This is a genomic window from Algibacter sp. Ld11, from assembly GCF_045066735.1.
In the GTDB taxonomy this organism is placed as follows: domain Bacteria; phylum Bacteroidota; class Bacteroidia; order Flavobacteriales; family Flavobacteriaceae; genus Algibacter.
Genome location: NZ_JBISHH010000007.1, coordinates 287347 through 340786 on the forward strand (window position 1 = coordinate 287347; position 53440 = coordinate 340786).

The 53440-nt window shown below is 33.4% G+C and carries 43 protein-coding genes (1 of these 43 cut by a window edge); 23 read left to right on the forward strand and 20 right to left on the reverse strand.

The features are described from left to right. A protein-coding gene (locus tag ACJJV4_RS04370; protein ID WP_405292247.1) for a T9SS type B sorting domain-containing protein crosses the window boundary here: on the reverse strand, positions 1-303 show its beginning. Its footprint begins 1884 nt before the window's first position; only the first 303 of its 2187 coding nucleotides appear in the window; the start codon lies at positions 301-303; its stop codon lies off the left edge, out of view. Between the two features lie 245 nt (positions 304-548). Beyond that, positions 549-1625: a serine hydrolase domain-containing protein gene (locus ACJJV4_RS04375; RefSeq protein ID WP_405292292.1), complete on the reverse strand. Its 1077-nt coding sequence runs from the start codon at positions 1623-1625 to the stop codon at positions 549-551. A 130-nt stretch (positions 1626-1755) separates the two neighbouring features. Between ACJJV4_RS04375 and rimO the strand changes: the two genes are divergently transcribed. Together rimO and ACJJV4_RS04385 are read left to right on the forward strand one after the other, a co-directional pair. Beyond that, positions 1756-3060, forward strand: a complete 1305-nt coding sequence (gene rimO / locus ACJJV4_RS04380) for a 30S ribosomal protein S12 methylthiotransferase RimO (RefSeq protein ID WP_405292248.1) — start codon at positions 1756-1758, stop codon at positions 3058-3060. An 18-nt stretch (positions 3061-3078) separates the two neighbouring features. Further along, positions 3079-3618: a peptidoglycan DD-metalloendopeptidase family protein gene (locus tag ACJJV4_RS04385; protein ID WP_405292249.1), complete on the forward strand. Its 540-nt coding sequence runs from the start codon at positions 3079-3081 to the stop codon at positions 3616-3618. Positions 3619-3783: 165 nt separating this feature from the next. Here ACJJV4_RS04385 and ACJJV4_RS04390 read toward each other — a convergent pair whose 3' ends face one another. From ACJJV4_RS04390 to ACJJV4_RS04405, 4 genes are all read right to left on the reverse strand, one after another. Further along, positions 3784-4203, reverse strand: a complete 420-nt coding sequence (locus tag ACJJV4_RS04390; RefSeq protein ID WP_405292250.1) for a BLUF domain-containing protein — start codon at positions 4201-4203, stop codon at positions 3784-3786. A gap of 274 nt (positions 4204-4477) precedes the next feature. Next, entirely contained in the window at positions 4478-7834 is a 3357-nt protein-coding gene (secA, locus tag ACJJV4_RS04395; protein WP_405292251.1) for a preprotein translocase subunit SecA, read from the reverse strand. Positions 7835-8032: 198 nt separating this feature from the next. Beyond that, on the reverse strand, positions 8033-8254 hold the full coding sequence (locus ACJJV4_RS04400; RefSeq protein WP_019387375.1) for a DUF2795 domain-containing protein: 222 nt from the start codon (positions 8252-8254) through the stop codon (positions 8033-8035). Positions 8255-8617: 363 nt separating this feature from the next. Then, positions 8618-9190 (reverse strand): cob(I)yrinic acid a,c-diamide adenosyltransferase, encoded by a 573-nt coding sequence (locus ACJJV4_RS04405; protein WP_405292252.1) that lies wholly within the window; start codon positions 9188-9190, stop codon positions 8618-8620. Between the two features lie 286 nt (positions 9191-9476). On the opposite strand from ACJJV4_RS04405, the gene ACJJV4_RS04410 reads away from it, so the two are divergent. Next, positions 9477-11543, forward strand: a complete 2067-nt coding sequence (locus tag ACJJV4_RS04410) for a DUF5723 family protein (protein WP_405292253.1) — start codon at positions 9477-9479, stop codon at positions 11541-11543. 122 nt (positions 11544-11665) lie between these two features. On the opposite strand, the gene ACJJV4_RS04415 is transcribed toward ACJJV4_RS04410, so the two are convergent. The 3 genes from ACJJV4_RS04415 to ACJJV4_RS04425 are packed head-to-tail and all read right to left on the reverse strand — an operon-like array spanning position 11666 to position 13863. Next, a complete protein-coding gene (locus ACJJV4_RS04415; protein WP_405292254.1) occupies positions 11666-12436 on the reverse strand; it encodes an O-methyltransferase in 771 nt (256 codons plus the stop codon). A 20-nt stretch (positions 12437-12456) separates the two neighbouring features. Further along, complete coding sequence (gene crcB, locus ACJJV4_RS04420) at positions 12457-12822, reverse strand: fluoride efflux transporter CrcB (protein ID WP_405292255.1); 366 nt, start codon at positions 12820-12822, stop codon at positions 12457-12459. A 6-nt stretch (positions 12823-12828) separates the two neighbouring features. Then, positions 12829-13863, reverse strand: coding sequence for a GyrI-like domain-containing protein (locus ACJJV4_RS04425; protein WP_405292256.1), 1035 nt, complete (start codon positions 13861-13863; stop codon positions 12829-12831). A gap of 190 nt (positions 13864-14053) precedes the next feature. On the opposite strand from ACJJV4_RS04425, the gene ACJJV4_RS04430 reads away from it, so the two are divergent. The 3 genes from ACJJV4_RS04430 to ACJJV4_RS04440 all read left to right on the forward strand — a co-directional run bounded on the left by ACJJV4_RS04430 (position 14054) and on the right by ACJJV4_RS04440 (position 20195). Continuing rightward, positions 14054-16090, forward strand: coding sequence for a dipeptidyl-peptidase 3 family protein (locus ACJJV4_RS04430; RefSeq protein WP_405292257.1), 2037 nt, complete (start codon positions 14054-14056; stop codon positions 16088-16090). 647 nt (positions 16091-16737) lie between these two features. After that, positions 16738-17124 carry a hypothetical protein gene (locus ACJJV4_RS04435; RefSeq protein WP_405292258.1) on the forward strand — a complete coding sequence of 129 codons (387 nt, stop codon included), beginning with the start codon at positions 16738-16740 and terminating at the stop codon, positions 17122-17124. Between the two features lie 56 nt (positions 17125-17180). Beyond that, on the forward strand, positions 17181-20195 hold the full coding sequence (locus tag ACJJV4_RS04440) for a ThuA domain-containing protein (protein WP_405292259.1): 3015 nt from the start codon (positions 17181-17183) through the stop codon (positions 20193-20195). 74 nt (positions 20196-20269) lie between these two features. On the opposite strand, the gene ACJJV4_RS04445 is transcribed toward ACJJV4_RS04440, so the two are convergent. After that, positions 20270-21334 carry a branched-chain amino acid aminotransferase gene (locus ACJJV4_RS04445; RefSeq protein ID WP_405292260.1) on the reverse strand — a complete coding sequence of 355 codons (1065 nt, stop codon included), beginning with the start codon at positions 21332-21334 and terminating at the stop codon, positions 20270-20272. Between the two features lie 92 nt (positions 21335-21426). Between ACJJV4_RS04445 and ACJJV4_RS04450 the strand changes: the two genes are divergently transcribed. The 3 genes from ACJJV4_RS04450 (at position 21427) to ACJJV4_RS04460 (ending at position 23648) form a co-directional block, all read left to right on the forward strand. Continuing rightward, the gene (locus ACJJV4_RS04450; protein ID WP_405292261.1) at positions 21427-21930 is read left to right on the forward strand and encodes a DUF4920 domain-containing protein; all 504 of its coding nucleotides are present in this window, start codon (positions 21427-21429) and stop codon (positions 21928-21930) included. Between the two features lie 2 nt (positions 21931-21932). Next, positions 21933-22613, forward strand: coding sequence for a tRNA (5-methylaminomethyl-2-thiouridine)(34)-methyltransferase MnmD (gene mnmD / locus ACJJV4_RS04455; RefSeq protein ID WP_405292262.1), 681 nt, complete (start codon positions 21933-21935; stop codon positions 22611-22613). A 126-nt stretch (positions 22614-22739) separates the two neighbouring features. After that, positions 22740-23648, forward strand: a complete 909-nt coding sequence (locus tag ACJJV4_RS04460; RefSeq protein WP_405292263.1) for a TIGR01777 family oxidoreductase — start codon at positions 22740-22742, stop codon at positions 23646-23648. Between the two features lie 65 nt (positions 23649-23713). On the opposite strand, the gene ACJJV4_RS04465 is transcribed toward ACJJV4_RS04460, so the two are convergent. The 4 genes from ACJJV4_RS04465 to ACJJV4_RS04480 form a co-directional block, all read right to left on the reverse strand. Beyond that, positions 23714-24547, reverse strand: coding sequence for a hypothetical protein (locus tag ACJJV4_RS04465; RefSeq protein WP_405292264.1), 834 nt, complete (start codon positions 24545-24547; stop codon positions 23714-23716). Between the two features lie 25 nt (positions 24548-24572). Further along, positions 24573-25133: a carboxymuconolactone decarboxylase family protein gene (locus ACJJV4_RS04470; protein WP_405292265.1), complete on the reverse strand. Its 561-nt coding sequence runs from the start codon at positions 25131-25133 to the stop codon at positions 24573-24575. A 61-nt stretch (positions 25134-25194) separates the two neighbouring features. Beyond that, positions 25195-25509, reverse strand: coding sequence for a helix-turn-helix domain-containing protein (locus tag ACJJV4_RS04475; protein WP_405292266.1), 315 nt, complete (start codon positions 25507-25509; stop codon positions 25195-25197). A 103-nt stretch (positions 25510-25612) separates the two neighbouring features. Continuing rightward, on the reverse strand, positions 25613-26272 hold the full coding sequence (locus tag ACJJV4_RS04480) for a YceI family protein (RefSeq protein ID WP_405292267.1): 660 nt from the start codon (positions 26270-26272) through the stop codon (positions 25613-25615). Between the two features lie 158 nt (positions 26273-26430). Here ACJJV4_RS04480 and ACJJV4_RS04485 point away from each other — a divergent pair, with 158 nt between their 5' ends. The 7 genes from ACJJV4_RS04485 (at position 26431) to ACJJV4_RS04515 (ending at position 33796) form a co-directional block, all read left to right on the forward strand. Then, a complete protein-coding gene (locus tag ACJJV4_RS04485) occupies positions 26431-26979 on the forward strand; it encodes a nucleotide exchange factor GrpE (RefSeq protein ID WP_405292268.1) in 549 nt (182 codons plus the stop codon). A 54-nt stretch (positions 26980-27033) separates the two neighbouring features. Next, positions 27034-28170: a molecular chaperone DnaJ gene (gene dnaJ / locus ACJJV4_RS04490; protein ID WP_405292269.1), complete on the forward strand. Its 1137-nt coding sequence runs from the start codon at positions 27034-27036 to the stop codon at positions 28168-28170. A gap of 408 nt (positions 28171-28578) precedes the next feature. Then, positions 28579-29505 (forward strand): ABC transporter ATP-binding protein, encoded by a 927-nt coding sequence (locus tag ACJJV4_RS04495; protein ID WP_405292270.1) that lies wholly within the window; start codon positions 28579-28581, stop codon positions 29503-29505. A gap of 5 nt (positions 29506-29510) precedes the next feature. Beyond that, positions 29511-30824, forward strand: a complete 1314-nt coding sequence (locus tag ACJJV4_RS04500; protein ID WP_405292271.1) for an ABC transporter permease — start codon at positions 29511-29513, stop codon at positions 30822-30824. Position 30825: 1 nt separating this feature from the next. Continuing rightward, complete coding sequence (locus ACJJV4_RS04505) at positions 30826-31728, forward strand: mechanosensitive ion channel family protein (RefSeq protein WP_405292272.1); 903 nt, start codon at positions 30826-30828, stop codon at positions 31726-31728. A gap of 14 nt (positions 31729-31742) precedes the next feature. Continuing rightward, positions 31743-32630 (forward strand): DUF6268 family outer membrane beta-barrel protein, encoded by an 888-nt coding sequence (locus ACJJV4_RS04510; RefSeq protein WP_405292273.1) that lies wholly within the window; start codon positions 31743-31745, stop codon positions 32628-32630. Positions 32631-32632: 2 nt separating this feature from the next. After that, complete coding sequence (locus tag ACJJV4_RS04515) at positions 32633-33796, forward strand: sigma-54-dependent transcriptional regulator (RefSeq protein WP_405292274.1); 1164 nt, start codon at positions 32633-32635, stop codon at positions 33794-33796. A gap of 94 nt (positions 33797-33890) precedes the next feature. On the opposite strand, the gene ACJJV4_RS04520 is transcribed toward ACJJV4_RS04515, so the two are convergent. The 3 genes from ACJJV4_RS04520 to ACJJV4_RS04530 form a co-directional block, all read right to left on the reverse strand. Further along, positions 33891-35906, reverse strand: coding sequence for a hypothetical protein (locus tag ACJJV4_RS04520; RefSeq protein ID WP_405292275.1), 2016 nt, complete (start codon positions 35904-35906; stop codon positions 33891-33893). A 155-nt stretch (positions 35907-36061) separates the two neighbouring features. Then, positions 36062-37306 carry a DEAD/DEAH box helicase gene (locus ACJJV4_RS04525; RefSeq protein ID WP_405292276.1) on the reverse strand — a complete coding sequence of 415 codons (1245 nt, stop codon included), beginning with the start codon at positions 37304-37306 and terminating at the stop codon, positions 36062-36064. A 42-nt stretch (positions 37307-37348) separates the two neighbouring features. Further along, entirely contained in the window at positions 37349-37984 is a 636-nt protein-coding gene (locus tag ACJJV4_RS04530; protein ID WP_405292277.1) for an MOSC domain-containing protein, read from the reverse strand. A 174-nt stretch (positions 37985-38158) separates the two neighbouring features. On the opposite strand from ACJJV4_RS04530, the gene ACJJV4_RS04535 reads away from it, so the two are divergent. From ACJJV4_RS04535 to ACJJV4_RS04555, 5 genes are all read left to right on the forward strand, one after another. After that, the gene (locus ACJJV4_RS04535; protein ID WP_405292278.1) at positions 38159-39166 is read left to right on the forward strand and encodes a sugar kinase; all 1008 of its coding nucleotides are present in this window, start codon (positions 38159-38161) and stop codon (positions 39164-39166) included. Between the two features lie 211 nt (positions 39167-39377). Continuing rightward, the gene (locus ACJJV4_RS04540; protein WP_405292279.1) at positions 39378-40109 is read left to right on the forward strand and encodes an energy transducer TonB; all 732 of its coding nucleotides are present in this window, start codon (positions 39378-39380) and stop codon (positions 40107-40109) included. Between the two features lie 259 nt (positions 40110-40368). Then, the gene (locus tag ACJJV4_RS04545; RefSeq protein WP_405292280.1) at positions 40369-41703 is read left to right on the forward strand and encodes a 2TM domain-containing protein; all 1335 of its coding nucleotides are present in this window, start codon (positions 40369-40371) and stop codon (positions 41701-41703) included. A gap of 27 nt (positions 41704-41730) precedes the next feature. Beyond that, a complete protein-coding gene (locus ACJJV4_RS04550; protein ID WP_405292281.1) occupies positions 41731-42066 on the forward strand; it encodes a 2TM domain-containing protein in 336 nt (111 codons plus the stop codon). 259 nt (positions 42067-42325) lie between these two features. Next, entirely contained in the window at positions 42326-43081 is a 756-nt protein-coding gene (locus tag ACJJV4_RS04555) for a LytR/AlgR family response regulator transcription factor (RefSeq protein WP_405292282.1), read from the forward strand. A 129-nt stretch (positions 43082-43210) separates the two neighbouring features. On the opposite strand, the gene ACJJV4_RS04560 is transcribed toward ACJJV4_RS04555, so the two are convergent. Next, positions 43211-43432, reverse strand: a complete 222-nt coding sequence (locus ACJJV4_RS04560) for a DUF2892 domain-containing protein (protein WP_405292283.1) — start codon at positions 43430-43432, stop codon at positions 43211-43213. Positions 43433-43796: 364 nt separating this feature from the next. Between ACJJV4_RS04560 and ACJJV4_RS04565 the strand changes: the two genes are divergently transcribed. Further along, on the forward strand, positions 43797-44321 hold the full coding sequence (locus ACJJV4_RS04565) for a DUF421 domain-containing protein (protein WP_405292284.1): 525 nt from the start codon (positions 43797-43799) through the stop codon (positions 44319-44321). 94 nt (positions 44322-44415) lie between these two features. Next, positions 44416-46659 carry an FUSC family membrane protein gene (locus ACJJV4_RS04570; RefSeq protein WP_405292285.1) on the forward strand — a complete coding sequence of 748 codons (2244 nt, stop codon included), beginning with the start codon at positions 44416-44418 and terminating at the stop codon, positions 46657-46659. 136 nt (positions 46660-46795) lie between these two features. Here the strand turns inward: ACJJV4_RS04570 and ACJJV4_RS04575 are convergent, their stop codons facing one another. Both ACJJV4_RS04575 and ACJJV4_RS04580 read right to left on the reverse strand, forming a co-directional pair. Continuing rightward, entirely contained in the window at positions 46796-50989 is a 4194-nt protein-coding gene (locus ACJJV4_RS04575; RefSeq protein ID WP_405292286.1) for a phosphodiester glycosidase family protein, read from the reverse strand. 9 nt (positions 50990-50998) lie between these two features. After that, entirely contained in the window at positions 50999-52243 is a 1245-nt protein-coding gene (locus ACJJV4_RS04580) for a glycosyltransferase (RefSeq protein WP_405292287.1), read from the reverse strand. Between the last annotated feature and the right edge of the window lie 1197 nt (positions 52244-53440).

A 53440-nucleotide genomic window follows, 5' to 3' on the forward strand; every position in this document is an offset into this window, starting at 1 on the left:
GGCGCTATTAATTACCATCATATAACCGTTTGAATTACCTGTATGATCGGTAGTTACGTGCCAGGCATTTCCTTTTAGGCCACTTGAAGAGTTTACTATGCTGTATTCACCTTCGTCAAGCTCACCACTAGCTCTATAAGTGAAAGCTGTAATAGCAGAACCTAATGCGCTTCCTCTATTTGATCCCGATCCGAAGTCGATTTCTACAATAGGGTCGCCTAAGCTACCTTCACATAATTGCGCGTGAGATTGGATGTAAATACAGAATATTGTAAGTAGAGAGAATATATGTTTCTTTTGCAAAGTCTTTTCTTTAAACGAGTTTTTCAGCAGGAAGTATTAATAACAAAGTTTTATTAATACTTTACTTTTTAATACGTTGATTTAGTAATAACGTTTAGATGTGTTTTAGAAGAAAAACTTGCGTTTGAAGTTTTAATAGAGGCTTATGGATATTGTTAGTAAGTATTTGTCAATTGTATTAATCAGACTGTTTAGATAAATAACAGTGTTCGTTTTATTTTTAAGATGAAGAAGATAGGTAAAGCTTACTCAATTAAAGCATTGATTTTAGCCCATAACTCGTTATCAAAACTAGATAAGGCGAAATTTTCGCTATCGGCAGCGTTGCCCATTCTTACAATTACTAGTTTTTTACTTGGTACAATATAAATTTTCTGATCGTTTTTACCTAAAGCGGCATACATATCATCAGGGGCATTCGGAACTAGTTTTCCATTAAACTCTAATTGACTTTGCGGTAAATGGTAGCTTGATTTTCCGTTAAGCCACCATAAATAGCCATAAGCCTCATTAATGTTTTGCGAGGTATTAATCGCTTCATTTAAAAAAGCTTCAGATATAATTTGTGTTTCACCCCATGTTCCGTTGGCATACATTAAAAGTCCAAAGCGTGCCATACTTCGTGTGTTGCTCCAATAAACACTTAAATTATTGAGAGAAATCCATTGACCACTCATACCTATTTTATCCTTAAGGTTTTCACTGAAATAAGTGTCCCAATTTTGGCCGGTTGCTGCGGCGACTACATCTTGTGTTTTTACATACACATTGTGGTAGGCCCAACGCGAGTTTGCATCCGCTATATATTGTAGGTTTTCTGGAGTTACATTGTCTCCTAAACTATCGTCCAAACCAGAGCTCATAGATAGTAAGTTTTTAGTTGAAATTAGGTTCTCTTTTTCTAAAGTCAAACTCGTCCAGCCAATTCCTAAATAGTCAGATGCTTTAGTGTTTATATCTAAAAAACTTTGGTCTTGCGCTATTCCTGCAGTTGCTGCGGTCAACGTTTTTCCTGCACTTGCCCAGTACCAAGATTTTGTGCTGCTATGGTCGTTCATGTAGTGCTCAACTACAAGCTTACCATCATGTAAAATGATAAAGCTTTTACTGTTTTTTTCTTCTAAGTAATCGAGTAGTGGTTGTAGTTCGTTAGCGTTCCAGTTTGAATCGCTTATGGATTTTGTTTCCCAAACATCTGAACTTAAAGAAGGAAAATAAATGGGTTCAACAGTTGGGTTTTCTTCTATAATTAGATTGTTTTCAGAAGAACAATTCAAAATTAATAATACGAAAACTAGATTGATATGGCGTAAATACTTCATCATAGTAAATTTAATAATTTAGACTGTAAAACGGACTATTGGTTTAATCTAAATTTCTAATGGTGTTATTCTTCAATCATTCCTAGTAAATCAATCCGCATTGCGTATCTTTGCACACTTAATTTTTGGTATGAGAACAAAGACACTTAAAAAGAACAAAATCAACGTAGTAACACTAGGCTGTAGTAAAAATGTTTACGATAGCGAAGTGCTTATGGGGCAACTTAAAGCCAGCGGAAAAGATGTTGTACATGAAGAAGAAGGTAATATTGTGGTTATAAACACCTGCGGTTTTATCAATAATGCGAAGGAAGAAAGTGTAAATACTATTCTTGAATACGTACAGAAAAAAAACGATGGTGATGTAGATAAAGTCTTTGTTACCGGTTGTTTAAGTGAACGTTATAAGCCAGATTTGATAAAAGAAATCCCTAATGTGGATGAGTATTTTGGAACTACTGAGTTGCCAGGGTTACTAAAAGCTTTGGGTGCCGATTACCGACACGAATTAATTGGTGAGCGTTTAACAACAACGCCAAAAAACTATGCTTACTTAAAAATTGCAGAAGGTTGCGATAGACCATGTTCTTTTTGTGCCATTCCTTTAATGCGCGGGAAACATAAAAGTACACCTATTGAAGATTTGGTTACCGAATCGGAAAAACTAGCAGCTAAAGGCGTTAAAGAATTGATATTAATTGCCCAAGATTTAACATATTACGGACTTGATATTTATAAAAAACGAAACTTAGCAGAGCTATTAGAGGCTTTAGTAAAAGTAGAAGGTATCGAGTGGATCCGTTTACATTACGCATTTCCAACAGGCTTTCCTTTAGATGTTTTAGATGTTATGAAACGCGAATCTAAAGTTTGTAATTATCTAGATATTCCTTTACAGCATATTTCAGACTCTGTTTTAAAAAGTATGCGTCGTGGTACTAATAAAGCGAAAACAACAAAATTAATTAGTCAGTTTAGAGAAGCTGTGCCAGAAATGACAATTAGAACAACGCTAATTGTTGGATATCCTGGTGAAACAGAAGAGAATTTTCAAGAGTTAAAACAATGGGTTAGCGATATGCGTTTTGAGCGTTTAGGTTGTTTTACTTATTCTCATGAAGAAAATACACATGCTTATACTCTAGAGGACGATGTGCCAGAAGAGGTTAAAGTTGATAGAGCAAACCAAATTATGGAAATTCAATCTCAAATTTCTTGGGAATTGAATCAATATAAAATAGGGGAGACTTTTAAAGTGGTTATCGATAGAAAAGAAGGTAATTATTTTGTTGGTCGTACTGAGTTTGATTCTCCAGATGTAGATAACGAAGTATTAATCGATGCCTCTAAATGTTATTTGAAAACAGGTGAATTTGCTACTGTAAAAGTAACAGAGGCAGAAGATTTTGATTTATATGCTGAAGTAGTTCTTTAGCCTCTAAGTATTGGTACAATGAAGGATATCAATTTTATGAAATTTCTGAGAGATTTATGTCCTGAAAGCATTTTTGTTTTAGATGCTAATATTCCGAAATCTAAATATGTACCAATAAGTTTATCTGAATCTAACGGAATTCTTAATGCTATAGATGTATCATCGTCTGACGTATTAGCCCATTTTGTAAACACCCATATTAAAAAACATAATGGCGAAGTAGCTTATGGCGGTTATTTAGAGGTGAGAAACATTTATAAGCGTAGTACGCATTTTAGCAGTCAAGCTGAAGAAGAACGTAATATCCACTTAGGCGTCGATTTATGGAGTCCCATTGGAACGTCGATTTATACACCGTTTGATTCCGTAGTGCATAGCTTTAACAATAATGAGAACTTTGGCGATTACGGACCAACCATTATATTAAAGCATACTTTACAAAATGTTGAATTTTATACTCTTTACGGACATTTAAGTTTGGCATCCATAGATAATCTTGAAGTTGGACAAAGCTTTAAGCGAGCTGATAAAATTGCTGAGTTAGGGGGGCTTCTGTAAATGGTGATTATCCTCCGCATTTACATTTTCAGATTATTAGAGATATTCAAGATTGTTCAGGGGATTACCCAGGAGTTTGCTCTAATAAAGATTTGGCGTTTTATGAGAGTAATTGTCCGGACCCAATGTTGATACTAAATATATAGCCTGCCAAATCATAGCATATTAATCCACAAAATTCTCGCGTAAAAGTGTTGCCACTTCGGGTAGATGTGTAATTAACTCCTCAATCACTTCAGGGTCGGTTAAATCCGTTCTAAAACCGGGGAGCATGCTTAGTTCTGCATCGTCAAAGTTTGCACAGCCCATGGCCCAATTAGTAAAAAGACGTTCTTTTACAGAACTATCATGAATAATTTTTAAGTCTTTATGTCGTGGGTCTCTTCGTAAACGCACTAAAAGATCGTCTATCATTTCAGGTTGGCCTTCAATTATTTGAAGAAAATAGCCATGTTTATGCATTAAAACACCACTAATATTATCAATTGAATTAAAACCACGAGAATCATGAAGTAGGTCTAGTAATTGTCGTTTATTGAATAGCTCTACGGCCTGGCTAGAGTAAATAAGGCGGCGAAGTATCATATTCTTTGTTATATGAAGTTATTAATCTATAAACTACATATATAATTTCGTTTAGGGCACGCAAACTACATATATACAAATTTATGCTTTTTTTCTTACAATGTCAAGATAGAATTTTATTTTTATAAGAAAGGTTCTAGGTCGTTAATTTATCAGTTTTCTTTAATTTTTAGATAGTTAGTGGGTTTAATTATATAATTAAAACAAAAAAATCCCAACAGGAAACTGTTGGGATTTTAATATAATAAGCTTTCTTTTTTAAAAGGAATTGAAATTATTCTTCAACAATAACCCATTCGCCTTTGGCTAATAAAGGTTCAGCCTGTTTAAACTTCACTGTTTTATTTTCACCGTTCATTACGTTTTTTATAGTAACACGATCGTTTCTACCAATTTTTGGTTGATCACGTACTATGGTTTCCGTAACCTGCTGTTGTTGCGATTGCGTATTTCCGGCAGCTCTACTTTGTGCAGAACGTTCGTCTAAGTTAGGGATTTCCTCTTTTTGAGTATTTAAGTTTTCTTGTTTTCTATCTTGTGCTTCTTGAATAGTATTTTGTGTTTCCTGAGGTAATTCACCTTTAAATAAGAATGAAATTACGTCTTTATTCACTTCATCAATCATGGCTTTAAACAATTCAAAAGCTTCGAACTTATAGATAAGTAATGGATCTTTTTGTTCGTGCACTGCTAATTGTACCGATTGCTTAAGTTCGTCCATTTTGCGTAAATGCGTTTTCCAAGCATCATCAATAATGGCTAAAGTAATGTTCTTCTCGAAATCGGTAATTAATTGTTTTCCTTGTGTTTCGTATGCTTTTTCTAAATCGGTAACAACATTTAATGTTTTAATACCATCTGTAAAAGGCACTACAATACGCTTAAATTTATCGCCTTGAGTTTCGAATACGTTTTTAATAACAGGGAATGCACTTTCTGCATTACGCATCATTTTTTCTTTGTAATTCTCAAATGCCGCTTTGTAAATTTGAGCAGTGATATCTTGAGCAGAAAGTTTTCCGAATTCAGCTTCGGTTACAGGAGAGCTCATTGAGAAATAACGAATTAATTCAAATTCGAAATTCTTAAAGTCGTTAGCACCTTTATTTGTTTCTGTAATACCTTCCGATGTATCGAAAATCATGTTTGCTAAATCTACACGTAAACGTTCTCCAAATAATGCATGGTGACGACGTTTATAAACAACTTCACGTTGCGCGTTCATAACGTCATCATATTCTAATAAACGCTTACGAACTCCAAATTGGTTTTCTTCAACTTTTTTCTGTGCACGCTCAATAGACTTAGAAATCATAGAATGTTGAATCACTTCACCTTCCTGTAATCCCATTTTATCCATCATTTTGGCAATACGCTCACTACCAAACAATCTCATTAAATTATCTTCTAGAGATACGTAAAACTGAGAACTTCCTGGATCTCCTTGACGACCAGCACGACCACGTAACTGCCTATCTACACGACGAGAATCGTGACGTTCTGTACCAACAATTGCTAAACCTCCAGCAGCTTTAACTTCGGCAGATAATTTAATATCGGTACCACGACCAGCCATATTGGTTGCAATAGTTACTTGTCCAGATTTACCAGCCTGATCTACAATGTCAGCCTCTTTTTTATGTTGTTTCGCATTTAATACGTTGTGCGGTATTTTACGAATGCTAAGCATTTTGCCTAGTAATTCCGAAATCTCTACCGATGTTGTACCAATTAAAACTGGACGTCCAGCTTCTGCTAATTTAGTAACATCATCAATAACGGCATTGTATTTTTCACGCTTCGTTTTATAAACTAAATCCTCTTTATCATCACGAGCAATAGGGCGGTTGGTTGGTATTTCTACAACATCCAATTTGTAAATTTCCCAAAACTCACCAGCTTCTGTAACTGCTGTACCCGTCATACCACTTAGTTTGCGGTACATTCTAAAGTAATTTTGTAGTGTTACCGTAGCAAAAGTTTGGGTAGCATCTTCAATTTTTACATTTTCTTTAGCTTCAATGGCTTGGTGTAACCCATCGGAGTAACGACGACCGTCCATAATACGACCTGTTTGCTCATCGACAATCATTACTTTATTTTCCATCACCACATATTGAGTGTCTTTTTCAAATAAAGCATAAGCTTTTAAAAGCTGATTTAAGGTATGTATACGCTCAGATTTTATACCAAAATCTTTATATAATTCTTCTTTTTGTTCAGCTTCGTCTTCTTTAGAAAGACCTTGACTTTCAATTTTAGCAATTTCAAGTCCAATTTCTGGTAAGATGAAGAAATCTGGGTTATCCTTTCCAGAAATATACTCAACACCTTTATCCGTTAATTCAACTTGATTATTTTTCTCTTCAATTACATAGTACAATTCCTCATCAACCTTTGGCATTTCACGGTTGTTATCTGCCATGAAATAGTTTTCGGTTTTTTGTAATAATTGCTTGACACCTTCTTCAGATAAAAACTTAATAAGGGCTTTGTTTTTTGGGATACCACGGTAAACACGTAGTAATTTTAAACCACCATCTTTAGTATCTCCATCTTTAATAAGTTTTTTAGCTTCTGCTAAAACGCCTGTTAAATACTTACGCTGTACGGTTACAATATCGTCAACCTTTGGCTTAAGCTCTGTAAATTCGTGACGCTCACCTTGTGGTATTGGACCAGAAATAATTAATGGCGTACGTGCATCATCAACTAAAACCGAATCCACCTCATCTACAATGGCATAGTGGTGAGGGCGTTGCACTAAATCGTCTGGCGAATGTGCCATGTTATCACGTAAGTAATCGAAACCAAATTCGTTATTAGTACCATAAGTAATATCGGCATTATAAGCCGCTTTACGTTCTGGCGAGTTTGGTTTAAAATAATCTATACAAGCAACGCTTAAACCATGGAACTCAAAAATAGGAGCCATCCACGCGCTATCACGTTTTGCTAAGTAATCGTTCACCGTTACTAAATGCACACCTTTACCAGCAAGTGCATTTAAGTAAACAGGTAAGGTTGCAACTAATGTTTTACCTTCACCCGTTTGCATTTCTGCGATTTTACCTTGGTGCATAGCAATACCACCAATAAGTTGCACATCATAATGCACCATATCCCAAGTAATAGCTTTTCCTGCAGCATCCCAAGAGTTTGCCCAAGTCGCTTGGTCACCTTCTAGAGTAACATAAGCTTTATCGGCAGAAATAGATCTATCGAACTCGTTAGCTGTAACTTTAATTTCTGTGTTTTTTGTAAAACGTTTTGCCGTTTCTTTTACCACTGCAAAGGCTTCTGGTAAAATAGTGTTTAAAACATCTTCGGTAATTTTATAAGCTTCATCTTTTAATTTATCAATTTCTAAATAAATATCTTCACGACGATCAATATCTTCTGTAGATTCTGCTTCGTTAACTAAGTTCGCAATATTATCGTTAGTCGCTTGAGTAGCTTCGGCAATTTTAGCTTTAAATTCGGCTGTTTTTGCTCTTAATTGGTCGTGCGATAATGCTTCTAAAGCCGCCTCGTATGTAGTAATTTGTTTGACTATAGGTGTAATGGCTTTTACATCTTGTTTCGATTTATCGCCAACAAATACCTTTAGTATAGAATCTAAAAATGTCATGTTTTTAATTTTATATAAATATGTTTTCTAGGACAATCCTAGGTGTTTTTTAGTTAAATTAGAGTATTAAAATAAGCCGTTCTATGAGCTGTTAAAAGCATAGTGTTGGCTATGTATATTTTAATATCAAAGATACCTTTTAGAACAAAAAAAAAGCCTCAATTCGAGACTTTTTAACTATTCTTTATGCTTATATTTTTAATATTCATCTTCATTCCACAGATAATCTTCATCTGTAGGGTAATCCGACCATATTTCCTCAATCGAATCGTACGAATCACCTTCGTCCTCAATCGACTGTAAATTTTCTACAACCTCTAAAGGTGCACCAGTTCTAATGGCGTAATCTATCAATTCGTCTTTGGTTGCAGGCCAAGGCGCATCACTTAAATAAGATGCTAATTCTAAAGTCCAATACATGTGTTAATGCGTTTAATTTTTTGCAAAAATAAATTTTTAGTTTAAACACACAAGTAAAAAATGAATTATTTAATCATTAATTTTAAGAACGTATCCTTTTGTACTCTAAACAGTTGAAATTTATTATTGCATAGTTAATAATTGTAGCAATACTTTTGCTTTTTTTTTGTTTTAGGCGTTACCACAAGATTCGAGTTTTATTCGTTGATTTCTATTTTATATTGAAGAACTCATGAATATAATTATTTCTCTACTCGCTCCCTGCTATTAGTCGCGGAGCTTAAACATGCTGTTCAATCCCTGCCACGATTTCGCTTTCTAATTCAAAATATAGCTTTTTAATTTAAACTTCCAATAAATAATTTAATATTTTTCAGGAATCCATTTAATTTCATTTGCTTGTAAGTCTAAAGACAACTTTCGTGCCAATACAAAAAGATAGTCCGAAAGTCTATTTAAATACTTTAAAGCATTCGCTTCAAAAGGTTCTAAGTCGTTAAGTACCGTTGCTAAACGCTCGGCTCTACGGCATACACAACGTGCTATGTGACAGAATGACACGGTTTGGTGACCACCCGGAAGTACAAAATGTGTCATTTCAGGTAAAGCCTCGTTCATATGGTCCATAGCGAGCTCTAAACGTTCAATATCCATAATCGATATCTTTTCGATATTAAGCCTTTCTTTACCATTTTTTAAAATAGCTTTTTCCGGATCGGTAGCCAAAATAGCGCCAACCGTAAATAATTTATGTTGTATTTCGGTAAGTAGTTCTTTGTAATCATCATTAATATCTTGATCTCGAATTAAGCCTAAATGTGAGTTTAGCTCATCTACAGTACCATAACTTTCTATGCGTATGTGATGTTTGGGTACACGAGTTCCTCCAAATAAAGCTGTAGTACCGTTATCGCCTGTTTTTGTGTAAATTTTCATAGGATAAAGGTAATTGTTAAAAAAGGAAATTTCAAAAAAGATTACTGTTAAAATAGAGATGGTTGTTAGAAATATTTCATTTATAGATTTTGAAAAAGACTATTTGTTTTGCGAATGTTATTTAATAATTCTTTAAGGAATTAGCAGTATTGCTAATAATACTGTTTTAAAAAGGGGGTAATTAACAGAAACTTTGTAATAATTGCTTGTAAGTTAATTATCACTTATACATTAAAAGTAAAACTATTATTTTTGCACGAAACAACATAAAAAATAAAACTTAATTATGAAAAAAATCTCATTAGTAGTATTATTACTTGTAGGTTCCTTTGGTGCTAAGGCGCAATCTTACGTAGGGTTTCTTACAGATAATTATAGCGGTGTAAATAGCGTTATTGCTAACCCTGCTAATATTACGGATTCTCGTTTTAAAACAGATATTAACATAGTAGGTGTTAGTGCTTTTGGAGGTAACGACTATTATGGTGTTAACCTTATGGATGCGCTTAAAGATGATTACGATTTTGATTTAGATGCAAAAAAATCGCCGTCTACAGATAACAATGCAGCTATTAATATAGACGTTATGGGGCCTGCTTTCATGTTTAATTTAACTGAAACTAGCTCTTTAGCAATTTTTACTAGAGCACGCTCTATGGTAAATGTTGATGAAGTTAATGGTGAAACTATTGATGATCTTGATAATGATGATACCAATGACTTTTTTGTGAATGAAGGTGACTTTAATACTTTTGGACATGCTTGGGCAGAGTTAGGTATTACTTATGCTAGAGTTTTGATGAATAAAGATGAACACTTTTTAAAAGGTGGTCTTACTGCAAAATTTTTACAAGGTGGTGGTACAGCTAATGCTTACGGTAGAAATGTAACTGTTGACTACACTGAATCTTCTGAAACTATAGTAACAACTGGTTCTATAACTTATGGACGTGGTGAGGATTACGATAATGATGATTACGATTATGATCTGCCTGAGGCTATTGGTTTTGGTGCTGATTTAGGTTTTGTTTACGAATGGAGACCAGATTATAGAGATTACCAAACAGAAGGTGCAGATGGATCGGCTTATAACCATAAGGATCAAAATAAATATAAATTGAAAATTGGATTATCTATCACAGATATCGGAAAAATTAATTATAAAGATGCTGTTTCTGAAACCTTTGATGTTACTAATACTGTAACTGAAGATGATATTGACAATGAAGATGATTTAAATGATATTTTGAATAACTTATACACGTTAACAAATAGAAGTGTAGGTTATAAAGTAAACTTGCCAACCGCTTTGCATTTAAATGCAGATTATAGTTTAAATAAAAACTTTTATGTAAACTTAAACACCGATTTTTCTTTAGTATCTAAAGGAAAAGAAAATGCTAGTCGTATTGCTAATGCAGTATCATTAACTCCTCGTTTTGAGAGTAAATGGTTTAGTTTTTATGTACCAGTAAGTATGGTGCAATACAATGGTTTTCAGGCTGGAGCAGGATTTAGAGCAGGGCCTTTATATATTGGTTCAGGGTCTGTAATAACTGCTTTAGTTGGCGATAATACAAAAGGTGCCGATGTTTACGCAGGTTTAAAAGTACCAGTATATCAAGGGAAGCCAAAAGATAGAGATAATGATGGTGTTATCGATAAGTTAGATGGTTGCCCAAAGGAAGCTGGTCCAATTGAAAACAATGGTTGCCCATGGTTAGATAGCGATGTAGATGGTGTTATGGATAATGAAGATGCTTGCCCAGATGTTGCAGGTCCTAAAGAAAACAAAGGTTGTCCTTGGGGAGATGAAGACGAAGATGGCGTTTTAGACAATATTGATATTTGTCCTAAAGTTGCAGGTCCTGTGGAAAACAGTGGTTGCCCGTGGAAAGATTCAGATAACGACGGTGTTTTTGATAAAGATGACGAATGTGTTGACGTTGCTGGTACAGTTGCAAACAAAGGATGTCCTGAAGTAGTTGTACCTACCGTTGAGGTGCAAGCAACTTTAAATGCTTACGCTAAAACTATTTTATTTAACTCTGGAAAATCTTCTATTAAAACAGAATCTAATAAAGTGTTAGCTGAAATTGTAAACATTTTAGGTGAATATCCTGATGCTAAATTTTCTATTGAAGGTCACACAGATAGTTCTGGAGGAGATACTTTAAACCAAAGACTATCAGATGCTAGAGCAAATGCTGTAAAAGCTTATTTAGTAAAAAATGGTGTAGATGAGTTTAGATTATCTGCTATTGGTTTTGGTGAAACTAGGCCAATTGCTACTAATGCAACATCTGCAGGTAGAGCTGATAACAGAAGAGTAGAAATTAACTTAGTAAAGTAATTTCAACTTAATAATATTTAGATAGTTTTTATCTAAACAAAAGCCTCAGAGTTATTGAACTCTGAGGCTTTTTTGTTTGTTTTAATTTTTTATACTGAAGGAAAAGTGAAGTGAAATTTTATTTAAACACGAATTATAAAATCTTCGCGAACTTGCTCTTTCCTAAAGAATACTAATCCCCAGAAAAAAGTATCTACAGTAACTTTTATTTTTGGGTGTTTTTTTATGGTTTCCCATGCTTCGGTCATGTCTTTAGACCAATAAATATCATCAAAAATAAAAACAGAATCGTTGTGAGCCGTTTCTAAAAGCGCTTCAAAATAATCTAAAGTAGCTTGCTTTTTGTGGTTACCATCAAAAAAAATTAAATCGTAACTATTAGTTTTAAGTTGTTTAATTTCAACATTAAAATCACCTGTAATAACCTCAATGTTTTTGAGTTTAAATACTTCAAAATTAGATTTAGAAAAAGCGGAAATATTTGGGCAGCCTTCAATAGTTGTTATTTTAGCTTCGGGACTTCCTAAATGTAAAGCAGCTGTAGCTATGCCTAAAGAGGTGCCTAGCTCTAAACTGTTTTCGGGTTCAAAGTAGTTTGATAATCTATATAGCAGTTTTGCGCGCTTATTGGTGGAACCTGCATTTTTAGCCATTTTAGAAATGCTGCGTTTTTCCTGTTTCATAACCTGAGAACCTGCGCCTAAATCGGTTACTTGTATAAGGGTCTTATTCTTTATAAGTGCTGCTTTATAATCAATTATTGTTTTATAATCGGGGTAGTTTTTTTTGTTGTAAAAGCACTTGGTAATTAAATCGTACACAAAAGGCGAGTGCACACCGTGCTCATTGGTCGATTTTAAAAGGAATTTAAAATATTGAATAATTTGATACACGCTTTTATTTACCGTTTTAGTTATTTGGCTAAATACATGCCAAAGAATACAGCTAAAAATCCAACCACAAAACTAGCAATAGTATAAATTGCAAAACTGGTAAAATCTCCAGATTTTAAAAACATGTGGTTTTCGTAAGCAAAGGTAGAAAAAGTTGTAAAACCACCGCAGAAACCAGTAGCTAAAAGTAGCGTTTGGTTTTGTGAAAGCGAATCGTGTTTAGCAGCGAGACCTAAAACAATACCTATAAGTAAGCTGCCCAGGATGTTGGCAATAAAAGTGCCATAAGGAATACCGTTTTCTGTGTTGTTTAAAAGTTTACCAATTAAATAGCGTAATACGCTACCAAAACCACCACCCAAGAAAACAAATACAAGTTGTTTCATTTAAAATTAATCATCAAGTGGTTTTATGGCAATGTATATCTCGGTGAGCCATTCCGCAGGGTTTGGGTTGTTCGCCGTTAAGTTGCTATATACTTCTATAGTTGGTCCGTTTTCTAAAGCTTCTAGTCCGTTTTCAGGAATATAATTCATACCTTTTTTCCAAGCCTCCGTTAGGTTAGTGTAATTTCCTTTTAAAACCGTTTTTACAGCTTTAAATGGGAGTAATTGTCCTGTTAATATATCACTTTCGCTAGATATTACTTTTTCGGTAGTTGGCATACAACACGAAAACATAACGGCGTTATTCTCTTCATCCCATTTATGGTAATTTACAAAAGGCATACCAGCTGTTTGTATGTTATTATTTTCAGCGTAAGCTATAACTTTAGGTAGCATATTCTGCATTTTTGTAGAAAGTTCATTTATTTTACAAGAAGCGGTGTTATATAAATAGTAACCACCACCGTGTTGAGTAACTCCAATAACGTTGATGCTGTATTTTTTCATGCTCGCAACGGCAACGCTATCTAGTTTAAACAAACCACGGTCAAAATCTGGGCCGACAGATTCTTCTATAGGTCCTGAAAATGCGGTATACATTTTAGTCATAAAGTCTTGCTTGCCACTCATGCTCCAGGTTACTTTTGTGCCTTCATTTTCTGGCTCAAAAGACCAATCAATATCCGATTGACTTTCAAATGGTGTTATAAAATTAAGCTTTTGTGATATGGCTTTGTTTTCTTCCAGACTTAAAGTTGTCATGTTACCTTCCCCTAAAATTTTTCCGTTCCAAGCATAACCTGCATCAACACCACTGGTTTTATCCAAATAGGTGAGTGCCGCATCTGGTTCTTGCTCGAGCCAAGGTGAAAAGTTTGTCCAGTTTTTATAATCATTTACTTCATTAAAAAGAACAGCAGATGGAGCATTAATTACCCGACTTCTAGAAAATGAATAAGAGTTGGGTTGCACCGCTATATATAGAGATGTTCCGATAATTATGATAAGTAAAAGAAATAAAATATACTTAAAAGCTTTCATTGTTTATGGTTTAGAGAGAAATTATTTAACTCAAAGATAATCAATTTTAAATTTCGTTTAATAAATTCTTACATTTGTTGTGTGAATGATGGTTTTTTAATAGTAAAATATTCGTTTTTCGTTAAAATCAAGAATGTTAAGTTGCTTTAATAGGCTATTTTTGTAAGTAAATAAAATAATAATTAGAATTATGAAACTAAAATCTATTGTAGGTGTTGCAATAATAAACCTATTGCTGTTTTCTTGTGGTAATGAAAAAAGCGATAGTCAGGTTATTGAGGAAGTTAAAGAAGTTGTTGCATTTAATTATAATGTAGATCAATTTGCTGATATTAAAATATTGAAATATCAAATTCCAGGTTGGGATCAATTAACTTTAAAGGAGCAAAAGTTGGTTTATTATTTAACCCAAGCCGGGTTATCTGGTCGCGATATTATGTGGGATCAGAATTATCGTCATAACTTAAAAATAAGAAAAGCATTAGAGCAAGTTTATGTTAATTATGCTGGCGATAAAAATGCTAAAGATTGGTCGAGTTTTGAAAGTTACTTAAAGCGTGTTTGGTTTAGTAACGGTATTCATCATCATTATTCTAACGATAAATTGAAACCTGAATTTTCTGCAGACTATTTAAAAGAAATATTAGTAGCAACAAATACTAAATTAGGCGCTGATGCTTTCGATATCATTTTTAATGATACTGATGTTAAAAAAGTGAACCAAGCCAAAGGTGTTGATAATGTAGCGCTCTCTGCGGTTAATTTTTACGGTCCTAATGTTACAAATGCAGATGTTGAAAGGTTTTATAAAGCTAAGAAATCACCAAACGCTGATAAGCCTTTGTCTTTTGGCTTAAACTCGCAATTGATAAAAGAAGATGGTGTTTTAAAAGAGCGCGTTTATAAGTCTGGTGGACTTTATGGTTCGGCTATAGACGAAATTATTAAATGGTTAGAATTAGCTAAAGGTGTTGCTGAAAATGAAGCTCAAGGTGATGCTCTAGGGCTTTTAATTGAGTATTACAAAACAGGCGATTTACAAACGTGGGACGATTATAATGTAGCTTGGACTGGCGCTACTGCAGGAAATATAGATTACATAAATAGTTTTATTGAGGTGTATAACGACCCATTAGGATACCGTGGATCTTACGAGAGTATTATCCAAATTAATGATTTTGATATGTCTCAAAAAATGAAAGTATTATCAGATAACGCCCAGTGGTTTGAAGATAATTCTCCATTAATGGCAGAACATAAAAAAGAGAATGTTGTTGGTGTAACTTACAAAGTTGTTAATGTCGCAGGTGAGGCTGGTGATGCATCTCCAAGTACTCCAATTGGTGTTAATTTACCAAATGCAAACTGGATTCGCGCTGCCGTTGGTAGTAAATCTGTGTCTTTAGGTAATATTGTAAATGCATCAAATAACGCAGGAACTACGGGAAGGTTAAAAGAGTTTGTTCACGATGAAGAAGAGTTGCTTTTAGAAGAAGAGTATGGACAATTAGCCGATAAATTACATACGGCTTTACATGAAGTTATTGGTCACGCTTCTGGAAAGTTAAATCCAGGTGTTGGCGAAACTAAAGAAACTTTAAAAAACTACGCATCTACTTTAGAAGAAGGTCGTGCGGATTTAGTTGGTCTTTACTATTTGTATAATCCTAAATTACAAGAATTAGGGTTAGTAACCGACTGGGAAAAGATTGGAAAAACAGCTTACGATGGCTATATTCGAAATGGTTCAATGACGCAATTAATTCGTTTGAATTTAGGTGATAATGTTGAAGAAGCACACATGAGAAACAGACAATGGGTATCGGCTTGGGCTTTTGAAAAAGGAAAAGCAGATAATGTTATTGAGAAAGTAATCCGTGACGGAAAAACATATTTTAACATTAATGATTATGCTAAATTACATGATCTTTTTGGTGAATTATTAAAAGAAACCCAACGTATAAAATCTGAAGGAGATTATAAAGCGGTAGAAGCTTTAGTAGAAGGCTATGGTGTAAAAGTAGACCAAGCCATTCATGCGGATGTTTTAGAGCGTAATAAGCAATTTAGCTCAGCACCTTACACTGGTTACATTAACCCTATTTTAGTTCCAGAAACTAATGATGCTGGCGAAATAACTAAAGTAAGTGTAGAGTATCCAGAGTCTTTCGTAGATCAAATGTTAGCATACAGTAAACATTATAGTTTTCTTCCAGAAGTTAACTAGGTAATAAGTCTAATTGTAAATAAAAAAACAGAACCTTTATTCAGGGTTCTGTTTTTTTATTAACACTAAAAGTTAAAAGAATTAAATTTAATAAGATGAGTACACCGATAATTATTAGTAGTTTCATTTCTAAATTAGTTTAATAGCTGTTAGGTAGATGCGCAATTTTAAAAAAGGTTGCGTTATAAAGTTGCAAAATTTTATAAATAAGTTGATTATGGCTGCTGTTTAGTTAAAACACAATAATAAAATAGAACAAATTATAAGTGTATCGCGGTTGTTTTGTTAAAGTTTCGAGAATGATGAAATATCACTAAAGAGGCTTCAGTTTTAACGAAATTTATTGAGAATTACGAGGGAAAAAGAAATTTAAAAAGTAGAAGTTAAGATTACTTGAAAAAGAATTTAATAGCAACAATAGATAATATAAAACCAATAAAAGCTAGTAGAACCCACATGCTACCGTTGTAGAAACGCTTGTGCAGTTTTAGGTCTTTTCGGTATGTAAAACCAATAATTATGGCAAATACAATAAAAAATATTACTCCAAAAATCATTTGACCATTACTAAACATATCCCTATTTTTATGCAAATTTAATTAATACTTATGAGATTTCTACGCTTGTAGAAGTTTAAAATATAATTTATGAAGAATAAAATAGAAGCAGTAAAATCCTTTCATACAGCATATAAAATAGGATATAGAGAAACTCCAAAGGCAGATTTAGGAGATGCGAAAAACACATTGCGTTTCAATCTAATGAAAGAGGAGAATGAAGAGTATCTAGAAGCCGCAAATAATAATGATTTAGTTGAGGTTGCTGATGCGTTAGGCGATATGCTTTATATTTTATGCGGTACTATTATCGAGCATGGAATGCAACATAAAATAGAAGAAGTTTTTGAAGAAATTCAAAAGAGTAATATGAGCAAACTTGGAGGAGATGGACAGCCTATTTATCGAGAAGATGGAAAAGTATTAAAAGGACCAAACTATTTTAAGCCAGATATAAAAGCTATTTTAGATAAATAATTTTTTTGTAGTTATAAATTTAAATAATAGTGTTAAAGGTTTTAAATATATTTTAAATGAAAAATAATGTTCTTGTTTTAATTGTTTTATTAGGTCTTATTCTTTCTAGTTGTAATAATAAAAGGGAAGGGGAAACTAAAGTGTTGGTGTTTTCTAAAACTTCTGGGTATAAGCATAAATCAATTCCAGACGGAATGGCGGCCATTCAAAAGTTAGGTCTAGAAAATGGTTTTGAGGTAGACACTACAAAAAATGCCGATTTATTTACCGAAGAGAATTTAAAAAAATATAGTGCTGTAGTATTTTTAAGTACTACGGGCAATGTGTTAAATAATAAACAAGAAGCTGCTTTCGAGCGTTACATCCAAGCAGGTGGAGGTTATGTTGGCATTCATGCGGCAACCGATACGGAATATGATTGGGGATGGTATACCAAATTATCTGGTGCACAATTTTTAAGTCATCCAAAAGGTACACCAGAAGCCGACTTCATTGTAAAAGATAAAGACTTTATAGCTAATAAACATTTAGCAGATACTGTTTGGCATAGAACAGATGAATTGTATAATTACAAAAATTTAAATGCTGATGTTAATGTTATACTAACGCTAGATGAATCTACTTATGAAGGAGGTCAAAATGGCGATTATCACCCTATTGCATGGTATCATGAATATGATGGAGGACGCGCATTTTACACGGGTGGCGGTCATACAAAAGAAAGTTATGCAGAAACCGATTTTATAAAGCATATTCTAGGAGGTATTCAATATGCTATTGGAAAAAATGAAAATCTAGACTATAGCAAATCCACAACTCAAATTCCGCCAGATGCCGATCGTTTTTCAAAAGTTACTTTAATAGAAGGTGATTTTTTTGAACCTACAGAAATGGCTGTTTTGCCCAATAATGATATATTAGTTGCAGAACGAAGAGGAGGAATAAAACTTTATAAAGCTGCTACGAAAGAATTGATAGAAGTGGCTACTTTAGACGTTTATCATAAAACTTTAAACACGCCTAAAGTAAATGCAGAAGATGGACTTATGGGCTTGCAAAAAGATCCTAATTATGCTAATAACAATTGGATATATGTTTACTACAGCCCAACAGGTGATGCTTGGATAAACCGTTTATCACGATTTAAGTTTAAGGATGATGTGTTCGATTTAGCTTCAGAGCAGGTTATTTTAGATGTTAAAACTACTCGCGAAATTTGCTGTCATACAGGTGGTTCTATTGCTTTTGACGCTAATGGATTACTATATCTTTCTACAGGAGATAATAGTACACCTTTTAACGAGAAAAATGTGAAATATGTAAATAATGGTTATGCGCCTTTAAATGATATTCCTGGACGTGAGCAATACGATGCTAGACGTTCATCTGGAAATACAAATGATTTAAGAGGTAAAATTCTAAGAATTCGGGTTAATGAAGATGGTAGTTACGATATTCCTGAAGGCAACTTGTTTGCTGAAGGCACCGAAAAAACAAGACCAGAAATTTACACCATGGGGCATCGTAACCCATATCGTATTTCTGTAGATCCTAAAAAGGGGTATTTATATTGGGGCGAAGTTGGTCCGGATGCTAGAAAAGATAATTTTAAAACACGAGGGCCTAAAGGCTACGATGAGTTAGGACAAGCACAAAAAGCTGGTAATTTTGGGTGGCCATTATTTGTAGCCGATAATAAACCGTATGTTGATTATGATTATGAAACAGGGGAGAGCGGAATGACCTTCGACCCTAAAAAACCTATAAACGATTCAAAAAATAATACCGGACTTACAACATTGCCAGAAGCCATGCCTGCTTTTATTTATTATCCTTACGCAGAGTCTAGCGAATTTCCGCAAGTAGGTACAGGTGGCAGGAATGCTATGGCTGGACCAACTTATTATTCTGATATGTTTCCTAATGACGGCGGATTGCCAGCATATTACGATGGTAAAGTTATTGTGTACGATTGGATGCGTGGTTGGATGATGGCTGTAACTAATTTCGATGATGGTTCGTTTAATAAAATGGAACCTTTTGCCCCCGAAGTTGAAATAAATTCTGCCATCGATATGGAACTTGGTCCAAACGGAAAGCTTTATATTTTAGAATATGGTAGCGGATGGTACAGTCAAAACTTAAATTCTTCGTTAGGTTATATTTCTTATAATTCTGGTAACAGACCTCCAGTTATTGAAAATGTTATTCTCGATAAAAACTCTGGAGCGGTGCCGTTGGCCATTAAAGCTAAAGCCGAAGCTCACGATCGCGATGGTGACGCTATAGTCTATGTTTGGGATTTAGGAAATGGAGAAACCAAAGAAACTGTAGAGTCAGAAATTTTATATACTTATACCGATGTTGGGGAATATAATATATCTGTGGATGTTAAAGACGACAAAGGAGGTGTAACTCACACTAATTTATCATCAATAGTTGCAGGTAATTCTAAACCGCTGGTAACTATTGATCTATTAGGCGGAAGTGCATCAACTTTTACTACAGGAACTCCAGTTAATTATAAAGTAACAGTAACCGATCCTGATGGAAATACCGATATTAATCCGAGTAATATCTTTGTTTCTGTAGATTATTTAGAAGGTATGGATGAAGCTAATGTGAAGCTTGGACATCAACAAGTTTCTGCAGAAATTACTGGTAAAGCTTTAACGCAAGCTATGGATTGTAAAGCCTGCCATAAAGAGAAGGAAGCTTCGATAGGGCCAAATTATTTAGCGGTAGCCAAAAAGTATAAGCGTAAGAAAAAGATAATTCCATATTTGCAAAATAAAATAATAAAAGGCGGTGGTGGCGTTTGGGGCGAAGTTATGATGCCTGCACACCCAAGTATTTCTAAAGATGAAACTCGTCAAATAGCAACTTATATCATGTCATTAGCTAAAAACGATGGCGATAAAAAAACCTTGCCACAAGAAGGTAGCATTATGCCAAGTGATTCTCAAGACGAGAATGTATTGATACTAAAAGCTAGTTATACCGATAATGGTTTAAATGGTGTGAGACCTTTAATAGGCGTTACCTCGGTAAGACTACAAAGAGAAAAATAGTCAATAAAACAATTGAATAAAAAAGCCTCTAAAATATTAATTTTAGAGGCTTTTAATTTATGGTTACTTATGGATTAAACGGTATAGCGCCATCCAAAAGGATCTTCAACTTTATTAGTCTGAATATCGGTAATACGCTTTTTTATAAAACTAGCGTAGGTGTCTTTTATTTCTGGTAGATCGAAATCTTCATCTTTATAACCAAATCCAGAAATTGGCGAAATTACTGCCGCAGTTCCAGCTCCAAACATTTCTTTTAAAGATCCGTTTTTAGCGGCTTCTACCACTTCCTTAACTGTTATTTTTCTAACTTCAACAGGTATGTTTTCAGCTTCAGCTAATTGAATAATGCTTTTACGAGTAATACCATCTAAAATTCTGTCACTAGTTGGACCCGTAATTAATGTATCATTTATACGAACAAAAATATTCATAGCTCCAGCTTCCTCAATATACTCGTGCGTGTTATCGTCGGTCCAAATAACTTGTTGGTAACCTTTTTCTATTGCTAATTGCGTTGGGTAAAATTGCCCAGCGTAATTACCTCCAGCTTTAGCAAAGCCTACACCACCATTTGCAGAACGCGAGTATTTTTCTTCAATTAAAACCTTTACTTTTCCTGAGAAATAAGCTCCGGATGGAGCTGTACAAATTATAAATTTATAAGCATCGGCTGGTGAGGCATGAAAACCATTACCTGAAGCAAAAATAAACGGACGGATATAAAGTGAACTTCCTTCATTTTTAGGAATCCAATCGCTATCAACTTCTAAAAGTGCTTTTAAACCTTCCATGAAATAATTTTCAGGTAATTCAGGAATAGCTAAACGTTTAGCAGAAATATTTAAACGTTTAAAATTATCTAACGGACGGAATAACCAGACTTTCTCATCGGCATCTTTATATGCTTTCATCCCTTCGAAAATAGATTGACCGTAATGGAAAATCTTAGCCGATGGGTCTAAAGTAATCGGTTCGTAAGGCGTAACCTTAGGGGCTTGCCACTTACCGTTTTCATAGTTGCACACTAACATGTGGTCTGAAAAAACACTTCCAAACTTTAAATTGTCAAAATCTACATCATTAATTTTTGTAGATTTTGCTTTTATAATCTCGATGTTGTTGATTATAGCACTCATATTGTTCTTATTTAGATTGTAAATTTAAGTAAATTCGTTTTTAAAATTTGGGTATATTTACAGAAATTGTATAAAATCTAAACATTCATCAAATGAAATCTCTTTTTCTCACTTTTATTTGCGTTTTTTTTATGATATCATGTAAAAAGAAAGCAGATGTGCAACAGCTAGAACCTACTAAAACAGAAACGGTTAGTTATGCTTCCTTTGGTAATAAAATTATAGCTGATGATGCTATTCCGGCAACTTCTATGGCTTCGCATTATAAAACCATGAATGTAGGTGATAGTATTCCATCAAAAATAAAAGCAAAAGTTAATAGTGTTTGTCAGGCAAAAGGCTGTTGGATGCGTTTAGATTTGGAAGATGGTAACGAGGTTATGGTGAAATTTAAAGATTATGGTTTTTTTATGCCAAAAGATATCACCGGTCAAGAAGTTATTATTAATGGTAATGCTTTTGTTTCTGAAGTTTCAGTTGATGAGCAACGTCATTATGCCGCAGATGCAGGAAAAACTAAAGAAGAAATAGAGCAAATTATTGCACCTAAAAGAACGTTTTCTTTTGAGGCCGATGGTGTACTCTTAAAACAATAAATTTGAAAAGAGAAGTTGTAATTACAGCCGATGGTTCTTCAACCATACATTTACCCGATTGGGATGAGCAATATCATTCTAAACATGGCGCCATACAAGAAGCTTACCATGTGTTTATAAAACATGGGCTACAGCATTTTTATGCTGAAAATATAAAATTGGAAGGCGAAGAAATCGCCATTTTGGAAATTGGTTTTGGTACAGGTTTAAATGCTTTTATTACCTTTATAGAAGCTGATAAATTAAAGTTAAAAATAGATTATGTTGGAGTAGAGGCTTATCCGGTTTCTAGAGAAGAAATTAGTTTATTAAACTATGCTAGGGAGTTAAAAGCTGAAAATAACGAATCTGTTTTTAAGAAACTTCATGACGTTGGTTGGAACAAAAAACACGCTGTAACATCTAACTTTTTAATTGAAAAACAAAAGAAGTTTTTTGCTGAAATTGAAGATGAAAATATCTTTAGTATCATTTACTTTGATGCTTTTGGTGCACGTGTTCAACCGGAATTATGGACGGAATCCGTTTTTAAAACGATGTATGCAGCTTTAAAAGCTGGAGGTGTTTTGGTTACGTATGCTGCAAAAGGTAGCGTTCGTAGAGCTATGCAGGCCGTTGGTTTTGTAGTAGAGCGGTTAGAAGGTCCTCCGGGAAAGCGTGAAATGTTACGCGGCACTAAATAAACCTTACTATTCATAAAGTGTATTTACTAGAAACATTAAATAAATATCTTCTTCAGTATAGTGTTAAACCTTCCATAAAAGAGTAGTAAATAAAGGGACTATTTCGTAAATTTAAATAAAAAGTACATGCGTGTTTTAATTACAGGAGCTACGGGATTAATTGGGCAAGAAATTGTAAGTCGCTGTCATGCTCAAAATATTATGGTTAATTATTTAACTACAAATAAATCGAAACTAGAAAAAAACGATAATTACCAAGGTTTTTTTTGGCAACCAAATACTAAAGAAATTGATTTAGAGTGTTTTAAAGATGTAGATGCTATTATTAATTTGGCAGGAGCAACTATTTCAAAGCGTTGGACGCCTTCTTACAAGAAAATAGTTTTATCAAGTCGAGTAGATACAGCAAATTTACTTATAGAAAGTCTTAAAAACATCGAACATCAGGTAACGCAAATTGTATCGGCAAGTGCCATTGGTTTGTATCCCGATTCTTTAACAAATTATTACACCGAAGATTTTAAAGTAAGCAGTTGCGATTCATTTTTAAGTGAAGTTGTAAATGTTTGGGAAGCTGCCGTAGATCGTTTTTCAGAATTAAATATAGAAGTAACTAAAATAAGAATAGGTTTAGTTTTAGCTGATGGCGGTGGTGCATTAGCCGAAATGATTAAACCTGTAAAATTAGGGTTAGGTGCTGCGTTTGGTAGTGGGAAACAATGGCAATCTTGGATCCATATAGAAGATTTATCAGATATTTTTATCTTCACACTATTAGAAAAATTGGGAGGTGTTTACAATGCGGTTGCACCAAACCCAACAACTAATTATGAGTTAACTAAAACAATAGCCACAACTATAGATCGTCCATTTTTCTTGCCCAATATACCAAAGTTTGTCATGAAATTGGCACTTGGTGAAATGCATCTTTTGTTGTTTGAAAGCCAACGTGTAAGTTCAAAAAAAATAGAGGATGCTGGTTTTGATTTTAAGTTTCATCACTTACAGCCAGCTTTAGAGAACTTACTGAAATAAAAGGTTTTCATTCCATAAAGCAAAAAAATGCGACTGTTAATTTAAGAGTCGCATTTTTTTGTATTCTATTTTTTGAAAAGCGCTTTGGTTAAGCCGTTATTAAAGGTTATATCCGTCCAGTTCACTAGAATCCAAGGTTCTTGGGTTACTTCTGCGTCCCAATTAGATTTTTTGTATTTACGTTTTGTAGGTATTAGTAAACCTTCAACTTGTTCATATTCCATAATCATTAGCATAGGTTCGGTTCTACCAAAATCCATAACAGTAAACAAAAACTGATCAACTAATTTAGTCTCTCTATTAATATACAATTGGTAAATGTCGGATGGTTTGTTGGTGTTAAAAGAAACCTTAACAACATCATAAGTGGTATCGTTAATTGTTTCCTCTTTTAGGTATTCATATTGTAAACCTGGATCTAGCAATTTTTGCATCATGGCAAACCAATAAAAATTTGTAGGTCTGTTAAAAGCAACTTTCTTTAATGCCGCAGGGTCATTTAATGGTAAACCATTGTGCTTTATCCAAAACTCATCACCATCATAACCTTGTTCTATTAAACCATCGAGATTAGCCAGTGTGCGCTCGTGTTTTTTATAAGCACCGTATGATAGTTCACCGTTAAAAATATATTTTTCAGTTATAACATCTGTTTTTCCATCTGGTGTTTCATACGTATAGGTGTAAACCACATCCTTTTTACTTGCAAGTTTGCTATAGTCGCCAACTTTTTGTGTCATTTGGTAAACTAAATCATGAGCTTTGTTTTGAAAGTCTAGTTTATGTTCTACTAGCGAATTAATTGGTGTATCTTTTTTACTTTGTTTAGAATCGTTTTTACAAGCAGATAAAGCCAATATAAAAATAGCGCTGAGAAGTAAATTAATTTTTTTTATCATTTTTATTGTTTAAAGGTCTCATAAGTTAATCTTCAATGTCTTTACCAACAGCAAAGGGCTCTAAAGCTTCATTTATAACATTTTCGGTAATATGGTTTATGTAGTTGCTTATGGTTTTTAGTGATACACCAACAATAATTTCCATTATGTTTTCTGGAGAAAAACCAGAGTTGTAAAAGGTTTCTAAATCGCCTTTATCTATGTTACCTCTTGTTTCTGTTATTTTTTGTGCAGTTTTAACCAAAACATTTAATCGGTTATCTTCTATCTCTTTTTGTTTTCTAACAGCATTTAGAATAGAAGAAGGTATACCATTTGCTTTTGCAGCTCTTGTGTGCGCGGCAGTGCAATATGCGCAGTCGTTAACAACACTTACTGCTAGCAAAATTAAATGCTGCTCGCCAGCGGTAAACGATGTTTTAGAGAAGGTGTTAAAGGTGTTTACATAGGTTTCTAAAGCAGCGGGAGCTCCGGCCATATAGCGGAATAAATTTGGTAACATGCCATATTTTTTCTCTCCATATTTGAGTAACTCTTTTGATGCTTCGGGAGCACTTTCAATGCTGTGCTTTGTAAATTTTTTCATTTTAATGTTTTTTTTACAAAGTTACGCCTAAAGTGAATCGTTCGCAATGGACAAAGGTTCACTATTTATTTTGTCTATATGCTGTTGGAGATATCCCTGTTTTGTTTTTAAAAATTCTACTAAAATAGTAAGGGTCTTCAAAATTCATTGCAAAAGCAATTTCTTTAACCGTTTTACTTGTGGTTAATAAAAGGTGTTGGCTGTGTTCAATTTGTTTTTGTAACAACAGCTGGCATGGGGGAGATACGTTGTGTTTTTTAGATAGTTTACTTAAATATTTAGGTTTTACACCAAGTTCTTTTTCATAAAAAGCAATATCATGTTCTGTAATAAAATGCTCGTTTATTAAGTCTTTAAATTTATCTAATAGTTCCATTCGGGGTTATTGTGTTAGGGTCCAATTTCAAAAGTACGTTTTATAACATAAAAAAACCACCATGTTTTCACAAGGTGGTTTCTCAATAAAAATTATTTCTAAATTAAGACTTTGCAGCTTTAACTGTAATTTTTAATTCAATATCGTCATTAATAAACTTATCACCTAGATTATCAAAAAGTGATTTAGAACCATATTGTACGTTCCATTTTGTTCTATCAATAGAGAATGCTTCACTAGTAATAGTAACCGCATTGCCTTCGTTAGAAACAGACACAGGGAAAGTTACATTGTTTTTAGCATCTTTAAGCGTTAAGTTTCCCGAAAGCATAGTTTTACCTTCAGCATCTGCAACTTCAGTAATTGTAAAAACGGCACTTGGGTATTTTTCAACATCAAAAAAGTCAGCGTTTGTTAAGTGGCCTACTAATTTAGCATTCCCTTTATCATCAGCTGGAATATCTAAAACGGTAATAGACGCCATGTCAATCATAAACGTTCCTCCAACAACTTTTCCGTTAGCCACGTTAAGCGTGCCACTTTCTAAAGCTATTGTTCCGTTATGAGAACCTGTTGGTTTAAAACCTGTCCATGCAATAGTGGATGCTGCTTTGTCTACAGTGTAAACTTCTGCATTAACGGCTTCGGTTACCGCTGGAGCTTCTGCTTCCGTAGTTGTTGCTTCTTTTGCTTTGTCTTTACAGCTAAATACAGAAAGCGTTATAGCAGTGATAAATAAAATATTTACAAATTTTGTTTTCATCGTTATAGTTTTTTTAAAGTTTAAGGTGTAAAATTACACAAAAGGGAATTCAATATAAAGGAAATTAGTACAAAATAAATTAATGACATTATGGCATTTTAATAATATTGGCAGTACTTTTGCCAACTAATTTTAAGAATTGCAAAATTGAAATTACAATGAGTGATAAAGATAATAAAGATATAGAGAACGAGCAAGTTGAAGCTAACCAAGCGGAAAACGTTGCAGTTGAAGAGCAAGAGGTTGAGGAACTGACTGTTGAAGAAAAGCTACAGGCTGAAGTAAAGCAGGAAAAGGAAAAGTTTTTGAGACTTTTTGCAGAGTTTGAAAACTATAAAAAACGTACATCTAGAGAGCGTATTGAGTTATTTTCTACAGCAAGTGAAGATGTAATGAAAACATTACTGCCAATTTTGGACGATTTTGAGCGTGCTTTAAGTCATATAGAAGACGATAAAGAAGCAGAAGAATTACGTAAAGGTGTTTTGTTAATATATCAGAAACTAGTAAACACATTAGAGCAAAAAGGATTAAAAGTTGTTTTAGTAGAAAAAGGAGAAGCTTTTAACGCTGATAACCACGAAGCAATTACTCAAATTCCTGCGCCAACAGATGATATGAAAGGAAAAATTATTGATGTAGTTGAAAAAGGCTACAAGCTTGGCGAAAAAGTAATTCGTTTCCCGAAAGTAGTTATCGGACAATAAGAAAGTACTATTAATTAAAACAAATACTGCCTTTTTGGAAGGGTTTACATAGCAATGGCAAAGAGAGATTATTACGAAATACTAGGTATTAGCAAAGGAGCAACGGCAGCCGAAATTAAAAAAGCTTATAGAAAAAAGGCAATAGAGTTTCATCCGGATAAAAATCCAGATGATAAAAGTGCCGAAGGTAAATTTAAAGAAGCAGCCGAAGCATATGAAGTTTTAAGCGACGATAATAAAAAAGCACGTTACGATCAATTTGGTCATCAAGCCTTTGAAAATGGCGGCGGTGGCGGCGGTTTTGGCGGCGGCGGCATGAATATGGACGACATATTTAGTCAATTTGGAGATATCTTCGGCGGCGGAGGTGGCGGCTTCGGAGGTGGCGGGTTTTCTGGCTTCGGAGGTGGCGGAGGCCAACGCCGTGTTAAAGGTAGCAACTTACGTATTCGCGTAAAGTTAACACTAGAAGAAATTGCTAATGGTGTTGAAAAGAAAATAAAAGTAAAACGTAAAGTACAGGCCGATGGTACTACTTACAAAACATGTTCTACTTGTAATGGTAGTGGGCAAGTAACACGTATTGCTAATACCATTTTAGGTCGTATGCAAACCTCTGCACCATGTAATGTTTGTGGTGGAGCAGGGCAAACCATTGATAAAAAACCAGCCGATGCCGATGCGCAAGGTTTAAAAGTATCTGAAGAAACAGTTACTATTAAAATTCCTGCAGGTGTTGTAGATGGTATGCAACTTAAGGTGTCTGGAAAAGGAAATGAAGCTCCAGGTAATGGCGTTTCTGGAGATTTACTAGTTGCTATAGAAGAAGCAGAGCATGAAACACTACAACGTGAAGGCGATAATTTGCATTATGATATGTATATTAGTTTACCAGATGCTGTATTGGGAACCTCTAAGGAAATCGATACTGTAACAGGTAAAGTGCGCATAAAGGTAGAGGCAGGAGTACAATCTGGTAAAATTCTACGCTTACGCGGAAAAGGGATTCCTAGCATCAACGGGTACGGAACTGGGGATTTATTAGTACACGTAAATGTTTGGACACCAAAAACACTAAACAAGCAACAAAAAGAATTTTTTGAGGCTATGAGAGACGATGATCATTTTTCTCCAAAACCGGAAAAGTCTGATAAATCTTTTTTTGAAAAAGTAAAAGATATGTTCTCGTAACGAAAATATAAGTCATAATTAAAAATCCGCTTTTTAGCGGATTTTTTTTGTTTATACTAGAATTAACTTAGGCTAAATGTTAATAATTGTTAAAAAAAAACTATATTTGAGGTATCACTAATTTATTTTAGTGGTAATTTTTCTTTTTCATAGCAATTTTTTTCCCATCCTTAATTTTTTAAGGGTGGGTTTTGTTTTTAGAGCAAAATGTAGATATAAAAAAGTCGGGAAAGTTGGTTTAAAACAATAATGTCATGTACAAAATTGATTAAAGGTTTCACCTATTTTTCTAATCTAAAATTTTAAGTGGTAAACTGAAAACTTATTTTTTAATAAACCATTCATTCAACTTAAACTAACAGCTAAACATTTAATATCTTTACAGCAAACAAGTCAACTAAAAAATTAATGAGTAATTTATTAGAAGTTAACGAAGTTTCTAAAAATTTTGGCGACTTTACCGCACTAAATAAAGTGTCTCTATCGGTACCTAAAGGAAGCATTTTTGGTCTTTTAGGACCTAATGGCGCAGGAAAAACAACCTTAATTCGCGTTATAAATCAAATAACAATGCCCGATTCGGGATCTGTATTTTTGGATGGCGAAGCCTTACGTGAAAATCATATTAGAGATATTGGTTACCTACCAGAAGAGCGTGGTTTATATAAAACCATGAAAGTAGGAGAGCAGGCACTTTATTTAGCACAGCTTAAAGGGTTAAGTAAGAGCGAGGCTAAGGCACGGTTAAAATATTGGTTCGATCGTTTGGATATTGGTGATTGGTGGAACAAAAAAATCCAGGAACTTTCAAAAGGAATGGCGCAAAAAATTCAGTTTGTGGTTACTGTTTTGCATCAGCCTAAACTATTAATTTTCGATGAGCCTTTTTCGGGCTTTGACCCAATTAATGCGGATATTATTAAAGATGAAATTTTGCATTTAAGAGATCAAGGCGCAACCATTATTTTTTCGACACATAGAATGGAGTCTGTGGAAGAGTTGTGTGATGATATTGCTTTAATCCATAAGTCTAATAAAATTTTAGAAGGTAAATTAGTAGATGTAAAACGCCGATTTAAATCAAATACTTTTGAAGTTGGAATTCGATCAAGCAATCAACTGGAATTAAAACAAGAATTAGCTCAAAAATTCGACGTGTCCGATGCTTATTTTAAAACTTTAGAAAACGAATTAAAATTAAATATTAAACTTCTAGACACCCAAAAATCTAATGATTTATTAGGTTTCTTGGCAAGTAAAGGCGAAGTTTCTCATTTTGTAGAGTTAATACCAAGCGTTAACGATATTTTTATTCAAACAGTAAAGAATAATTAATTTTTATGAACCATTTACCACTTATTATAAAACGCGAGTATCTAAATAAAGTTAGAAATAAGTCGTTTATAATCATGACGTTTTTAAGTCCCATTATTTTTATGGCACTTATTGGTGTTGTTGCTTACTTAACACAATTAAATAACGATAAAATTCGTTTAATATCTGTATTGGACCAATCTGGGTTAGTAAAGGACATTTTTAAAAACTCAGAGCAAACAACATATCATATTTTAGAAAACATGTCTTTAAGCGATGCTAAAGAGCTGTCTAAAGAAACAGAAGCCTACGGTTTGTTGCATATTGATAAGGTAGACGATTTAAAAAAACTATCTGAGCATATTACGTTTTTCTCAGAAGAATCACCATCTATAAACACAATTTCAGATTTAGAAAATCAAATAGAAGCGAAGTTAACTAACATAAAACTTCTAGAAAATGGAGTAGATGTGGATATGATTAATGCCTCTAAAATTAGTGTAGAAATAGCTCAGGAAAGTTTCGAGGGACAGAAAACATCAAAAATAGATAGTGTTATTAAAATTGCTTTTGGTGGAGCATTGGGCTATCTGCTTTTTATGTTTATCATTATTTATGGAAACATGATTATGCGAAGTGTTATAGAAGAAAAAACCAGCCGAATTATAGAGGTTATTATTTCTTCCGTAAAGCCTGTGCAATTGATGTTAGGTAAAATTTTTGGAACCTCTCTAGCTGGAATAACTCAGTTTTTAATCTGGACTATTTTAGGGTTCATTTTAATGTTTGTGCTTTCTGCTGTGTTTGGTATAGATTTAGCACAAGTACAAACACCACAGCAGCAAATGGTGCAGCAAGCAATGGAAAATCCCGAAATGAATATGCGAATTCAAGATGTATTAACGGCATTTTATAATTTACCTTTATTCAATTTGGTGCTTGCATTTATATTGTTTTTTATTGGTGGCTATTTGCTTTATAGTTCTTTTTACGCTGCCATTGGTGCTGCCGTAGATAACGAAACCGATACGCAACAATTTATGATGCCTATAATAATGCCTTTAGTTTTGGCAGTTTATATTGGTATCTTTACTGTTGTAGAAGATCCGCATGGAACCGTATCAACGGTTTTTTCGTTTATACCTTTAACATCGCCTGTGGTTATGCTAATGCGTATTCCTTTTGGAGTACCAATTTGGCAGCAAGTGTTGTCGTTTTTAATACTGGTGGGCACATTTATGCTTACGGTTTGGTTTGCTGCAAAAATTTACCGTGTTGGTATTTTAATGTACGGGAAAAAGCCAACTTACAAAGAGTTAATTAAATGGATGAAATATTAAAATGCAAGACAAGGTTATAGATCAAATAGAAGACACCATTGAGAATAGCTCTATTTGGGAGAAGTTCATGGAGTTTTTAAATTATAATATTTATACCTACACTATAAAAGATGGTAGTGGGATAGAAACTGGTGCGCTTAAAGTGAAGTCGGTTTTGGTCGTTATTATCATTTTAATATTAACTACATATTTTTTACGTTTCGCACGAAATTTAATGACGCGTAAAATGTCTGAGGATGATAAAACGAAATTCTTTACAGTTTTTTCATTTGCGCGCTGGTTAATATATTTAATTGTTTTGCTCATTGCCATGGATTCTATTGGTATTAATGTTACGGCTATATTTGCGGCTTCAGCAGCTTTATTAATAGGTGTAGGTTTGGCATTGCAAACATTATTTCAAGATATAATTTCTGGAATTTTTATTTTGATAGATCAATCGGTTCACGTAGGTGATATTATAGAAATTGAGGGTAAAGTTGGGCGTGTAGAAGAAATTAAACTGCGTACAACACGAGCTGTAACTATCGATAACAGAGTATTAATAATACCTAACCATTTGTATTTGGCCAACAGTTTGTATAATTGGACGCAAAACGGATCGTCTACTCGAGAAGCTGTAGAGGTTGGTGTAGCATATGGAAGCGATGTACAGCTAGTAAAAAAGTTGCTACTAGAAGCGGCAACCAATCATGAATTAGTTATGGAGCATCCAGCTCCATATGTGTTTTTTACTAATTTTGGAGATAGTGCTTTAGAATTTAAATTGGTGTTTACTATTAACGATAGTTTTCAGGGAGCTATTCCTAAAAGTGAAATTCGTTTTGAAATAGATCGATTATTTAGAGAACATAAAATAGCAATACCTTTCCCTCAAAGAGATATTCATATTATTAAACAATAGATATTTACCAAATTGTGATAAAAAAACGGGAATTTAAAAAGGTGTTAGTTTTATTGTTTATGGTTGGCTTTTATGCAGCGCATGCGCAATTAACAGATTTGGCACGCTTGGAATATTCTTTTATTCCAAAGAGTAATTCCGAAGATCAGTACACACGATTAAAAGCGCTTTTGAATTACCCTATTGAATTAAAGAATGATTCTTATTTTATTGTTGGAGGAGAGTATAATCGCATTTTACTAAATTTAGAAGACGATTATAGTTTTGAAACTTCTGGGTTAAATAAAATTCATATTATCGATTTGAATTTGGCTTACACCTTCAAATGGAATAAAAAGTGGCGTTTTGGAGTTAAATTTAATCCAAGAATAGCATCAACACTTACTCATAAATTAAATTCTGAAGATTTTTTTATGAATGGGGGCGTCTTTTTTATAAATAAAAGAACAGCTAGTGCGGAGATAAAAAAAGAAAGTCGATTAATTTTAGGGTTAACATATAATGCCACGACAGGTTTACCTTTTCCTTTACCATTTGTTAGTTATTTTAGAAAAATTGATGATAATTGGAGTTATACTGCGGGAATACCGAAATCGAATATAAAATATTATTTTAATCCTAAAAATAATGTGCAAGTATTTACAGGACTCGATGGTTACTTGGCTCACCTACAAGAACCTTTAGTTATTAATGATAAAAAAGCGGAGCATATTTCATTATCTATTGCTGTTAGCGGATTAGGGTATGAATATTGCTTTACTAAACATCTAGCTGCATATTTGTACACGGGTTACACCGTAAGATTAAATAATGTAATTAGGAGTAAAAATAGAGATGAAATTTTTAAATTAGACGATATTAATGCGTTCTATTTAAGAAGCGGACTAAAATTTAAAATATAAAGATGCCAAAAATACTAGTAATAGAAGATGAAGCTGCCATTAGACGTGTGCTTATAAAAATTCTTTCAGAAGAAAATGACACCTACCAAGTTGAAGAAGCAGAAGATGGATTAATCGGCATTGAAAAGATAAAAAATGAAGATTATGATTTAGTGCTTTGTGATATAAAGATGCCAAAAATGGATGGTGTAGAAGTATTAGAAGCTACAAAAAAAATAAAACCAGAAATACCAATGGTTATGATTTCTGGGCATGGTGATCTTGATACTGCGGTTAATACAATGCGTTTAGGTGCTTTTGATTATATTTCTAAGCCGCCAGATTTAAACCGCTTGTTAAACACCGTTCGTAATGCTTTGGATAGAAAAGAATTGTTTGTAGAAAATAAAATTCTGAAGAAAAAAGTAAGTAAGAAATACGAAATGATTGGTGAGAGTGACGAGATCTCTCAAATAAAAGATATTATTGATAAAGTGGCGCCAACCGATGCACGTGTGTTAATTACTGGGCCAAACGGAACAGGAAAAGAGCTTGTTGCACATTGGTTACACGAAAAGAGCGATCGAGCAAAAGGAAATTTAATAGAGGTAAACTGTGCAGCAATACCTAGTGAGTTGATAGAGAGCGAGTTATTTGGGCATGTAAAAGGAGCGTTTACAAGTGCTAATAAGGATCGTGCTGGTAAATTTGAAGCGGCCAATGGTGGAACTATTTTTTTAGATGAAATTGGAGACATGAGTCTTTCGGCGCAAGCCAAAGTATTGCGTGCTTTACAAGAAAGTCGTATTCAACGTGTAGGGAGTGATAAGGATATTAAAGTGAATGTTCGTGTAGTTGCTGCGACTAATAAAAACCTCAAAAAAGAAATTGAAGAAGGAAACTTTAGAGAGGATCTATACCATAGGCTAGCAGTAATTTTAATTAAAGTTCCTGCTTTAAATGATAGGCGTGGAGACATTCCTTTATTAATCAAACATTTTTCATCCAAAATATCTGGAGAACAAGGTACAAATGAAAAAAAGTTTACCGAAAAAGCGGTGAAGTTATTACAAGAGTACGACTGGACGGGTAATATTCGTGAACTACGTAATGTAGTAGAGCGCCTTATTATTCTTGGTGGTGCTGAGGTTAGCGAACAAGATGTAAAGTTGTTTGCGAGTAAGTAAATCTTTAGTTTTATTAAAAAAGAAAAGCAGTATTTTATATACCTGAGTAAAGGTTTTTATAAAATACTGCTTTTTTTTATTGTGTAATGGGGATCTATTTTTGCAATAGCATTTCAATATGTTGTAATCTATCTTCTAAAGATTGTATTTTTTTATTTTGAAACTCAATAATTTCGTTTTGAGATTTTATTTGTTTGTTAAGTTCTGTGATATATATAAATTGCTCTTCAATTTTTTCTAAGTTGGTTACGGTTGCTTCAGTAATATTTAATGTCATTTCGTTAATCTGAACTTCAGAATACGACTTAACACCGGGTAAATGGCCATTAAGTTTAACAAAGCGTTCTGCTTCATCTAAAGAGTTAAATTTATAATTCGAGTTTATCTTAGATTTGCCTTTAAAATAATCTTCAAAGACATAATCGGGATAAGTTGTTGTATTGGAAATAAAACTAAATGCCCTTACTGATCCGGCAGTTACAACTTCAGTTACAGCTGCATTCCCAAGTCTAATTTCATTAGAAGCTGTTGGAGATGCTTGGTATCCCAAACCTACGGAATTGGTTAAACCATTTATAGTGATATTATTTCCAAGAGCGATACTGTTTTCTGAAGCCGCTGTAATTGTTGATGAATTACCTACAATTAAAGTATTTAATGAGATGCCGTTAACTTCTGCATCGTACCCGATGGCTAAAGATCCTGTGGAACTTCCTATTACTCTTGTTTCTGGACCAATAGCGGTTCCAAATGCAGTCTCACTTTTGGAGTTGTTACCTAATGCTAATGAAGCGCTTTGAGTTGCGATAGCATCAGAACCTAATGCCGTACTTTCAATACCACTAGCAACGGAGTTTTCGCCTACTGCTGTAGCATCTTGAGCACTAGCTTCTGCAATTCGTCCTAAAGATAAACTTCTTAATCCTGTTGCAGTTGTGCCACTTCCAAAAGCTAAAGCTTCTTGTCCGCTTGCTACGGCTTGTTCGCCCACACTAGTAGATCGATCTCCAGAGGCTTTTGTTGAGCTACCTATAGCTACAGAATTTCCTGCAGTTACAATTGTAGAGTTTCCTATGGCTACAGAATCGGACTGAGAGCTTGAAGAGCTAGATCCAATTGAAACACTATTAAGACCCGAAGCTATGCTATTACTCCCTATTGAAACAGTATCATTATTGCTGGCTAAACTACTGTAGCCTATTGCGGTAGATCTAACAGCAATAGCTTGAGCAACGGACCCTATGGCGGTGGTGTGCGATAAGGTAGCATCGCTATCTTGCCCTATAGCCACTGCATTTGAAGCATTACTAGAGGCGTTTCTTCCTATTGAAATGGATCTTGTTCCTCCTGCATTTGTATTTCTTCCTAGAGCAATGGCGTCTTGTTCTGTGGTTACTGCGTTGTTTCCTATAGAAATAGCAGCTGTTGCACCAACCTTAGAGGCATTACCTATTGATATTGCCGATTGAAGGTTGTTATTTGTAGCGTCTGCATCGATACCAATAAAAGTATTGAAGTCTCCGTTTGTGTTAAAATCTCCAGCCTGATAACCTATAGCTGTATTTCTACCTCCTAAATTATTTTTTAAAGCATTAACACCTATTGAAGTATTGTTTATGCCTGAAGCATTGGCCTCTAAACTGCTTGTTCCAAAAGCGGTGTTCGAAGCATCTAATATTCCTGCAGGTATATTGTTTCTTTTAAAAATAATATTTTCATCATTTGTGGTGCCTAAAAAATTTGTGTTATCATCAATATCACTATTTCCATTAACACCCCATCCGCTTTTTTGCAAAAACCTTATCCAATCTGTTTGTGCATTATCCCAATAGTAAAAACCCGAATCATAATTTTTAGCTGTACCGCTAATGTTGATTGCTGTTAGGTTATTGTTTAAATAAACCATCATCGAGTTTTGATTTCCATCGGGATTGGTCGCTGGAAATGTATCAATTCGCGGGACTAATAGCCCATCGTTAGAATTTGGTGTTGATATTGAAGTGGCAGAGACGTCTAAAGAAGCCTTTGGGTCGACATTATTTATGCCTACTTGAGCATAATTGCTTAAAGAAAACAAGAATGCTAAGCATAATATAGCTATATATTTCATAATTAGAGAGAGTAGAAAGGCAAATGTATAAAATAAGCATCTCTCTAATACTAATTTTGAGTTTTATTTATTCTAAATCTCTTGTGTTTTAGGTAGTTCAGTATTTATTTAGTGTGTAAATCTGTATACAAAACATGTTTTGGTAATAATAAAGACTAATACCAACGTTTTTTCTTCTTTTTACTAGCCTCACTTTTTCTACCTTTTTTATGTTTACTGCCTCCAGTTTTTTGAGATTTATGCACAATAGGTTTTGCTTTTGGATCTAAGGGATAAGGATGCTCGTCTATAACATCAATTTGCATTTGTATTAATTGTTGTATTGCAAGAACGTAGCTTTTTTCGTCGGCGGAGCATAAAGAATATGCCATACCTGTTTTTCCTGCTCTAGCTGTTCTACCAATGCGATGTACATAAGTTTCTGGTATGTTTGGTAAATCGAAATTTACAACAGCATCCAAATCACTAATATCAATGCCTCGAGCAGCAACATCGGTTGCTATTAAAATATTTACGTCCCCTTTTTTAAAGCGTAATAAAGCATCTTGTCGAGCCGTCTGACTTTTATCTCCATGTATACTATCTACTTTATAACCGTTTTTCGATAAAGTTTTTTCAAGTTTATCAACACCAAATTTAGTGCGTCTAAAGATAATAATGTTTCCTTTAATAGTGGTTCTAAGTAAATGCAGTCCCAATTCTATTTTATTTTGTTTTGGTACAAAATAGAGCAGTTGGTTTACATTTTTAGAGGTAGAAGAGTTTTGGGCAACTTCAATACGTTCAGGTTCGTTTAATACGGTGTTTGCTAATTGTTCTACCTTATACGGAATAGTTGCAGAAAACAATAAAATTTGTTTTTCGTTAGTACAAAGACGTTCTATTTTTTTAACATCGTCTATAAACCCCATATCTAGCATTAAATCGGCTTCATCTAAAACAAGTGTTTCAACGTAATCTAAATTTAATGCGTCTTGTTTATGTAAATCGAGTAAACGTCCAGGCGTAGCAATTAAAATATCGATACCTTTTTTTAAAACCTCTTTTTGAGGCTCAATAGCGGCACCACCAAAAATAACAGAAGTTGTTAAGTTTGTATAAGTACTATAGGTTTTAAAGTTGTTCTCTATTTGAATAGCCAACTCGCGAGTGGGACTTATAATTAAAGCTTTAATTTTTTTGCCTTTTTTGGGAGCATCTTGGTTATTAAATAAACGCTGTAAAATAGGAAGCGCAAAGGCGGCCGTTTTTCCAGTTCCTGTTTGTGCAGAAACAATAACGTCTTTTCCTTCTAAAACCAAAGGAATGGTTTTTTCTTGTACCAAGGTTGGATTATCGTATCCAGCTTCGGCAACGGCTCTTAAAATTGGGCGATTTAATTGTAAGTCTTTAAATGACATGTATTAATAATTTGCTGCAAAGATACTATAAACCGCTTCAGCTTATTTTAAATACATGGCTAATTTGTTTCTTTTTTTATCAGGTAGTGCATCATTCTCAATAGCTCGTTTTAATAAATCTTGGTCTTTTTCTTTGGCATATAGCAAATGGAACATTTGAGCTATGGTTAAAGAGTTTGAGGCTTCTTCCTGTAAAACCATGGTGTCTCCGGTTTTTACAAAACCTTCTTTTAGTATCCTGATATATGAGCCTGGAAATCCATGGTTTATAAAGGCCTTTAGTATATTTTGATTATTAAATTTTACACCCAATTTAAAACAAGGCTCACGAGGCTGTGTTATTTGTACTAAAGCGTCTCCTATTTTATATATGTTGCCTACATAAATTTCGGATTCATCGAAATTAGAAACGGTTAGATTTTCTCCAAACATGCCCCAATTCCATTCTAAATCGGGATAGCGTTTTTTCCAATAATCATAATGCTTTTCAGAAAAAATGTAGCAAGCTTTAAATATGCCGCCGTGATATTTTCGGTCTGTTACCTCGTCATGCTCAACATCTGTTTTACCAAGGAAAATAGGAGAGTAGGTTGGTGTTTTGTAAATACCGGTAACGACTTCTTTTTTGTTCCAAATTATTGTGGTTGGTTTGGCAAGATTAGTAGCAATAATTTTCATTATTAATAAAATGAATTTATGTTTTGTTAATAGATGCTTAACGAAGTTACTCTAATTTTAATAAGCTTACAAATTAGGTGCGATTTATGTAATTTAGGCAAAATAATTAACTGTTTGTTGAGTATTACCAAAATCAAATGTTAAATTTGTTCGGATAACGGTATAAATATATTTATGAGTCAAATAATCACTTTTGGAGAAGTTTTAATGCGTATTTCACCTCGTGGACACAAAAAATTTATTCAATCTAATATGGTTGAATTTTATTTTGGAGGAACTGAGCTAAATGTGGGGATTTCTATTGCTAATTTTGGAGGTAATGTTAGACATATTAGTGCAGTGAGCGACGATTTTATTGGAGAAACAGCGCTATCTTATATAAATAAGTTTGGTGTAGACACATCTTCTATAAGTTTGTCTCAACGGCCGTTGGGTGTTTACTTCTTTGAGGTAGGTGCTGTAATGCGCCCGAGTAATATATCATACAATCGCTCGCACTCTTCATTTTCGCAGATTTTACCATCTATGGTAGATTGGGAAAAAGCCTTGGACGATGGAAAATGGTTCCATTGGACAGGTATTACGCCTGCGTTAACTCAAGGTAGTTTTGATACTTTAAAAGAAGGCTTGATTTTAGCAAGACAAAAAGGATTTACTATTTCTGCCGATCCAACGTATCGAAACGGATTATGGAAATATGGTAAAGATCCTAAGGAAACTTTAATAGATTTACTTCATTATTCAACTATTTTTATTGGTGGTATTAACGAAATCAATGAAGTTTTAGGTACAAGTTATAACTATTCTAACGAAGATTTTATTGAAGCGAGTAAACAGTTAATTAAGGAGTTTCCTTCAATAGAGAAAGTTTTTGATAAAATAAGAACCTCCGTAAATGCGTCGTGGCATAAAATACGTGCTAGAATGTGGAATGGTACTGAATTTAGAGAAACTGAAGATTTAGATATTACACACGTAGTAGATAGAATAGGAACGGGAGATGCTTTTGCTGCAGGACTTATTTATGGTCTGCAAGAATTGGAGGATGATTATAAAGCTATCGAGTTTGCAAGTGCTGCTTGTGCTTTAAAACACACTTATGAGGGTGATGTGAATTTGGCTACTGTAAAAGAGGTTATGGGTATTCTTGGTGGAAACAAATCAGGACGATTAACTAGGTAATCGTGTTTTTTACTGACAACACTACAAAATAAGATTTACTTTTTATATTATAAAATGCTAACAGGCTACTCTTTGGGGTAGTCTGTTTTGTTTTTTTATGAATTAATTTATTTGATTTCTTAGTTATTTTGATACTATTTAGAGAATATGATAATTATCATAGTTGATTTTTGCCAATTACAATAATTTTATGGTATTAAAATAAGTAGTCATGGAAGTTAAAAAGAACCCACAATTAGAAATTGGCCGTAATAGTAGTTTATATTTTGCTATAGGTCTTAATTTGATGTTATTCTTGTCTTGGCAAGCCTTAGAGTTTAAGACTTACGATTCGCAAGATGAAATTGCAATGGATGTTTTAGATATGGAAGTTATCTATGAAGATGATATTCCTGTCATAAAAGCTGCTACTCCTCCACCTCCGGCCGCTCCTCCTGTTGTAATTACGCAAACGATTGAGGTGGTAGAAGATGTTGTTGATATTGAAGAAACCGTTTTCGAAAGTACAGAATCTGGGCAAGACGATGCCATTTCCGAACACATTGTTGCTGTAGGTGACGTTGTTGTAGAGAAAGTAGAAGAAGATGTAGAAGTTGCTTTCGCCGTTATTGAAGATGTACCTGTTTTCCCTGGATGCGAAGGTTTAAATAAACAAAAAACCAAAGATTGTTTTCAGAAAAAAATGCAAGAACATGTGGTAAAAAACTTTAATTATCCACAAGCTGCGTTAGATATGGGAATCCAAGGTCGTGTTTCTGTTATATTTATTATAGATTCTAAAGGGCATACTACCAATATTCGTTCTCGTGGTCCGGACAAAATTTTAGAATCGGAAGCCGAACGTATTATAGGTAGATTACCAAAAATGCAGCCTGGTAAACAACGTGGTAAACCGGTTAAAGTAGCTTATGCCGTTCCAATATTCTTTAAGTACGAGGGGTAAAAGCAAAAGTTTATAAGTAATATTCAAGCAGTCTAAAATATTTTTTAGGCTGCTTTTTTTTTGTAAATTACAATTCAGCATTAAAAAAATACAGTTCGGTAATTCAATTTTAGTAAAACCAGAGTTCTCAGCGATATTTGTACCATCATTAAGCAATAAATAATTAATTATGGAACAAGTTATTATTAAAATTAGAGGTAGCGATAAAGTAAAAAAGCAGAACAAACAGAGCAAACCAAAATTCTATTAAACGCATATCATGACAAAATCAATAAAATATATATTAATCACTTTTCTAATTGGCTGTATGGTCTTTTTAATAGGGAGTTATCTGCAAAACGGATTTCACTACAATACCTTTAGAGATTTACTTATATCTTTTGTTTTTTATCAGCTTTACGCTTTTGTTTTAGGGTATTCTAATATGTTTTTTTTCGATTACCTCGAACGTAGAAATTGGAAACGAAATGAGTATCTAAGGCGTATTTTATTAGGTATTGCCGGATCCACAGTAATAACACTGGTAGGCTTATTTTTTCTAAGAGCATTAACAAATGTTTTTTACTTCGGTAATACATTTAGTAGTTTTTTAGCTAATCAAAAATGGAAAAATTATGAATTTGGTTTATGGATTACCTTAACCATTGTAATAGGTTTTCATGTTGTGTTTTTTTACAATCGCTACCAGCAAAATAGAATAAAAGAACAAAAAGTTATAGCTGGTACAGCAAGTGCGAAGTTCGATGCTTTAAAAAATCAATTAGATCCACATTTTTTATTCAATAGTTTAAATGTACTAAGTAGTTTAATTGAAGAAAACCCGGTAAATGCACAAAAATTCACAACAGCATTATCTAAAGTGTATCGCTATGTATTAGAACAAAAAAGCAAAGAATTAGTAACGGTAAACGAAGAACTTAAATTTGCAAAAACCTATATGCTACTACTTAAAATGCGCTTTGAAGACAGTATTGTTTTCACAATGCCCGAAGCATCGCAAAATCCAGAAAGTAGAGTGGTGCCGTTATCTTTACAGTTACTATTAGAAAATGCCGTAAAACATAATATGGTAACATCGAGTAAACCATTAAATATAAAAATTTATGAAAGCAATGGGTACCTAACCGTAGAGAATAATCTACAGCCTAAGCAAATTGTAAAGAAGAGTACAGGAGTTGGTTTAAATAATATAAAACAGCGCTACCAGCTCTTAACTAACAAAAAAATAAATATTAATCAACAATCGAGCACATTTGCGGTAAGCATACCAATGCTCACAAAAAAAATAAAAATTATGAACACGCAAACATCACAAATAGACGACCAATATTTAAGAGCCCGCAACCACGTAGACGAATTAAAAGGTTTTTATTACAGCCTAGTATCCTACTGTTTAGTTATTCCGTTTTTGGCATTTATAAACTACAACACGTTTTGGGGCGTACAGTGGTTTTGGTTTCCAATGTTTGGCTGGGGTATTGGCTTATGCATTCAAGCCTATCGTGTTTTTGTAAGTAATGGCCTTTTTGGTAGAAACTGGGAAAAGCGTAAAATGGAAGAGTTTATGCGCAACGATCAAAATAAATGGAACTAGATTAACAAACTTTAAAGCATAGTAATTATGAAAAATATAGACTTCAACAACAACAACAGTAATACTGATTTTCAAAAAGAAGATGCTTACCTACGTGCCGAAAAACGATTAAAAGCATTGAAAGGTTTTTATTCTCACGCTTTCTTTTACGTAGTAATAAACCTTATACTAATAGGTATTGTAGCGTATCACTCCAACGGCGAGTTCTGGAGCTTTGGCACCTTTAGTACCGCTTTTTTCTGGGGTATAGGTTTAGTGTTTCATGCCATTGGAGTTTTTACAAAGGATATGTTGTTTAGTAAAAAATGGGAAGATCGTAAAATGCAGGACTACATGAAAAACGATCAAACCAGATGGGAATAAAATCTAAAGATCAATTCATATCATTATAAAAAACAAGGGCGTTACCCTACCGGGGCAGGCTTTCACTACTCGCTCCCTTCCTGCGGTCGGGGAGCTTAAACAAACCGTTCAATCCTTAACGCAGGGCAATTTTTCTAAGGTAGGTTTTAATAGAAGGTTATGGTAGGTCTGTAAAATTAATTAAAAATACTATATAGATTTTAAATCCAGATTGCATCATTAACTTAAAAATTGTAGTTTTAAAACAGAAATAAAAAACATGAACGTAATTATTATAGAAGACGAAAAACCATCGGCACGCCGACTTCAACGTCAACTAAAAGCCTTAAATCTAGAAGCCGAAACGATGCTTCATTCCGTAGAAGAATCTATTACGTGGTTTCAAAATAATCCACATCCAGATTTAATATTTCTTGATATTCAATTAAGCGATGGTCTTTCATTCGAAATTTTTGAAACTATAGATATAAAAAGTGCTGTAATTTTTACAACAGCTTACGATGAGTATGCACTGCAAGCCTTTAAATTAAATAGTATTGATTACTTGCTAAAGCCTATTGACGACGATGATTTAGAAGTTGCCGTAAAAAAATACCAAGAACGCGCGCCGCAAAAACAAGGTGTTACATTGGATTTCGATGATATAAAGAAATTACTAGTAAATCCTATAGATCGGGTTTATAAAAAGCGCTTCTCTATAAAAGTAGGGCAGCACCTCAAACTCATTAACATAGACGAGATAGAATGTTTCTATAGTGAAAATAAAGGAACATATGCATATACTGCGGACGGTCGAAATCATTTATTAGACAGTACGCTAGATCAATTAGAAAGCGAATTAGAACCACAAACCTTCTTCCGAATAAATCGTAAATTCTTTGTAAATATTAACGCCATTAAAGATATGGTGAGCTATACCAACTCTAGGTTGCAAATTAAATTACAATCTTATAATGAGCAAGATGTTATTGTAGCTCGCGAACGGGTAAAAGATTTTAAAAACTGGTTAGAATAGCAGGTGTTTTGAAGTGACAGTAAAAACGGCTTACCATGCTTGATTTTAATTCTTTTAGCAAAATCATTTCTGTTGAAGAATCCGTTGTCGTGTTGTTTTATTTCATTACAAAAATTCTAAACAGTAATGCTAAATATAGTCGTTTTTGTTTTTTGTGCTGAATTTAACACTTTTATAAAATGGACAGAAAGCAGTTATGCTGGCGAAGGCAAACATAAAAGAAACCACGATTAAAATAATACCAAGAATACCTCTAATCTCTCCTAAAAAAAATAATGATAGTAAAAGTATGGCAACTATAAACCTTACGAGTCTATCAAAATTACTCATGTTTTTCTTTAGTCTAATCATAAATAGAAAATAGTTTAGTTCAAAAAATATTTAGGGAATTACAAATTTAGCTTTTTTTTGAATGGAATGTGCTGTTAGCTTACATTTTATGTTGAATAAACTCACTTAATCGATTAATTATTAGTAGTGTTATGTTTTTTTGTACGCTTATTACTTCAAGGAGTCTATAATTGTGATTTTTCATGTTAGTGCATAAGTGAAAAGAATTTGGCTTGCTTAATCAAAAAAGGTGTTTTTTAATCTTATTAATCTGCTTAAACTAGATTGCACATAATCATGATTTCAGTTACAAATTAAATCATTAGCACTAATATACTTAAATGTTCTACGATATATTTGATGGTCTAACCATTAAATAAAATTTATGACTTTACAAGACTACATTAATTTAGTGCTTTCTGTATTAGGTGTTTTTTCGATAATAATTATTATAACCAGAGTTTTTGGTTTAAGGACCTTTGCGAAAATGTCTAGTTTCGACTTTGCTTCTACCATTGCAGTTGGATCTGTTTTAGCATCAATAATATTGAATAGCAACTATTCCTTAGGTAAAGGAACTGTTGTATTAATTGCCATTATTGGTTTTCAAACCTTGTTTTCTTACTTGGTTAGAAAAATAGATTTTTTTAAAAAACTTTTTACAAACAAACCTCAAATAATTATGTGGAACGGAAAAATTCTTCATAAAAAACTAAAGGCGTGTAATGTTGGTAAAGATGATTTAATAGCGAAACTAAGAGAGGCTAATGTGCATGATTTTAGAGAAGTAAAAGCAGTTGTCTTTGAAAGTACAGGCGATATTTCTGTGATTCATAACAAAGAAGAAAAACCCGTTAATGCTGAGGTATTAGTTGATGTAAGTAAGGAAGGGTTACATTGGAATAATTAAAGACTGAATAATAAGTTAAGTTGTTTTTTGAGTTTCATTTATCGCAAAAACTATTGCTTTAATTAAAGTATATTTGTTATTAATAAAATTGATATTGAATACTTACTTAAATAATATAGAATTATTTATAAAGGGCTCCAATTTATATAGAGGTCTCAAGTTAACTACTGCGATAGTTACACCATTAATTATTTTATATTTTTTAGGATACGCTGCATTTGCCCCTTCTATAGTTGTGGGTGTCTTTTTAAATGCTCCTGGAGATATTCCTGGCAGTTTAAAAAGAAAGGTAAATGCTATCTTAATAAGTATTGGTTTAACCATGCTTGTTAGTTGCACTGTTTTATTTTTTAAACCTTACTTGGTGCTTTTGCTTATTGCTATAGCGATAATTTCTTTTGTTGTCTCACTTATTTCGGTTTATGGTTTTAGAGCCTCGCTAGTCTCATTTTCAGGTTTGTTATCCATGGTGCTTGCTCTTGCTGTTCATAAAGAAAGTGCTCAAGACATCTTTACTCATATTGGACTTATGGGGATTGGAGGACTTTGGTATTTATTGGTATCCTATACTTTTCAGAAATTATCTCCCAAAAAGGATAATAACCAATTACTATCCGATACGTTGTCGCTTATTGGCGAATATTTAAAGTTAAGAGCAAGACTACTAACTAAAAAAAATAAACGCGAAACACTTATAAAGGAAGCCCTAGTATTACAAACACAAATTAACGAAAAGCACGAGACCTTAAGAGAAGTGCTATATATTGAAAGAAAAAAATCGGGTCGTTCTCATTATGATGAAAAACAACTTTTAATATTTATATCTACCATAAATATATTCGAGCTTATTGAAGCCAAACATCTTGATTATAATGAAATAGATAGACTTTTTCAGGATAAGAAAGTTTACCTGAAAGCCTCTAAAAATTTGAATAAAGTTTTGGGAAATCATTTAATAAAACTTTCGGAACTACTTATTCAAAAACGAAAAATACCTAATAAAAGACCCTTATTAGAAGCTCTATCTAAGGTTGATAATGCAATTTCCGATTATGTAGATGATGTTACACTGCCAAAAGCAAGAGAAGGTGCGTTGGTTTTAAAAAACTTATACGATTATCAAGAACTACTATTAGAAGAGGTAAGGGCTATTAGACGTGTTATGGCTAATGTTCGAGAAGCTTCTAAAGTATCTTTAAAAAGACAGGATGCTAGTCAGTTTTTAACGTTGCAAGAATATAGGTTAAATGTTATTATTCAAAACCTTAGTTTTAGTTCAAATTTATTTAGGCATGCATTACGCTTTACTGTGGCGGTAGTTTTTGCTTTTTCTCTGGGAACTATTTTAGAAATTCATAACACGTATTGGATTCTTTTAACGATTCTTGTTATTATGCGGCCCAATTATGGCTTAACCAAAGAGCGATCTAAAGATCGCATTATTGGAACACTTATTGGTGCAGCCTTCGCGATTAGTATTGTTCTGCTAACCCAAAATGTTATTGTTTACGGCACATTAGCTATTGTATCCTTAATTTTTGCATTTGCATTAATTCAGGAAAATTATAAATTTGCTGCAGCTCTAATAACAATCAATGTTATTTTTGTGTATTCTCTAATTAATCCGAATGCTTTTGAGGTTATTCAATATCGAGTTGTAGATACTATTATAGGAGCAACTATTGCTATAGTGGCAAACTATTTATTGTGGCCAAGTTGGGAGGTTAACAATTTAAAAGATGTTTTGATAGATGCCGTAAAGAAAAATAAAAATTATCTTTTGGCTACAAAAGATTTGTATCACGATAAAAAACAAAATCAATTGGCTTATAAAGTAGCAAGGAAAGATGCTTTTTTAGCGATAAGTAATTTAAACGCTGCATTTCAAAGATTAACCCAAGATCCTAAATCTAAACAAAAAGAATTTCAGTTAATATATAGTTTAGTAACACTTAATCAAACTATGGTTTCGGCTATGGCATCAATTGGGAGCTTCATTGTTAATCATAAAACAACTTCGGCCTCAAAAGAATTTGATGTTATGGTTTTGAAAATAGCAGATACATTACAAATGTCTTGCTCCTTATTAGAGGGAAGGCCAATTACTAAACAAGCGAATGCTGAAACTATTAAAAATGCTCAAGATGTACTACTGAAAACGTTTCAGAATTTATCGCACAAAAGAGATAAAAATATAAAAAAGGGTAATACAGAAATTAGTACCAAGGATATGCACGAATTGCAGGAGGCGTACTTAATTCCGAATCAACTTATTTGGTTGAAATCTTTATCTGAAAATTTAAAACGAGCCACACGAAAATACAACGAAGCAGTTTAGATTGTTTATTATAAAATTTATATCGATATATTTAAAAGTATTAAAATTAAAAACCACTTTCCGAAAATTAAGAAAGTGGTTTTTTATATTTAATTGTTGATGTTGCTTAAAGAGCTATTTAAAACTGCAACAAAATTTAATCTTCAATCCACCCCATAATAGCATTAGCTACAAATCTAGGTTCTGGGGGTAACGAGTAAATATCTTTCTCGTAGTTTTTATTGTATGGAGAGATATTCATAATATTACCATCTACAACCAAGGTGCTACTACCACCTGGATCAAAGCCCATAGCTTTATCCATGCCATATTTTAAAAGAATATCTACCATATCGAAATGTGTGGCTCCAACCGATTCTCTAATACGGCCGTTAACCATAAGCACCATAAGTTTACCTTCTTTGGTAATACCTACGGCAATTTTTGGTCCACGCATATCTGTGAAATCTAACCGTGCTGCTTGTGTTTTAATAGAGTTAGAGGTTTTCCAACCTTCATCTTCCATATTTAAAATTTGCTTTCCGCCGTCTATTAGCATAGGGCCAGCTTCAATAGCATACGAAATCTCATTCCATTTAAAAGGATTGGTTTCTGGCTCTAAAAGTTGAATGTCTAAAGGCACGCCTTCTTTAAAAATGGTGTTAGAGAAAATTTTAGAAGGAATGGATAAAGTAATACCGACGGAAATAGCGGGGACAGATTCACCTGCTTTCGTTTTAATAATTTGTTTTACAGTATTTCCTGCAATTCTGATAATAACATTTCCATTTCCTTTAAAGGTTTCTTCAGAATAAGATAAATCGTAAAAGCAAGCCTCGGAATCGCTATGCTTGTTATAATTATTCGCACTAAAAACAATATTTTTTTGTTTACCTTTTACAATTAAACCAGCTTCACAATTTACTTTCCTGATATCAACATCACCATTTTTATAAATTATAAAGGCTGGTTTGTTAAATAATGGCGGACAAAACACTTTATTGTCCATAATCAATAAACCTAAAGGAGAACCAATATAGGTTTCAGGTAGTCCAAGTTTGCCAACTAGCTCAGGATTTAAAATATAGCCACCATTCCAGGCGAGTTCTATTTTATTAGAATTTTTACTTTTCTTCTTATATTCCTTAATTAAAGCAGGTACATTTTTAGGTTCTTTATTCGCAATATGGGCTGCAAATTTCCATTTATATTTTTTAGTATCAATTTCCGCTAATACACCACTCCAAGGTAAACCATCGCTATAAACACCACCTGCGAAAGAAGATTTCACTTTTTCTGCAGTTTTAGTTTCTTTCAAGCCTTCTTTTATTTGCTCAAGAAGTTTAATAATTGGCGTTCCGTTTTCTATGGCATCAGTAGAAATTATTTTAAATAACTCTTTTTCTCCAATAGTATTTTTTAGTTCGGTAAAATCATCGCTTTTTAAAGCTAAGTTAAAATCTTTTGCGGTTTGAATTGGAGTAGGATAGGCCAAAGTGGTTCGGACAGCTGCTGGTACAAATTGAATAAAACCACTATCTTTTGGTATGCCCATAATTTTGGCTGTCATTTCATATAAAACCTTACCAATATGGAAGTGATCAATTTCTATAATGTCAGTCATCATAGCAGAATATTCACCATTGGTTATTAAAAAACCATTTGCTTCTTTGATGTCTCTTAAGATTTTGATGGCTTTTGGTCCCATTTGCGGAAAATGAACACCTTCCGACCATTGTTTCGTTTCAACTATTTGTACAACGCCAGCTTTATAAAGCAGCCCTAACTCTGGTTCTTTACCGCTTTCTAGATATTCTTTAATGTTAGCGCTAGAAAACCACTTGGTTATTCTTGGCTCATGGATAAATATATATATCTTTTCTAAAGAATCTACGCTACTTTGTAGCACTTCTTCTGTCAGTTCTTCTTCTATAGTTAATTTTAATTGGGCACGAATGGGCTGCAAAACAAAATACTCTAACTCATGTTTAATGTATCGTCCCGGGAAGTATCCTTTTGGAACATTCTTCTTTAAATTGGTGGTTAATATTTTTCGATCATCAATACCTAAGTATTTACTGTTGGTTAATTGAAAAAGAGCCAATTCCCAATCTGCAAAAAACTGTGGAGCCAAAGTTAAATCGGCTAAATGTTGAGGTTTAAAAATATCATTATAAATCATATTCACTAAGCCTGTTACTTCTTGATATGTAAAAGCTTGATATGCAAAAGATTTTTTGTTTCTATGTCTGTAGGTTAGAGCGTGATCATGTCTGGTTGAAATTTCACCATCTACATATTTAAAAATATCATCAATAGCATTGTAGTATTTATGGATATGTTGCAAATTTGTGTTTACTAAATCCGGAATATCGTTTTCCATCATTCTAGCATAGCGCATTACTTTTCCTTTTACAAGCTGCTCTTCAACTCTAAAAAAACTAGGGTCTATTAAAGATTTTAAATACAGCATAAAAGACAAGCGCCCATAGCCTGGTAAATAATGTCTTGTTTTTTTGTTTAGAATAGCGTTTAAATCGTCGTTTTCAAATTCAACCGATTTTTTGTACGCCTTTAATAAGGTAACAACTTGCGCATTGTCTTCACTACTTATAGCATCTAGTTGTAAACACATGCGCTCAATAATATATCGCATGTTTTTTTCTAACGATTCGATGCTGTAACGTTTATTAATTACGCTTCGGTTATGTGTAACATCTACCATTCGGTTTTGTGGATAAAACACGTGGTCGCATATTTTCTCGGCTAGTAATTTAGGTACTTTAGAGCCTTTAAATTCTAAAACGTTTAAACGTAGAGATTCATCTAAATGTCTACCAATTACTTGGTCGTAAACTTCTCTTGGTTCATATTGTCTACAAAATATGGGTGTTCCACAAGCTGCAGCTTCTATAATGGGTAAACCACGACCTTCGGTTTGGCTTGGTAATAAAATTAGAGAAGCAACATCATAGAGTTGTTCAATATTTAAAGGTTTCTTATATCTTTTCTTGAATTCGTTTTTATCAAACTCACTAAATAAAAAGCCAAGTAATACGCGCGATTTAAATTCTTTAGGAAGTTCTTTAAGGAAATTTGTAAAATCTTCTTTTAAATCACGGTAGTAGTTTTGCTGACCATGCGGAATAGGGCCAGAAACTATGAGAGATAATTTTAATTGTGGATTGGTTGAAAATTTCTCAGCAAAGGAGTCGTAAGAAAACAATCTTTTAATAAGCTTAAAGTTAAGCTCAATAGATTTTCTACTAATCACGCGTGTGGGTTGTAGAAATACAATATTGTTATTTACAAAGTCGAAATTTTTAATGGTTTTATGTCCTAAAAGTATAGGTTTAAGTGAGCGCTTGCTATCTTTATGGTGTGCTGCAGTATGTACGGTAATAGTATCTTTGTCATTAGCAAAAATGGTAGAGACTTGCATAAACGCTTTTATAATATCACGTTTACTCATTTGGTGCATTTTGGTATCTACAGCAGTACCGAGTAAGGCTACATTTGCTGGGTTATGACCATTAATATTAATAAGATGCTCTTGCTGCATTTTATTAATATTTACATTCATCCACGAACGACTTTCCCATGGGTAAACCATTTCTATAACAGAGAAAAATTCGCCAATATGTGCATTATGAAAAAAGAAATCTCTCGGACCTTTTTTTAAGCCTTTCTTTGCAATATCTTCTTTTCTATTACCACCTTCCCAATAAAAATCGTGATTATTATTTATTACAGGAATTCCTAAATACTCCGAAATTAAAACAGTGGCTAGCGCTAAAGAAACATTTCCGGGATTCGAGCAAACATTAATGAGATACAACAGCGAAATATCGTTTTCCTCAATGTAGCTACCTAGTTTTTCAACTAAAACCAAAACCTCTTTCCAAAATTTGCCAATAAGTGCATTGTATGCCTCACTGCCACGTTCCATTTTTATATTAAAGAAGTCTTCGTATAGTGGCCAAGCATCAAAGGCTTCCATTTCTGGAATTACTTTTTTAAAAGCACTACTTGGGATTAGCTCATCTGCCTCGTCCTTTATATCTCCAGCAATATAGTGAATGGGTATATCGGGATAAATGTTTTTAAAGATTTTGGCATATTTTTCCGTTTCTACCGTAATACCATCTATGGTAAAATAAAAGGTAAGAAAGGCAATACCACCTTTTTCAATTTCAGCATCAAACGTAGATGCCTTTTGTTTAAAAGCCGAATCAAAATTTTGCTCTTTAAATTTATCAATAAATAACCCGAGGTCAAACCAAGTATTTATTTTTTCATTTTTTAATGTATTTAATATGTTAGGTATTTTCGCTGTATTATTGTTAATCATTATTTGTTTTTAAAATTTAAATAGACTGCTTAATTTTTCTTCTAGTACATCATAAGAAAAATACTTTTTTCCTATCTCAAAGTTGTATTCACCAATTTCTAAACAACGTTGTGGGTTGTATATAATGTCAGACATCTGTTGCACACTCTCCGGAGTTAAGTTGCCATCTTCAATCATTACGGTTTCAAAACCTTTATTACCAATATCCTGCATGTAAACCGGTTTGTAGTTATTTACAAAAATTGGTTTTTTTGCAAGTACGGTTTCTACAAAAGCATTCCCAAAACCCTCGTAAGTACTAAAATAGGTTGCAGCTCTACCGTGGGCATAAACGTCCGATAAGTCTTTGTGATCTAAAACCTTATCGGCAGCAAATATTATTTGGCTCGATAAATTAAGTTGCTGTATTTGGTCTATTAATTCATTATAATACTCCTTATTCTCGTCGTCATTGTTATTACCAGTAATAACAAGTTTTAGTTTTTTATCATCTAGTTTATCAATTAAAGAAATAGCAGTTTCAATACCCTTACGTCTCACTATGCGAGTAACTTGCAAAAGAGCAATTTCATCTTCGGTAATACCTAAGTCTTTAAGGAAAAACTGATTTTCTGGAGTTGGCACGCCGTAAATGCGATTAAAATCCATAACATTTGGCACTAAAGTGGCGTCTATGTTAAATCTGTTTTTAAATGTTTCAACACCAAACGTATTAATAACGGCATGTTTTACGTCAGGTAATAATAACGGGAAATTATTATCCACATATTGGTTAATTTCCGGATGGGCAGATACGTAGCGCTCACCACGTTCCCAGTGAAAATCATGATCATGAGTTACAATAGGTAAGCTTGTAGTTTTTATTAGTTTTTTAATGGCCACACCCATAGAAAGATGGCAGGGTAGTGCCGATGCATTTTCAGAAAGTAAAACCTCAATCTTTTTGTCTCCCAACCACTTAACCATGGCATCATGAATCATGTTCGAGGCATTCTCAACATGCTCCAACAATGGGCCAGGATCTTTATCTGGTTCATAAAAAGCTTTGCGCTGCCCCCATTCAGCTTCTACCGAAAAAAACGATAAAGCAGGAAACAAGTAATCATGGTCGTAATCCATAGTCCACGACTCAAATTCTCCAGACATAATAAACACCTCATGTCCCAATTTTTTTAATACATCAATCCATTTCTCAGTTTCCAGCGCAACACCGTCCACGCCGCCAATTCTACCAATAATAATACCTATTCGCATGTTCTATAAATAAAGGTTCGTATCCTTTAAATATAGACTATAGCTCAAAAAAATAAAAGCTTTTCAGGCAGAGCCTTGTTTAAATTATCACTTCAAAAATTTAAGCTACCATAAATTATGTGTTTTTAAATTTAAACCTATAATCTGGGTAAATTGATAATTGAATATTTTGAGTTTATCATAAAATGTTGTGTTTTAATCATCTTTTTATGTGTTTTCGTAATTAAAATTTAAGTTTTAAAGAAAAATTGTAAAAAAGGAATAAATTGGTTGAGTTAGGTTTTTATTTGGGCGTTACTCTAGCTACACCTTTAGAGGTATAGCTAGAGTCGGGCTTTCACTACTCGCTTTTTTGTGTTGCATAGGTGCAACCACACAAAAAGAGCTCAAACATGCCGTTCAATCCCTAACGCAGGGCTAGTTTGTAGAATCACTTTTTAAACCAAAATATAGTTTTAGTTTAAAAAATGTATAATGTTATATACATAGGAGTAAACTAAAATAGGGGAGAAGCACTATCGAATTAATAGACACCTATTATATAAGAAGACATAAAAAGAGAAACAATAAAATAGTTGTACCTATATATAAGGTAGTAAATAATATCAAAACTAAAATAAACACATGTCTCTCTATAAAAGGATAAATTGAGTTGTAATTTTATTTACCTGAAATTTTAAAAAAAATGACCACTATTAGTTCTAACCAGACTTAAAAAAATGAACTAAAAATACAGTAGTACATCAAAAAACGAAATTACAAAATAAAATTTATAGGTAAAATGAGTGTTTCTCTGCATAAAGGGATATAATATCACTACCGATTGTATTAAAGAAGGAGACCACTAAATTAAAAATCACCTTAAAGTGGGGTAGAATACCGAGTGAAGTAATCCCGGTAATTAGCAATAACGATAAACACAGATGTGATATCAAAAGAAAGTTATAATGTAAATCGCTGTAAAACATTTGTTTAAAATAAACTTCAAAAAAACTTGTTTAAAAAGCTTGTCAGAACCAAAAAGGCATCTATATTTGCACCCCGCTAAAAAAGGTAAAACTTCAAAGCGTAACGTTCATACAAAAGTTGATTGATTAAGATTTTAAGAGAGGTAAAAACTTTTAAAAAAAGAATTAAAAAACATTGTGAGTTTAATAAAAGGTTGTAAGTTTGCAGCCGCTAAAAACGGTAACGTAA

What these genes read in the sequence shown, in the direction of transcription:
- ACJJV4_RS04375 (WP_405292292.1), bottom strand. Translation starts at nt 1,625, where the DNA reads ATGAAGTATTTACGCCATATCAATCTAGTTTTCGTATTATTAATTTTG.
- rimO (WP_405292248.1), top strand. Translation starts at nt 1,756, where the DNA reads ATGAGAACAAAGACACTTAAAAAGAACAAAATCAACGTAGTAACACTA.
- ACJJV4_RS04385 (WP_405292249.1), top strand. Translation starts at nt 3,079, where the DNA reads ATGAAGGATATCAATTTTATGAAATTTCTGAGAGATTTATGTCCTGAA.
- ACJJV4_RS04390 (WP_405292250.1), bottom strand. Translation starts at nt 4,203, where the DNA reads ATGATACTTCGCCGCCTTATTTACTCTAGCCAGGCCGTAGAGCTATTC.
- secA (WP_405292251.1), bottom strand. Translation starts at nt 7,834, where the DNA reads ATGACATTTTTAGATTCTATACTAAAGGTATTTGTTGGCGATAAATCG.
- ACJJV4_RS04400 (WP_019387375.1), bottom strand. Translation starts at nt 8,254, where the DNA reads ATGTATTGGACTTTAGAATTAGCATCTTATTTAAGTGATGCGCCTTGG.
- ACJJV4_RS04405 (WP_405292252.1), bottom strand. Translation starts at nt 9,190, where the DNA reads ATGAAAATTTACACAAAAACAGGCGATAACGGTACTACAGCTTTATTT.
- ACJJV4_RS04410 (WP_405292253.1), top strand. Translation starts at nt 9,477, where the DNA reads ATGAAAAAAATCTCATTAGTAGTATTATTACTTGTAGGTTCCTTTGGT.
- crcB (WP_405292255.1), bottom strand. Translation starts at nt 12,822, where the DNA reads ATGAAACAACTTGTATTTGTTTTCTTGGGTGGTGGTTTTGGTAGCGTA.
- ACJJV4_RS04425 (WP_405292256.1), bottom strand. Translation starts at nt 13,863, where the DNA reads ATGAAAGCTTTTAAGTATATTTTATTTCTTTTACTTATCATAATTATC.
- ACJJV4_RS04430 (WP_405292257.1), top strand. Translation starts at nt 14,054, where the DNA reads ATGAAACTAAAATCTATTGTAGGTGTTGCAATAATAAACCTATTGCTG.
- ACJJV4_RS04435 (WP_405292258.1), top strand. Translation starts at nt 16,738, where the DNA reads ATGAAGAATAAAATAGAAGCAGTAAAATCCTTTCATACAGCATATAAA.
- ACJJV4_RS04440 (WP_405292259.1), top strand. Translation starts at nt 17,181, where the DNA reads ATGAAAAATAATGTTCTTGTTTTAATTGTTTTATTAGGTCTTATTCTT.
- ACJJV4_RS04445 (WP_405292260.1), bottom strand. Translation starts at nt 21,334, where the DNA reads ATGAGTGCTATAATCAACAACATCGAGATTATAAAAGCAAAATCTACA.
- ACJJV4_RS04450 (WP_405292261.1), top strand. Translation starts at nt 21,427, where the DNA reads ATGAAATCTCTTTTTCTCACTTTTATTTGCGTTTTTTTTATGATATCA.
- ACJJV4_RS04460 (WP_405292263.1), top strand. Translation starts at nt 22,740, where the DNA reads ATGCGTGTTTTAATTACAGGAGCTACGGGATTAATTGGGCAAGAAATT.
- ACJJV4_RS04465 (WP_405292264.1), bottom strand. Translation starts at nt 24,547, where the DNA reads ATGATAAAAAAAATTAATTTACTTCTCAGCGCTATTTTTATATTGGCT.
- ACJJV4_RS04470 (WP_405292265.1), bottom strand. Translation starts at nt 25,133, where the DNA reads ATGAAAAAATTTACAAAGCACAGCATTGAAAGTGCTCCCGAAGCATCA.
- ACJJV4_RS04475 (WP_405292266.1), bottom strand. Translation starts at nt 25,509, where the DNA reads ATGGAACTATTAGATAAATTTAAAGACTTAATAAACGAGCATTTTATT.
- ACJJV4_RS04480 (WP_405292267.1), bottom strand. Translation starts at nt 26,272, where the DNA reads ATGAAAACAAAATTTGTAAATATTTTATTTATCACTGCTATAACGCTT.
- ACJJV4_RS04485 (WP_405292268.1), top strand. Translation starts at nt 26,431, where the DNA reads ATGAGTGATAAAGATAATAAAGATATAGAGAACGAGCAAGTTGAAGCT.
- dnaJ (WP_405292269.1), top strand. Translation starts at nt 27,034, where the DNA reads ATGGCAAAGAGAGATTATTACGAAATACTAGGTATTAGCAAAGGAGCA.
- ACJJV4_RS04495 (WP_405292270.1), top strand. Translation starts at nt 28,579, where the DNA reads ATGAGTAATTTATTAGAAGTTAACGAAGTTTCTAAAAATTTTGGCGAC.
- ACJJV4_RS04500 (WP_405292271.1), top strand. Translation starts at nt 29,511, where the DNA reads ATGAACCATTTACCACTTATTATAAAACGCGAGTATCTAAATAAAGTT.
- ACJJV4_RS04505 (WP_405292272.1), top strand. Translation starts at nt 30,826, where the DNA reads ATGCAAGACAAGGTTATAGATCAAATAGAAGACACCATTGAGAATAGC.
- ACJJV4_RS04515 (WP_405292274.1), top strand. Translation starts at nt 32,633, where the DNA reads ATGCCAAAAATACTAGTAATAGAAGATGAAGCTGCCATTAGACGTGTG.
- ACJJV4_RS04520 (WP_405292275.1), bottom strand. Translation starts at nt 35,906, where the DNA reads ATGAAATATATAGCTATATTATGCTTAGCATTCTTGTTTTCTTTAAGC.
- ACJJV4_RS04525 (WP_405292276.1), bottom strand. Translation starts at nt 37,306, where the DNA reads ATGTCATTTAAAGACTTACAATTAAATCGCCCAATTTTAAGAGCCGTT.
- ACJJV4_RS04530 (WP_405292277.1), bottom strand. Translation starts at nt 37,984, where the DNA reads ATGAAAATTATTGCTACTAATCTTGCCAAACCAACCACAATAATTTGG.
- ACJJV4_RS04535 (WP_405292278.1), top strand. Translation starts at nt 38,159, where the DNA reads ATGAGTCAAATAATCACTTTTGGAGAAGTTTTAATGCGTATTTCACCT.
- ACJJV4_RS04540 (WP_405292279.1), top strand. Translation starts at nt 39,378, where the DNA reads ATGGAAGTTAAAAAGAACCCACAATTAGAAATTGGCCGTAATAGTAGT.
- ACJJV4_RS04545 (WP_405292280.1), top strand. Translation starts at nt 40,369, where the DNA reads ATGACAAAATCAATAAAATATATATTAATCACTTTTCTAATTGGCTGT.
- ACJJV4_RS04550 (WP_405292281.1), top strand. Translation starts at nt 41,731, where the DNA reads ATGAAAAATATAGACTTCAACAACAACAACAGTAATACTGATTTTCAA.
- ACJJV4_RS04555 (WP_405292282.1), top strand. Translation starts at nt 42,326, where the DNA reads ATGAACGTAATTATTATAGAAGACGAAAAACCATCGGCACGCCGACTT.
- ACJJV4_RS04560 (WP_405292283.1), bottom strand. Translation starts at nt 43,432, where the DNA reads ATGATTAGACTAAAGAAAAACATGAGTAATTTTGATAGACTCGTAAGG.
- ACJJV4_RS04565 (WP_405292284.1), top strand. Translation starts at nt 43,797, where the DNA reads ATGACTTTACAAGACTACATTAATTTAGTGCTTTCTGTATTAGGTGTT.
- ACJJV4_RS04575 (WP_405292286.1), bottom strand. Translation starts at nt 50,989, where the DNA reads ATGATTAACAATAATACAGCGAAAATACCTAACATATTAAATACATTA.
- ACJJV4_RS04580 (WP_405292287.1), bottom strand. Translation starts at nt 52,243, where the DNA reads ATGCGAATAGGTATTATTATTGGTAGAATTGGCGGCGTGGACGGTGTT.